Annotated in this window: 46 protein-coding genes and 1 pseudogene (1 of these 47 only partly in view); 18 read left to right on the top strand and 29 right to left on the bottom strand. The window is 57.7% G+C overall.

The annotated features are described in order from the left end of the window. Positions 1 to 234: 234 nt before the first annotated feature. Positions 235 to 3,435 carry a carbamoyl-phosphate synthase large subunit gene (gene carB / locus GFER_RS05450; protein WP_040096759.1) on the bottom strand — a complete coding sequence of 1,067 codons (3,201 nt, stop codon included), beginning with the start codon at positions 3,433 to 3,435 and terminating at the stop codon, positions 235 to 237. A gap of 216 nt (positions 3,436 to 3,651) precedes the next feature. Between carB and GFER_RS05445 the strand changes: the two genes are divergently transcribed. The 4 genes from GFER_RS05445 (at position 3,652) to GFER_RS05435 (ending at position 6,541) form a co-directional block, all read left to right on the top strand. Continuing rightward, positions 3,652 to 4,311, top strand: coding sequence for a YceH family protein (locus GFER_RS05445; protein WP_040096757.1), 660 nt, complete (start codon positions 3,652 to 3,654; stop codon positions 4,309 to 4,311). 159 nt (positions 4,312 to 4,470) lie between these two features. Continuing rightward, positions 4,471 to 4,899: an FKBP-type peptidyl-prolyl cis-trans isomerase gene (locus tag GFER_RS05440; RefSeq protein ID WP_040096754.1), complete on the top strand. Its 429-nt coding sequence runs from the start codon at positions 4,471 to 4,473 to the stop codon at positions 4,897 to 4,899. Positions 4,900 to 5,250: 351 nt separating this feature from the next. Further along, on the top strand, positions 5,251 to 5,427 hold the full coding sequence (locus GFER_RS18895) for a hypothetical protein (protein ID WP_153304553.1): 177 nt from the start codon (positions 5,251 to 5,253) through the stop codon (positions 5,425 to 5,427). Beyond that, positions 5,417 to 6,541, top strand: a complete 1,125-nt coding sequence (locus tag GFER_RS05435) for an aminotransferase class V-fold PLP-dependent enzyme (protein WP_040096751.1) — start codon at positions 5,417 to 5,419, stop codon at positions 6,539 to 6,541. The genes GFER_RS18895 and GFER_RS05435 overlap by 11 nt, the downstream gene beginning before the upstream one ends. On the opposite strand, the gene GFER_RS05430 is transcribed toward GFER_RS05435, so the two are convergent. The 4 genes from GFER_RS05430 to GFER_RS05420 form a co-directional block, all read right to left on the bottom strand. Then, positions 6,516 to 7,466 (bottom strand): dipeptidase, encoded by a 951-nt coding sequence (locus GFER_RS05430; RefSeq protein WP_052445988.1) that lies wholly within the window; start codon positions 7,464 to 7,466, stop codon positions 6,516 to 6,518. The genes GFER_RS05435 and GFER_RS05430 overlap by 26 nt on opposite strands. A 2-nt stretch (positions 7,467 to 7,468) precedes the next feature. Further along, complete coding sequence (locus tag GFER_RS05425; RefSeq protein WP_040096749.1) at positions 7,469 to 8,398, bottom strand: class I SAM-dependent methyltransferase; 930 nt, start codon at positions 8,396 to 8,398, stop codon at positions 7,469 to 7,471. 68 nt (positions 8,399 to 8,466) lie between these two features. Continuing rightward, the gene (locus tag GFER_RS18890; protein WP_153304554.1) at positions 8,467 to 8,625 is read right to left on the bottom strand and encodes a hypothetical protein; all 159 of its coding nucleotides are present in this window, start codon (positions 8,623 to 8,625) and stop codon (positions 8,467 to 8,469) included. Positions 8,626 to 8,648: 23 nt separating this feature from the next. Further along, a complete protein-coding gene (locus GFER_RS05420; RefSeq protein WP_040096747.1) occupies positions 8,649 to 10,667 on the bottom strand; it encodes a B12-binding domain-containing radical SAM protein in 2,019 nt (672 codons plus the stop codon). Positions 10,668 to 10,883: 216 nt separating this feature from the next. On the opposite strand from GFER_RS05420, the gene GFER_RS05415 reads away from it, so the two are divergent. Continuing rightward, complete coding sequence (locus GFER_RS05415; protein ID WP_052445987.1) at positions 10,884 to 11,663, top strand: DUF1847 domain-containing protein; 780 nt, start codon at positions 10,884 to 10,886, stop codon at positions 11,661 to 11,663. A gap of 13 nt (positions 11,664 to 11,676) precedes the next feature. On the opposite strand, the gene GFER_RS05410 is transcribed toward GFER_RS05415, so the two are convergent. Further along, complete coding sequence (locus GFER_RS05410) at positions 11,677 to 12,204, bottom strand: hypothetical protein (RefSeq protein WP_040096745.1); 528 nt, start codon at positions 12,202 to 12,204, stop codon at positions 11,677 to 11,679. Between the two features lie 146 nt (positions 12,205 to 12,350). Between GFER_RS05410 and GFER_RS05405 the strand changes: the two genes are divergently transcribed. From GFER_RS05405 to GFER_RS05385, 5 genes are all read left to right on the top strand, one after another. After that, the gene (locus GFER_RS05405) at positions 12,351 to 12,821 is read left to right on the top strand and encodes an RrF2 family transcriptional regulator (RefSeq protein ID WP_040096743.1); all 471 of its coding nucleotides are present in this window, start codon (positions 12,351 to 12,353) and stop codon (positions 12,819 to 12,821) included. 24 nt (positions 12,822 to 12,845) lie between these two features. Beyond that, positions 12,846 to 13,766 carry a cysteine synthase A gene (gene cysK, locus GFER_RS05400; protein WP_040096741.1) on the top strand — a complete coding sequence of 307 codons (921 nt, stop codon included), beginning with the start codon at positions 12,846 to 12,848 and terminating at the stop codon, positions 13,764 to 13,766. A 71-nt stretch (positions 13,767 to 13,837) separates the two neighbouring features. Beyond that, positions 13,838 to 14,647 (top strand): ATP-dependent sacrificial sulfur transferase LarE, encoded by an 810-nt coding sequence (gene larE / locus GFER_RS05395; RefSeq protein ID WP_040096739.1) that lies wholly within the window; start codon positions 13,838 to 13,840, stop codon positions 14,645 to 14,647. 19 nt (positions 14,648 to 14,666) lie between these two features. Continuing rightward, a complete protein-coding gene (locus GFER_RS05390; protein ID WP_040096737.1) occupies positions 14,667 to 15,092 on the top strand; it encodes a hypothetical protein in 426 nt (141 codons plus the stop codon). Further along, entirely contained in the window at positions 15,092 to 15,607 is a 516-nt protein-coding gene (locus GFER_RS05385; RefSeq protein ID WP_052445986.1) for a thermonuclease family protein, read from the top strand. Before GFER_RS05390 ends, GFER_RS05385 begins: the two co-directional genes overlap by 1 nt. Positions 15,608 to 15,645: 38 nt before the next feature. Here the strand turns inward: GFER_RS05385 and GFER_RS05380 are convergent, their stop codons facing one another. Next, positions 15,646 to 17,610 (bottom strand): aconitate hydratase, encoded by a 1,965-nt coding sequence (locus GFER_RS05380; RefSeq protein WP_040096735.1) that lies wholly within the window; start codon positions 17,608 to 17,610, stop codon positions 15,646 to 15,648. A 302-nt stretch (positions 17,611 to 17,912) separates the two neighbouring features. Here GFER_RS05380 and GFER_RS05375 point away from each other — a divergent pair, with 302 nt between their 5' ends. Both GFER_RS05375 and GFER_RS05370 read left to right on the top strand, forming a co-directional pair. Continuing rightward, complete coding sequence (locus GFER_RS05375) at positions 17,913 to 19,085, top strand: diguanylate cyclase (RefSeq protein ID WP_040096733.1); 1,173 nt, start codon at positions 17,913 to 17,915, stop codon at positions 19,083 to 19,085. Between the two features lie 240 nt (positions 19,086 to 19,325). Then, a complete protein-coding gene (locus GFER_RS05370; RefSeq protein ID WP_040096731.1) occupies positions 19,326 to 20,450 on the top strand; it encodes a DUF362 domain-containing protein in 1,125 nt (374 codons plus the stop codon). 83 nt (positions 20,451 to 20,533) lie between these two features. On the opposite strand, the gene GFER_RS05365 is transcribed toward GFER_RS05370, so the two are convergent. The 4 genes from GFER_RS05365 to GFER_RS17525 form a co-directional block, all read right to left on the bottom strand. Beyond that, positions 20,534 to 21,091 (bottom strand): hemerythrin domain-containing protein, encoded by a 558-nt coding sequence (locus GFER_RS05365; RefSeq protein WP_040096729.1) that lies wholly within the window; start codon positions 21,089 to 21,091, stop codon positions 20,534 to 20,536. Between the two features lie 2 nt (positions 21,092 to 21,093). Then, entirely contained in the window at positions 21,094 to 21,549 is a 456-nt protein-coding gene (locus tag GFER_RS05360; protein WP_052445985.1) for a hypothetical protein, read from the bottom strand. Positions 21,550 to 21,577: 28 nt separating this feature from the next. Then, entirely contained in the window at positions 21,578 to 21,793 is a 216-nt protein-coding gene (locus GFER_RS05355) for a hypothetical protein (protein WP_040096726.1), read from the bottom strand. A gap of 343 nt (positions 21,794 to 22,136) precedes the next feature. Continuing rightward, positions 22,137 to 22,967: a hypothetical protein gene (locus tag GFER_RS17525; RefSeq protein WP_139172147.1), complete on the bottom strand. Its 831-nt coding sequence runs from the start codon at positions 22,965 to 22,967 to the stop codon at positions 22,137 to 22,139. A gap of 268 nt (positions 22,968 to 23,235) precedes the next feature. Between GFER_RS17525 and GFER_RS05345 the strand changes: the two genes are divergently transcribed. Then, complete coding sequence (locus GFER_RS05345) at positions 23,236 to 24,006, top strand: PilZ domain-containing protein (RefSeq protein ID WP_040096724.1); 771 nt, start codon at positions 23,236 to 23,238, stop codon at positions 24,004 to 24,006. A gap of 21 nt (positions 24,007 to 24,027) precedes the next feature. Here the strand turns inward: GFER_RS05345 and GFER_RS05340 are convergent, their stop codons facing one another. Together GFER_RS05340 and GFER_RS05335 are read right to left on the bottom strand one after the other, a co-directional pair. After that, positions 24,028 to 24,594, bottom strand: coding sequence for a DUF1318 domain-containing protein (locus GFER_RS05340; protein ID WP_040096721.1), 567 nt, complete (start codon positions 24,592 to 24,594; stop codon positions 24,028 to 24,030). A gap of 63 nt (positions 24,595 to 24,657) precedes the next feature. Next, on the bottom strand, positions 24,658 to 27,828 hold the full coding sequence (locus GFER_RS05335; protein ID WP_139172149.1) for a hypothetical protein: 3,171 nt from the start codon (positions 27,826 to 27,828) through the stop codon (positions 24,658 to 24,660). A 211-nt stretch (positions 27,829 to 28,039) separates the two neighbouring features. Here GFER_RS05335 and GFER_RS17520 point away from each other — a divergent pair, with 211 nt between their 5' ends. Next, on the top strand, positions 28,040 to 28,435 hold the full coding sequence (locus GFER_RS17520; RefSeq protein WP_052445983.1) for a hypothetical protein: 396 nt from the start codon (positions 28,040 to 28,042) through the stop codon (positions 28,433 to 28,435). 69 nt (positions 28,436 to 28,504) lie between these two features. Here the strand turns inward: GFER_RS17520 and GFER_RS05325 are convergent, their stop codons facing one another. From GFER_RS05325 to GFER_RS19695, 7 genes and pseudogenes are all read right to left on the bottom strand, one after another. Continuing rightward, positions 28,505 to 29,809 (bottom strand): sigma-54-dependent transcriptional regulator, encoded by a 1,305-nt coding sequence (locus GFER_RS05325; protein ID WP_040096716.1) that lies wholly within the window; start codon positions 29,807 to 29,809, stop codon positions 28,505 to 28,507. Between the two features lie 156 nt (positions 29,810 to 29,965). Next, positions 29,966 to 31,222, bottom strand: coding sequence for an ATP-binding protein (locus GFER_RS05320; protein ID WP_040096714.1), 1,257 nt, complete (start codon positions 31,220 to 31,222; stop codon positions 29,966 to 29,968). A gap of 4 nt (positions 31,223 to 31,226) precedes the next feature. Continuing rightward, positions 31,227 to 33,899: a DNA polymerase I gene (gene polA / locus GFER_RS05315; protein ID WP_040096711.1), complete on the bottom strand. Its 2,673-nt coding sequence runs from the start codon at positions 33,897 to 33,899 to the stop codon at positions 31,227 to 31,229. Between the two features lie 64 nt (positions 33,900 to 33,963). Continuing rightward, positions 33,964 to 34,515, bottom strand: coding sequence for a PepSY-associated TM helix domain-containing protein (locus GFER_RS05310; RefSeq protein WP_052445982.1), 552 nt, complete (start codon positions 34,513 to 34,515; stop codon positions 33,964 to 33,966). 8 nt (positions 34,516 to 34,523) lie between these two features. Then, positions 34,524 to 34,988 carry a DUF4920 domain-containing protein gene (locus tag GFER_RS05305; protein ID WP_052445981.1) on the bottom strand — a complete coding sequence of 155 codons (465 nt, stop codon included), beginning with the start codon at positions 34,986 to 34,988 and terminating at the stop codon, positions 34,524 to 34,526. Positions 34,989 to 35,078: 90 nt separating this feature from the next. Next, positions 35,079 to 35,999, bottom strand: coding sequence for a glutaminase (locus tag GFER_RS05300; RefSeq protein ID WP_052446059.1), 921 nt, complete (start codon positions 35,997 to 35,999; stop codon positions 35,079 to 35,081). 224 nt (positions 36,000 to 36,223) lie between these two features. Then, a pseudogene (locus GFER_RS19695) lies at positions 36,224 to 36,385 on the bottom strand (hypothetical protein); the annotation flags it as partial. A 270-nt stretch (positions 36,386 to 36,655) separates the two neighbouring features. Between GFER_RS19695 and GFER_RS05290 the strand changes: the two are divergent. Beyond that, positions 36,656 to 37,108: a ferritin-like domain-containing protein gene (locus tag GFER_RS05290; protein WP_040096702.1), complete on the top strand. Its 453-nt coding sequence runs from the start codon at positions 36,656 to 36,658 to the stop codon at positions 37,106 to 37,108. A 337-nt stretch (positions 37,109 to 37,445) separates the two neighbouring features. Here GFER_RS05290 and GFER_RS05285 read toward each other — a convergent pair whose 3' ends face one another. The 8 genes from GFER_RS05285 to GFER_RS05235 form a co-directional block, all read right to left on the bottom strand. Further along, positions 37,446 to 37,721: a hypothetical protein gene (locus tag GFER_RS05285; protein ID WP_040096700.1), complete on the bottom strand. Its 276-nt coding sequence runs from the start codon at positions 37,719 to 37,721 to the stop codon at positions 37,446 to 37,448. A 14-nt stretch (positions 37,722 to 37,735) separates the two neighbouring features. After that, a complete protein-coding gene (locus GFER_RS18135) occupies positions 37,736 to 40,786 on the bottom strand; it encodes a GLUG motif-containing protein (protein ID WP_161807384.1) in 3,051 nt (1,016 codons plus the stop codon). Positions 40,787 to 41,064: 278 nt separating this feature from the next. Further along, entirely contained in the window at positions 41,065 to 41,343 is a 279-nt protein-coding gene (locus GFER_RS05270; protein WP_040096693.1) for a hypothetical protein, read from the bottom strand. A gap of 14 nt (positions 41,344 to 41,357) precedes the next feature. Continuing rightward, on the bottom strand, positions 41,358 to 41,642 hold the full coding sequence (locus GFER_RS18575) for a hypothetical protein (RefSeq protein WP_152611416.1): 285 nt from the start codon (positions 41,640 to 41,642) through the stop codon (positions 41,358 to 41,360). A gap of 382 nt (positions 41,643 to 42,024) precedes the next feature. After that, entirely contained in the window at positions 42,025 to 45,411 is a 3,387-nt protein-coding gene (locus GFER_RS05255; RefSeq protein WP_459542343.1) for a Kelch repeat-containing protein, read from the bottom strand. Between the two features lie 406 nt (positions 45,412 to 45,817). Next, complete coding sequence (locus GFER_RS05245) at positions 45,818 to 46,096, bottom strand: hypothetical protein (RefSeq protein WP_040096682.1); 279 nt, start codon at positions 46,094 to 46,096, stop codon at positions 45,818 to 45,820. Positions 46,097 to 46,109: 13 nt separating this feature from the next. Further along, positions 46,110 to 48,938, bottom strand: coding sequence for a choice-of-anchor J domain-containing protein (locus GFER_RS05240; protein ID WP_040096680.1), 2,829 nt, complete (start codon positions 48,936 to 48,938; stop codon positions 46,110 to 46,112). 50 nt (positions 48,939 to 48,988) lie between these two features. Then, positions 48,989 to 51,175 carry a TolB-like translocation protein gene (locus tag GFER_RS05235; RefSeq protein ID WP_040096678.1) on the bottom strand — a complete coding sequence of 729 codons (2,187 nt, stop codon included), beginning with the start codon at positions 51,173 to 51,175 and terminating at the stop codon, positions 48,989 to 48,991. 215 nt (positions 51,176 to 51,390) lie between these two features. Between GFER_RS05235 and GFER_RS05230 the strand changes: the two genes are divergently transcribed. Both GFER_RS05230 and GFER_RS05225 read left to right on the top strand, forming a co-directional pair. Further along, on the top strand, positions 51,391 to 51,846 hold the full coding sequence (locus tag GFER_RS05230; RefSeq protein WP_052445980.1) for a hypothetical protein: 456 nt from the start codon (positions 51,391 to 51,393) through the stop codon (positions 51,844 to 51,846). Positions 51,847 to 52,094: 248 nt separating this feature from the next. Then, positions 52,095 to 53,432 (top strand): helix-turn-helix transcriptional regulator, encoded by a 1,338-nt coding sequence (locus GFER_RS05225; protein WP_040096676.1) that lies wholly within the window; start codon positions 52,095 to 52,097, stop codon positions 53,430 to 53,432. Positions 53,433 to 53,499: 67 nt separating this feature from the next. On the opposite strand, the gene GFER_RS05220 is transcribed toward GFER_RS05225, so the two are convergent. Continuing rightward, positions 53,500 to 55,968, bottom strand: coding sequence for a hypothetical protein (locus GFER_RS05220; protein ID WP_139172153.1), 2,469 nt, complete (start codon positions 55,966 to 55,968; stop codon positions 53,500 to 53,502). A gap of 130 nt (positions 55,969 to 56,098) precedes the next feature. Between GFER_RS05220 and lon the strand changes: the two genes are divergently transcribed. Next, positions 56,099 to 57,671 carry the 5' portion of an endopeptidase La gene (lon, locus tag GFER_RS05215; protein WP_052445979.1) on the top strand. 899 nt of this gene lie beyond the right edge of the window, so only the first 1,573 of its 2,472 coding nucleotides appear in the window; its start codon is at positions 56,099 to 56,101; the stop codon falls past the right edge of the window.

Here is a 57,671-nt window from a genome sequence, read left to right as displayed (position 1 = left end):
CCGCATTCCCGACAAAAAAAGCCCCGGAGGATTCCAGGGCTTACGAGAAATTCGTTTTTTCCGGGAACATCTTGGTAAAACTTCTAGGAACATAGCAGATTTCACCGGATTGCGTCAAGCTCGAATCCACACAAGCGTCTTCTCATCCCCGGGAGGCGGGCGAAGCGCTCCTCAGAATACCCCCCTCCCCAGCGATCGCGGAGAGGGGGGGGATATTGCGCCTCTTTCACAACATCAGCGAATCAGGGCGTGGTATTCCTGCAGGCTGCGCAACGCGTCAACCCCCTGGCGGCGCGCGGCGATGCCCTTGGCTGCAGCGATGGCCGCGGCCGTGGTGGTGAGGTAAGGCACCTTGTAGCGAATCGCCGCCTTGCGGATGTAGGAATCGTCATGAATGCTGAGCTTGCCGATGGGTGTGTTGACCAGCAGTTGAATTTCGCCGTTTTTGACGGCATCGGCGATGTTGGGCCGCCCTTCGTGCATTTTAAGAACCGGCTCGACAGTCAAACCGTTTGCGACGAGATAGGCGTGGGTTCCCGCGGTCGCACGCAGGGAAAAGCCCAATTCGGCAAAGCGGCGCGCCGCCTCCAGGGCTCCGGCGCGGTCATGCTCGGCGACGGTGATCAGCACGGTCCCCTCCAGCGGCAGAGGTGAATTGGCCGCCTCCTGGGCCTTGAAATAAGCCAGGCCATAGTTGCCCGCCATGCCCAAGACCTCGCCGGTGGAGCGCATTTCCGGTCCCAGTACCGGATCAACCTCGGGAAACATGCCGAAGGGAAACACCGCTTCCTTGACACCGAAGTGGCCGAAAAGGCGCCGCTCCAGCCCCTGGTCCTTGAGCTTGCCGCCGAGCATGGCCGCAACGGCAAGACGCGGCATGGGGATGTTGCACACCTTGGAAACCAGGGGCACGGTGCGGCTGGCGCGAGGATTGGCCTCAAGGATATAGACACGGTCATCGGCGATGGCGTACTGGATGTTCATCAGGCCCACCACGCCCATTTCCACGGCGATCTTGCGGGTGTATTCCTCGATGGTGTCGATATGTTTCTGCGGAATGGACACAGGCGGGATGACGCAGGCCGAATCGCCGGAATGGACCCCGGCCAGCTCGATATGCTCCATCACCGCCGGCACGAAGGCATCCGTTCCGTCGGCGATGGCATCGGCTTCGGCCTCGATGGCGTCCTGCAGAAAGCGGTCGATGAGAATCGGCCGCTCAGGAGAGATTTCCACCGCCTTGGCCAGATATTCACGCAGCATCGACTCGTCGTGCACCACCTCCATGGCCCGCCCGCCAAGGACAAAGGAGGGTCGCACGATGAGCGGATAACCGATGCGCGCGGCGATCTGCAGGGCCTGCTCCTCGGTCGCGGCCATGCCCGATTCGGGCTGGGGAATGGCCAGCTTGGCCATGATCTGGTTGAACAGGTCACGATCCTCGGCCATGTCGATGGTCGCGGGGCTGGTGCCGATGATGCGCACACCGGCCTCTTCGAGTTCACGGGCGATGTTGAGAGGGGTCTGGCCACCGAACTGTACCATCACCCCTTCGGGTTTTTCCTTTTCGTAGATGGAAAGTACGTCCTCGACGGTCAGCGGCTCGAAATAGAGTTTGTCCGAGGTGTCGTAGTCCGTGGAGACAGTCTCGGGGTTGCAATTGACCATTATCGTCTCATAGCCCGCCTCGCGCAGCGCCAAAGCGGTGTGCACGCAACAGTAGTCGAATTCGATCCCCTGGCCGATGCGATTGGGGCCACCACCAAGCACCATAATCTTCTTGCGCTCGGACACGGGCACCGAATCGGGTGCGTTGTACGTCGAATAATAGTAGGCGGCGTTTTCCACTCCGCTCACAGGGACCGCTTCCCAGGCCTCAACCACGCCCAGGGCTGTGCGCTTCTCGCGCAAGGCCTTTTCCGGCACACCGAGAATCTGCGCCAGATAGCGATCGGCAAACCCGTCCTTCTTGGCCCTTGCCAGCAGATCGTCGGGAGGCAGGCTGCCCTTATGAGCAAGGAGCTCTTCCTCAAGCGTGACCAGCTCTTTCATCTGCTGCAAAAACCAAGGCTTGATATGGGTCTTGCGATACAGCATGTCGATATCGGCGCCCTTGCGCAACGCCTCGTAAAGAATGAACTGACGCTCGCTGGAAGGCTCGGCAAGGAGTTCGAGCAATTCGTTGAGAGTTTTCTGGTTGAAGTTTTTAGCAAAGCCCAGTCCGTAGCGCCCATTCTCCAAAGAGCGGATCGCCTTGTGCAGGGCCTCCTTATAATTCTTGCCGATGCTCATGACCTCGCCCACCGCGCGCATCTGCGTGCCGAGCTTGTCATGCACTCCCTTGAATTTTTCAAAGGCCCAGCGGGCGAATTTGACCACCACGTAATCGCCCGACGGGGTGTATTTATCAAGCGTGCCGTCGCGCCAGTAGGGGATTTCATCCAGGGTCAGGCCGGCGGCCAGCTGCGCCGAGACAAGGGCGATGGGAAAGCCGGTAGCTTTTGAGGCAAGAGCCGAGGAGCGCGACGTGCGCGGATTGATCTCGATGACCACCACCCGGTCGCTGGACGGATCGTAGGCAAACTGCACGTTGGTGCCGCCGATGACTTCGATGGCATCAACAATGCGATAGGCGTAATCCTGCAGCCGTGCCTGCAATTCGGCATTGATGGTGAGCATGGGCGCGGTACAGAAAGAGTCGCCGGTATGCACGCCGACGGCATCGACGTTTTCGATGAAACAGACGGTGATCTTCTGGTTCCTGGTATCGCGCACTACCTCCAGCTCCAGCTCTTCCCAGCCGAGGATCGACTCCTCGATAAGCACCTGGCTCACCGGGCTGGCCGCCAGGCCGCGACCGACGATGGTTTCAAACTCTTCCAGATTATAAGCAAAGCCGCCGCCGGTACCGCCCATGGTGTAGGCGGGACGGATGACGACCGGCAGGCCGATGCGGGCGATGATTTCCTGGGCCTGCTCCAGGTTGGTGGCGATTTCGCTACGCGGAGTCTCGATGCCCAGGCCCGCCATGGTCTCCTTGAAGGTTTCACGGTCCTCGCCGCGCTTGATGGCGTCAAGATTCACGCCGATCACCCGTACCCCGTATTCATCGAGAATGCCGCGCCGCGCCAGTTCGCTGGAGAGGTTCAGCGCCGTCTGGCCGCCGAGATTGGGCAACAGAGCGTCGGGACGCTCCTTCTTGATAATTTCGGTGAGGCTGGCGACGTTGAGGGGTTCAATGTAGGTGGCGTCGGCCATGCCGGGGTCGGTCATAATAGTGGCTGGATTGGAGTTGACCAGTATGATGTTGTATCCGAGCTTGCGCAGTGCCTTGCAGGCCTGAGTTCCGGAGTAGTCGAATTCGCAGGCCTGACCGATGATGATCGGGCCGGAGCCGATGATTAGTACCTTTTTCACGTCGTCGCGTCTTGGCATGGAACCTCCCTGGGAAACCCATCTGTGCTTATTTTTGACGCAACAATATCGCAGAGTTTAAACCCGAGTGCAACCGCAATAAGCAGCAAGCGGCAACCTGCTGTCATCGTAGGCACCCAGGCGCGAGGTCAGGGATTTTTTTCCTTCCTTGCCCCTTCATTGCGTTTATAATGAGCACCCTGTCCACTGGCGTGACCCTATTTTTATGAGGTAAGCATGGAACTTTTTCTCAATGACACGGAAACCCGCATTCTCGGCAGTCTCATCGAAAAAGAGATGACCACGCCTGAGTACTATCCCCTGACCCTTAACGCCCTGACCAACGCCTGCAATCAAAAATCCAACCGTCGGCCGGTCATGAGCCTGGAAGAGAGCGATGTCGTCCGTGCCCTGGATGCGTTGCGTCCCCGCGGTCTGGCCATGCAGTCGGCCGAAGGAGTGCGGGTGCCGCGCTACCGCCATACCCTGGCGGAGAAGCTGCATCTGGAACCGCCGCAACTGGCGGTACTGGCGGAACTGATGCTGCGCGGACCGCAAACTCTGGGCGAACTGCGCGCCCGCGCCGAGCGCATGTATCCTCTTGCCAATCTGGCCGCCGTTGAAGAGATTCTGGTCGAATTAGCCGACCACGCCCCGCCCTTGGCCGTGCAACTGCCCCGGCAGCCAGGTCGCAAGGAAAACCGCTACGCCCATCTGCTTGCCGGGCTGCCCGACGCCACCGAGGATGAGCGCAGCGCACCGCCCGAGGCGGTGCGTACCCAGGTCGCGGCGGTCGATGAGCGCATCGCCCTTCTCGAAGAGCAGGTCGCCGAATTGCGCCACGAACTGGACGAATTGCGTCAGGGCATGGCCACCTTTCGCGCCCAGTTCGAGTGAAGTCGCCGTACGCAAAACCACCTTCGCCGGGAAGACCTTCAAGGTCCTTTCCAAGGACCGATTCTGCTGTTTTTTTAAAAAAAAATCTTGGTGAACCTTTGCCTTACCTCCCAGAGGTCTGTTATGGTGGGGCATCGTTAACCCCATAAAGGAGAAATCATGGCACCAGTAAAAAGCGGCGACACCGCCAAGGTTCACTACACTGGAACTCTTGACGATGGGACGGTATTCGACTCCTCCCGCGAGCGCGACCCTCTGGAGTTTCAGGTTGGCGCCGGCCAGCTCATCGAAGGGTTCGACCAAGCGGTCGTCGGCATGACCCCAGGCGAAACCAAAAAAGTGAAAATTCCTGCGGAAAAAGCTTACGGCCCGCATCGCACTGAAATGGTCATTGATGTCGACAAGAAGCAGTTTCCCGAAGGCCTTAACCCCGAGGTCGGCCAGCAGTTGCAGACCCAGGACAATCAAGGTCAACCCCTCATCGTCACGGTGATCGACATTGAAGACGACAAGGTGACCCTTGACGCCAACCATCCCCTGGCCGGCAAGGACCTGAATTTTGAACTTGAGCTGGTGGAAAAAAGCTGAAGGTGATTTGACTTGCCAAACAAAAGGGCGACCCACGGGTCGCCCTTTTGCGTTATAAATAAAAGAAAACTATAAATAAAACGTAACGATTCAGCTGCCACGCCCCACAGTACCGCAGGATGCGGCGGTTGAGCGCTGCGGCAAATGTTTGAGCCGCAGGTGAGTTTTTGCCGCACGCGATGCCGCCGGGTCCTGCGGTGCANACAGTACCGCAGGATGCGGCGGTTGAGCGCTGCGGCAAATGTTTGAGCCGCAGGTGAGTTTTTGCCGCACGCGATGCCGCCGGGTCCTGCGGTGCAATGCTGAACAGTTACAATAAAACAAAACTATCAGCACTCTGAGGATGACTCCATGTACGGCGTCGGCATTCTTTTTTCAGAACTGGCTCACGAGACCGGCGGTTCCATGCTGGATCGCATCTTGCCGGTGTTTCTGGTGGCCATAGCGATTGCGGCCGTTGCGGTGATTTATTTCGCCCTGCGCAAAGATAAAGCTGGATCCTCCGAGGACTCACCCCATGAAGACTGAATCCTGGCGCGACCTTTTTCCCGTCACCCGCTCGCAGACGTTTTTCAACCACGCCGCCATGGCGCCGCCGTCGCTGCGCGTCGTCGAGGCCATGCACGCCTTCATGACGGAGTGCGCACAGGAGGCGAGCCTGCATTACGGTGCCTGGGGCCGGCGCTTGCATGGTGTGCGCGAAAAAGCCGCGACCCTGGTCGGCGGCAGGGCCAGTGACCTGGCTTTTACCGGCAATACCTCCTTTGGCCTGTCGTTGGTGGCGCAATCTTTCCCCTGGCAGGCGGGCGATGCGGTCCTGGTGCCGGTGCCGGATTTCCCCAGCAATGTCTATCCCTGGCAGAACCTTGAGCGACGCGGGGTCGAAATGATCGAGGTGCCTCGTCGCAAAGGCCGCTTGACCAGGGAAGATTTCGAGAGGGTCCTGACGTCCAGGACACGCATGCTGACCCTGAGCAGCGTCGATTACGCGAGTGGCTACGCCGCCGACCTGCAGGATATTGGTACCTGGTGCCGGGAGAAGGGTCTGGTTTTCGTGGTGGATGCCATCCAGAGCCTCGGCGTGCTGCCGCTGGACGTGCAGCGCATGGGCATTCATGCCCTGGCCGCCGGAGCCCATAAATGGCTGCTCGGCCCCATGGGCACCGGCCTGCTGTATGTAGCGCCGCAATTGCGCCAGGTCTTGCAACCGGCCCTGGCAGGCTGGAAATCCGTGGTCGATCCGGAAAACTTCGCCCTGCATTTCCAGGTGCACGAAGATGCTTCGGTGTTCGAACCGGGCACTCTGAATCAGGCGGGAATTTTCGGGTTGGAAGCGGCCCTGGATCTGCTTGCTGAAGTTGGCCGGGAGGAAATCCGCGCGCGGGTTTTTGCGGTGTGCGACCAGCTGGTCGCGGGCTTGCGAGATCGTGGACTGCAGGTGACATCATCCCTGGAGGCGCAAGAGCGCTCGGGACTGGTATTCTTTGAGGCGCCAGGACAGGCCGAAAAGCTGTTTCGCTCCCTGCTGGCCAAAGGGGTCATGCTTTCGCTGCGCAACGGACGGTTGCGCCTGTCGCCGCATTTTTACAACAATGAAGAGGATGTGGCGGGATTTTTCAGAGCGCTGGACAAGTCGCGGTAAAGCAGCGCTGGTAGAAGTCGAGCCAGTTTTGTCCGAGGATCGCGGCGATGGCGGATGCTGGATAGCCCAATGCCTGGAGATCCTTGGCGAGCAGGGGCCACTGAGCATAGCTTTCGAGCCCCCGGCAGTTACCGTCGAAACCCCCGTAATCCGAGCCCAGGGCGACGGCTTGGGGGCTGAAACGCTGCACCAGCCAGTCAATTTGGCGCACCACCTCCGCGCGATCAGCCGTTGCACTGCCGTTGAGCATTTCCGGAGCCAGGCTTAATCCAATAAGCCCGCCGTGCTCAATGATGGCTGCGGCTTGAGCCGCGCTGAGATTGCGCCGTCGGTCGCAGAAAGGACGCAGGCCGGTGTGGGAACTGATGAGCGGGCCCGGATATCCGCGCAGCACCTCTTCCAGGGCCGGTTCCGAGAGATGCGCCACATCAATGATCCAGGCGCGCCGCGCCAGTTCGCGCAACAATCCCCGCCCGGCCGCACTCAATCCTTGCGGCGCGGCAACCCCGTTGCCGTCGGCCAGGCGGTTGCGTCCGGCGTGCGTCAGCCCCACCACCTTCAACCCCCAGGCTTGCAATTCATCAAGATCGGCATCCAGCAGGGCATCGCCGTTTTCCAGCAGCATCAGGGTGGCTGTCGTAGTGCAGAGGTTGTGCAACACGGCGCCCGGCCGCAGTCGGGGCAGCGCGGCAAGTTGCGCATCGGCCTGGGCGCGCAGTGCCTCAAGGCGCGCCAGGGCGCGATCCGCTCCATTGAAACGATCTTCACTGTACAGGGCGCAGACCAGCAGGCGCACCGACCCCGCCACCAGCGATGCCGGGGTGACCGCGCCCGTTGAAAGATCGGCAAAACGCCGCTCCGCCCCGCGCCGTTCCAGATCGTAGAGCAGATCGACATGGCCGTCGACCACGAAAAAATCAGCCATGCTCAGCGCTCCGCCAGCAGATAGTGGCTGCGAATCAGTTCAAAGTGTCGGGCGTGGTTGCGGATCACCCAGGGCATCGTGCCTTCCCCGCCGACCCGCCAGGGCGGGGTGCAGTCGCGGGTGAGAATGCCGCGCAGGTTGTCCCTGCCGCGTCCGGCCCAGGGCCCCTCGCTCGTGCCGCCAAGCCAGCGCTCGGGGGCCGCGCACTCCCGGGACCAGGAATAGGGATCGGAGATCAGAAGAACACCGCTGTCCCTGGTGCAGACCCGGTCGAGTTCCGCGAGATGCCGACGCGGGTCGGCAACCTTGTCGAGCAGGTTGAGGGATGCCGTGCGCGCAAAGAAACTCTTCGGAAACGGCAATGCCAGGGCATCGGCGACCAGAAATTCCGCGCGCACGCCACGCAGACGTTCAGGCAGACGAATACAGTGTTTTTCGCCGAGCAGACCCTCCTCCGTCAAATCAAACTCCAGGGTTCCGCGGCGAGCCAACGCGCGCGCCAGGCGGATAAACGGCAGCGAGCGATCGATCCCCAGAGCAAAATCCCCGGCTGCCGCCAGTTCCAGGGTTAGTCTCCCAACCGCGCACCCGGCATCCAGCGCCGGACCCGCCGCACCGTCAAACAGGTCGGCCCAGCCCAGATAGGCGGCGCTTACATCGGGGTCATCCCACAGATCGGCAAAATGACTCCACAAATAGGCGGAAGCCAGCTGCGGACGACAGTAGCGATCTTCTTCTGTCGGGCTTTCCGCACCGCCGGGCAGCAGCACCGCAATCCCCTCGGCCACAGGATAAACCCGCCCGCACTCGCGACAATGCAATCCCCCCCTGTCCACCTCGCCCCCGGCACTCTCGTGAACCTCCAGGCGCAAAGACAGCTCCTGCGGCAGGCAGGCGGGACAGATGAGACACTGGGTCAGACTTTGCTCCATGAATTCAAGCCATCAGTGACAGGATAAAAATTCGGGGGAGCGAAAAAGCTCCGCTCCCCCGGTCGCCCTTAAGCGGGGCCGTGACAGGCCGGCGCATGACACGCCGGGGCGTGGCAGGCCGGGGCATGACATGCGGGAGCATGACAGGCCGGCGCGTGGCAAGCGGGAGCATGGCAGCTCGCCGCCTGGACCGCCTGTTTTTTCTCAACATCGCGAATTTCCAGCATAGGATTCACCTCCTTTCACCTGGTCAGGGGTTGAGTTGCGCGCTAAGCAACTGCATGTCTTCCAGCTGCCGGAGAGACTCCCGACAGAGGACGGAAAATTCCTGCGGATCGCGCGCGCCGCCATGCAGGCGATAGAGGCGCCGGGCGATCTCGGCGAAATCGGTGCGGCCGTCGCACTGGGTGAGCAGATCATGTCCGAAGGTGTTGATCGCCGAGACTTCGAGCAGCCCCTCGTTGTGACGAAACACCAGCACGCTGTCATCCTGAGGGTAATCCGGCTGCACCCGACCGGCGCGCAGGTCGGCGACAATCCGCGGAAGATCGAAGGCGAAACCGGCCAGCAGCACATCGGAGCGCAGCAACGGCCGCCACGCGGAGACACCGCTGACATCGGCATTACCCACGGCCGCCGGGGATCCCGGACGAGCAACCTCAATGGCGTGGGTTTCGTAGGCGACCATGGCAAACACATGCTGCCAGGCCGCGGGCACTGCGCCCAGCAGACTTTGCGCGAAGGCTGGAAAAGACTGAAAACAAACCGCGGGAGTCAGTCTGCATGGTCCGTCGCAATCCTCAAGCCAAAGGCAGAAACGGCGAAACAGCAGGCTCGGCGAGATTTCAAGAGCCTCTATGAGAATGCGAAAAGACTTGGGGTAGAGATTGACGATGAGGGGAAATTCAGCGGCAATGCGCTCCAACTCAGTCAGATCCATACCCTGGCAGGGCAGATTGTAGAAGCTGCTGAACAGCCGCGGCGCTGAGTTGATCAGCGCCTCGTCCTCGGCCAAACGACAGTCGTCGTCGAACTCGATACCCTGGGCAAAGTAGGAATCCACTTCGCGCACCAAGTGCGCGCCGTAGCGGGCATGAAGTTCAGTCCCCGGCAGCATTGTGGGAATCTGCATCAGCGGGTTGCTGTTGCCATCGATGCCGGTGTGCAGAGCCAGAGTCAGGGTGGCATCGATGTCCTCGCGTTCTTCCTCGGGAAAGCCGACAACGAAACTCAGGGTCGGCACCAGCCCCGCGGCCGTGGTTTCCCGAACGCGGCTGCTAAGCTGGGTCACATCGACCTGCTTGCGGATAAACGCCAGGGTGCGCGCCGAGCCCGAATCGATGCCATAGCACAAGGATTCGGCGCCCGCCGCGCGCATCAGGCGCAGCAGATCGGCATCAACGGTATCCAGGCGCGAGATGCAGTACCAGCCCAGGCGGTTGAGTCCGGCATCGATTACGTTGTGGCAGAAATCCTCGACGAAGCGCCGGTCCGCTGTGAATTGATCGTAGGCCAACAGAAAACACTCGGCGCCCTGCCCGTCGCGCAGGCGCCTCATCTCCTCAATCAGCCGCTCTACCGCAAAGGTGCGGCAGCGACGCTGCCACAGGGCCGATTCGGAACAGTAGACACATTGATGGGGGCAGCCGCGACCGACCTCGAGAATGGCGATGGAGCGCGACAGGCCACACGCGCGCCGGTAGCGTTCCAGTGACGGCGCCAGAGTATAATCGGGCAGGGGCAGGGTGTTGAGATCATCGAGCAGGGCGCGCGCGGGATTGTCAACCAGAGTGCCCTGATCGCGCCAACTCAGTCCCGCCACCGAGCGCGGATCAACGTCACGCCCCCAGGCGTCAAGCAGCTCGACAAAGGTGAGCTCCCCCTCGCCGCGCACCACGGCATCGATCCAGGGAAATCCGTTCAAAGTTTCTTGAGCGACGAAGGAGGCGTTGTGTCCGCCCACAACGATCCGCGTCTGTGGCAGGAGGCGCCGCAGTTCCTGGGCAATGCGCAGCGTTGGAGGATAGGTGGTGCACTGGGCACCGAACGCCACCACCTCGGGACGCTCGGCGGCGATCTGCTCGGCGCAGGCCTGATAGAGCCCACGGCCTCTGGGCAGGTCGCCTTCGCGCAAGCCGAGAATCTGGTCGACGATCACCGCCTCGTGACCCGCCTGGCGCGCCGCCGTGGCCAGATTGATCAGACCCAGGGGCGGCAGATTATAGAGGGCGGGATGATGAAATGGCGGAAATACCAGGGAAACCTTCATGCACGCTCCAGGTCTTCCGGGACTGTCCCGGCGAATTAATAAATAGCATACCAGACCTGTCACAAATGCAACAAGGAGCGCACTCTTTCCCGCCAAGCCACCGATTTTATTTGCGCATTGGCCCAGCGACCAGAGGGGTGCTATGATTGCAAGGTCAATCCCAGAAAAAGGGGGGGACAGAGATTTTGATTTTCCCAATCGGGCAGGAGAGCGAAGATGAGCAAGCGCGACGAAAAAACCCTCGAATGCACCACCTGCAGCGCCTTGTGGAAAAAACAGGGCACCACCTACTGCTGGAGCGATCCGACGGCCAAGCCGGGGATGCCGGGCTATTGCCCCTCGCAGAGTGAAGCGGAGGTGATTGAGGAGTCCTTCAAAAAATACACGGGAGACGACGAAGAGGCGCGCCTGGCCAAGGTGGCGGCGGTCGTGGAAGGTCTGTGCTATCAGCCCGTGCCCGGCAGCGAAGCGGTCAACGCGCGCTGGACGCGCGTTGAAGACACCATTGCCCTGGCCGGCTTGATGGGCTGGAAAAAAATCGGCATCGCCAGCTGTATCGGCCTGCTTGATGAAAGCGAGCGCCTCGCCGACATCCTGCGCGCCCAGGGATTCGAGCCCCTCTCGGTGTGCTGCAAGGCGGGCAGCATCGACAAGCTCGAACTCGGATTGCAAGAGGAGAACAAAGTGCGCCCCGGCACTTTCGAACCCGCGTGCAACCCTGTCGCCCAGGCCAAAATGCTCGATGCCGCCGGCGCCGAAATGAATATCATCGTCGGGTTGTGCGTTGGCCACGACATGCTGTTCTCGCGCTACTCCAAAGCACCGGTCACCACCCTGGTGGTCAAGGACCGGGTCACCGGGCACAATCCGGTGGCGGTGCTCTATGGTCAGAATTTCTACTACAAACGACTACAGAAGCAGAAAGTATTGGGCGAAACGGGCAAAGGACCAAACGCAGGACAGACCGAAAAAAATTCCGAAGAGAATAAAGAATAAGGCGCGGCAGGAATCAGGAGATCTGCGGTTCGGCTCCTGTCGTCGCGTGAAACCAGCGGCGATGAAAGGGCTGCAAGGCACAGACGTCTGCCCCGGTGTCCGTCCGATACTCCCGTCCGTGAATCCGGACATCCTGCACCAGGCCGCAGACCTGGAACCGCCCATAGCTTTTGCGCGCATCCTGCAGGGAGCAGGCGAACGTCACCGGGCAACCGGCAAGAATAGGTGGCTCCGCTGCGCTGGAGGATTCAAAAGCCAGTTTTTCATCGAGGCACTTGTCCGAGCTTCCGCCGCGCAAGGCCAGGCTCTCCCGCAACCGGCACAGGCGGTCATCATCGGGAAGACTGACGGCAAAGTCTCCCGCCCGCACCAATCCACCATCAAGCAGATTGAAGCTGAGGCGCGATGGTCGATCGCATACCACGCCCACCCACTCGACGATTTCCCAGCAAACCTGCCCTGCCTCCCCCTTCCAGGAAACCAGGGCAAGGGGACAGGCCATCAGCTGGGGATAAAGGGAAAACAGCGATTTTATCGGCATCCTTAGCCTCCCATTTACCGCATCAATATAGCACAAATCGCCGACACTTCAAGATAAACACCAACTCATTTCAGCAATTTAATTCTTGACGCAGACTCTAGAGTTTACTAGGATTGTAACCTGCAATAATACGGAGGATATACACAATGAAACTTTCAACGAAAAGCCGCTATGGGGTGCGGGCACTCTTTGACATGGCCTATCATGCGGGAACCCTTCCGGTGCAGATCAAAGACATCTCCCGCCGTCAGCAGATTTCCCCCCGCTACCTTGAACAGATCTTTCAGGACCTTAAAAAAGCGGGTCTGCTCAAAAGCCGCCGCGGGCCCCAAGGGGGATATTTCCTTTCCCGCAAGCCCGAGGAGATCACGGCCAAAGAGATCATTCTCGCCGCCGAAGGCGATTTATCTCTGGTGAATTGCATCAGGGAAGGCCAAAAGGATTGCCAGGCAGGTTGCGAATTCGACAATGTTTGCGTTACTCAGCAACTGTGGCAAGAAGCGACGCGGCTTTTGCACGAGTATTTCGGCTCGGTGACGCTGAAGGATCTTTGCGACCGGGGCAAGGAACTGGGCCTTGAAAAGGAACTTGACCACCGCTTCATGTATTTCATTTGAGCCCTGCTCTATCCGGGAGGAACCATGCCGACGCTGATCAGCGAAAACCCCTTGGGCCAGATTGGGAACACTCCCCTGGTCCGCCTTAATCGCCTGCCCGACGCCAAATCCGCCGGCCTTTGGGGAAAACTCGAGGCCGCCAACCCCGGCGGCAGCGTAAAAGATCGCATCGCCCTGGCCATGGTCGAAAAGGCCGAACAGGACGGCTGCATCAAACCGGGCGACACCATCGTCGAACCGACCAGCGGCAACACGGGTATCGGCCTATCTCTGGTATGTGCCGTCAAAGGCTACAAGCTGGTTCTGACCATGCCGGACACCATGAGCCTCGAGCGACGGCGACTGCTCGGCGCCTACGGGGCGGAGTTGATCCTCACTCCGGGAGCCCAAGGGATGCGCGGCGCCATCGAAAAAGCCGAAGAAATCCAGGCCGAGCGCAAGGCCTTCATGCCCCAACAGTTTCGCAATCCAGCCAATCCGCAGATCCATGAAAAAACAACCGGGCCGGAAATCCTTAAAGCCCTGGAAGGCAAAGTCGACGCCTTCGTCGCGGGGGTAGGTACCGGCGGCACCATCACCGGCGTGGGGCATGTACTGCGTGCCCACAATCCTCAGGCCCTCATCGTCGCGGTGGAACCCGCCGACTCGCCGGTACTTTCCGGAGGCGACCCAGGACCGCATCGCATCCAGGGCATAGGTGCCGGCTTTATTCCCGACGTTCTCGATACCAGCGTGTTCAGCGAGGTCATCACCGTCAGCAACAATGAAGCCATCGACACCACCGTGCGCCTGGCACGCGAAGAAGGTATTTTCGTTGGCATCTCTGCCGGCGCCAATGTCTTTGCCGCTCTCAAGGTTGCCAAACGCCTGGGCCCCGGGAAAAACGTGGTGACGGTACTCTGCGATACGGGCGAACGCTACCTGTCCACCGCCATTTTCGATTGATCCCGGTATGGCCGCGGTAAGGCCATTTGCTCTTGCCGCGGCCAATACCCTTTCGGCCAGAATCCACTCCCATGTCTCTCGACAAAAAGTATTCTCGACTCAAAGATATCCTCGACCGCAGCGGCAGCGCCCTGATCGCTTTCTCCGGCGGGGTCGACTCGACCTTCCTACTACGCGTGGCCCGCGATGTTCTGGGGCCCGATCAGGTCATCGCCCTGACCGCCACCTCACCGACCTACCCGCGCCATGAGTTCGAATTGAGCAGCCGTCTAGCCAAAGAATTCGGCGTGAAACAGATTGTCCTTGAAAGCAACGAACTTGAGATAGAAGGTTTTTCGCAGAACCCTCCGGATCGTTGCTATCATTGCAAGCGTGAGCTTTTCGGTCTTTGCCGGACCAAAGCACAAGATTTGGGCTACCAGGCAATTTTTGACGGCTCCAACTGCGACGATCTTCAGGATCACCGTCCGGGCCGCCGCGCCGGCGAGGAGCTTCAGGTGCGCTCACCGCTGATTGAAGCCGGCCTGGACAAAAACGACATTCGCGCCCTAAGCCGGGAATTGGGGCTGGAGACCTGGGACAAGCAGCCCTTCGCCTGCCTCTCCTCGCGCTTCCCCTATGGTGTTGAAATCACGCCGGAACGTCTGGCGCGGGTCGATCGTTGCGAAACCTTTCTGCGCGAGTGTGGATTTCGCACCTATCGGGTGCGCTTTCACGACGACATGGCGCGCATCGAACTGGCACCCCAGGAACTTTCGCGTTTACTTGAGGATAAGCTGCGGCAGGCCGTGGTCGAGGAGTTCAAAAAAGCGGGTTTTACCTATGTGGCCCTTGACCTGCAAGGCTACCGCTCGGGCAGCATGAATGAAATTCTGACCTGATATCGCTTCCGGAGATTGCATGGAACGCAAGGGCGCTTTGCTGGCAACCTGTTTCTGTGCCGGGCTGCTGGGCGGCCTGGTCTACAGCCTGACCCTCTGGGCAGCTGGCTTTTATGGGTTCACCGCAGCCGCGGGAGTGCTGATGACGCCGGATTTTTCGCTTCCCTGGCTCTATCCGAATCTGATCTGGGGCGGGCTCTGGGGGCTTGTCTACTTCCCCACCGTCGCTTCCTACCGCCATCGCAAACACTGGATCCGCAAAGGATTGTGGATCAGCCTGTTGCCCGCCCTGTTTGCGCTTCTTTATCTCTATCCCCAGGTGCAACGCCAGGGCCTGCTGGGACTCGAACTCGGCAATTTCACCCCTCTGTTCGTCCTCCTCTTTCATTTTGCCTGGGGGGCGGCCACCGGCATTTTCACCCGCATGCTCTGGGGCAAGAGGTAATGCATTCCCCAAGACGGCTTTTCCCGGCGCGCCTCATCATCGCAATATTGGCTCTGCTCTTCGGACTGGCCCTGAATGCCTGTGCCGGTGAGACCCAAGGCCGCGTCAGCTGGATCTACGACGGTGACACCATCGAGGTCGAAGGTTTGGGGCGCGTGCGCCTGCTCGGCATCGACACGCCGGAGGGGCATGACTCGGAGCGTGATCTGTTCTATCAACGCCGCTTCGGCATTCCGCCCGCACACTTGCGAAAAATCGCCGATGAGGCGCGACGTTTCAACATCCGCCAGGTCAAGGGCCGGGTCGTCACCCTGCGCTTCGAGGGTGAACGCCGCGATACCTACGGTCGCCTGAGGGCTTACGTCACCCTGCCCGACGGCCGCAACCTCAACCGTCTGCTCGTCGAGGAGGGCCTCGCCGCCGTCTATCGCCGCATCGACTTCAGCCTCAAAGAAGACTTTCTCCAGTCCGAAGAGCAGGCACGACGCCGCGGCAACGGTTTATGGTCCAAATAGGTAAGAGCGCCTCTCTCCCGACAGGCGCCCTTGTTCGACTACGACCTATTTTCCGCGGCCCCCTCCCCCGTCCCCAACTCCTGCTTGACGAAATTCAGGGTTCCCCCCGCAATCAGGTGCTCCCGTTGGCGTTCCGAGACATCCAGTAGCGTGATAACCTCTTTACCGTCCACCTCGACGGGAATTTCCGTGGCTCCGTCTTCCAGGTACTTTTTGACCTCGGGAAAAACCACCTGCTTGCCCTGTTCGCACAACGCGTAATCCTCCGGATTTTTGAAGACCAGAGGCAGGATACCGAAATTGCACAGGTTAGCCTTGTGGATCCGGGCAAAGCTCTTGACAATCTTGGCACGCACCCCCAGGTAGCGCGGCGCCAAGGCCGCGTGTTCGCGAGATGAACCCTGCCCGTAATTGTCTCCGCCGATGACCACGGCGTTTTCGATCGGCTTGATGCGCTCGATGAAATCAGGGTCCACCTGATGAAAGACGAATTCGCTGATGGCCGCGATATTCGAGCGCAAAGGCAGAATCTTGCTGCCGGCGGGCATGATGCCGTCAGTGGAGAGGTTGTCTTCCACGCGAATCGCCACCGTCGCTTCCAGAGTATCGGGCAAGGCATCGAACTCAGGGAGTTTCATGATGTTGGGACCGCGCACCACCTCGGTTTTGGCCAACTCCCGCGAGGGAAAAATAATGGAGGACTCATCCACGAGGTATTGATCCGGATCCTTAATCTGCGGATAGTCCATTTCCTTACCCATATCGCGCGGATCGGTGATCAGGCCCTTAAGGGCCGATACCGCTGCTGTTTCCGGGGAGCACAGATAAACCTGGTCGTCCTTGGTGCCTGACCGACCGGGAAAATTGCGTGGAAAGGTGCGCAGGCTCACTTGGCCGGTGCCCGGCGCCTGGCCCATGCCGATGCAGCCGAGACAGCCACTCTGGTGAATGCGCGCTCCGGCCATCAGCAACGACATAACGCCGCCTTCCCGGGCGACGTTCTCCAGAACCTGGCGACTGCCGGGGTTGACGTGAAAGGCGGTGTCAGGATGACAGTGGCGATTTTCAACAATTTTTGCGGTGACCATCAAGTCGCGAAAAGACGAATTGACACTGGAACCGACGATTACCTGATCGGCCCTGATTCCGGCCACCTCGGCGACCCGCTTGACATTACCGGGCGAGGTCGGACAGGCGATCAGCGGCTCAATTTGCGACAGGTCGAGCTCGGCGTGCTCGTCGTAATGACAATCGGGATCGGCAGCAAGTTCCTGCCAGGCATCACCGCGCCCCTGAGCTTCGAGATACTCCCGGGTACGCTCGTCCGACGGGAAAATGCTGCTGGTCGCCCCCAGCTCGGTACCCATGTTGCCGATGGTTTCACGGTCGGTAGCAGACAGGTTGGCCACTCCCGGCCCGTAATATTCCACCACCTTGCCGACGCAGCCTTTGACATCGTAGCGACGCAGCATCTCCAGAATCACGTCCTTGGCGCTGCACCAATCGGGCAACTCACCGGTGACCTTGACCCCGAGCACCTTGGGACAGGGAAAGAAATAGGGGCGTCCGGCCATGGCCAGGGCGACATCCAGGCCGCCTGCGCCGATGGCCAGCATACTGACCCCGGCGGCGCCCGGAGTATGACTGTCGGCGCCGATCATGGTCAGCCCCGGTCGGCCGAAGCGCTCCATATGCACCTGGTGGGAGATACCGTTTCCGGGCCTGCTGAAATGGATGCCGTAGCGGGCACAGACGGTTTGCAGATATTTGTGGTCGTCGGCATTCCTGAAGTCGGACTGCAGTAGATTGTGATCGACATATTGAGCAGCCAGCTCAACCTCGACCCGCTCCAGGCCGAGGGATTCAAATTCAAGCATGGCCATGGTGCCCGTGGCGTCCTGCAGCAGGGTATGATCGATTTTTATGCCGATTTCCTCACCGGGAGTCAGGCGCCCGGAAACCAGATGCGTTTCGAGAAGCTTGCGTGTTAGATTTTTTCCCATCTCATCCCCCTGATACAAAAATAAGATCCGCCTTTCATTTACTTTAGCAGGCACACACCAAGGGTCCAGCCACCCTTGCTATTTTGTGACGATTCCGTTGCAGTGTCCGATCAGCGGCCTATGATGCATGCTGCATAGCTTAGGCTATTGACTCGTCAGAGACACCTCCGTCTCGCCACTTAATGAAATAACAACGTTGTATACCGTACAAAATACTGGCCATGACTCCTGGAAAATTATACTATGCCCCTATTCTCATTACATGATTTGACAATCCCGATTTTTCCGCAGGAGAAAATTCAATGGAGCAAGAATTGTTGCAGCTATTTCGCAACCAAGGGCACGACGACGAGGAACTGATAAAAGGCATCGCTCATCTGGCATCGCGCCATGGTGCCCAGACTTACCGCCGCGCCCTGGAGATTCTTGCCGGCAAGGATTTTCCTCCTGAACAAGCACAGGCGCACTGGGAGGGGATTCTCGCCCACCGCCGCCACCTGTTTCCGTCACTGGTGAGTGGCCGACTGCGGACGGCACTGATCGACTACCTCCAAACGGAGGTGGGCGAATTGCGCGACCCCCGCATTCTTGAGGCCACTCAACTCGATGAGGTTCGCCAGGCCTCCATTACCGACGGCCTGACCTCTCTCTACCGCCAATGCTATTTCAAAGGGCGGCTCGAACAACTTTTCTCCAGGGAAAAAAGCCCTTCCAAGGACCGCTTTGCGGTCGCCATGTTCGACCTCGACCACTTCAAACAATACAACGATCAATGCGGACATCTTGCCGGTGACGCAGCCCTGCGCGCGGTCGCGGAAACCCTACGCCACAATATTCGCGACTACGACGTGGCGGCTCGCTACGGGGGTGAAGAGTTTGCCTTGCTGCTCTTTCGCGTCGATCCGCAACAGGCCTTCACCGTGTGTGAGCGCATTCGCTCGTCCATCGAAAAAAATGATTTCAGCAAAGACAGGCAGGACAACGATGTGCGCCTGACCATCAGCGGCGGACTGGCTTTTTTTCCCGAAGACGGCAACAGCGCCGGCGAACTTCTTGAGACTGCGGATCGGCGCCTTTACCAGGCCAAGGAATTTCGCAATAGGCTGGTGCCTGAGAATCAGGACCGGCGCCAGGCGTTGCGCCGTGCGGTTCGCTCCATTGTGGAACTTTGCCCCGAGGGCGACGGACAGTCCATTCCGGGCATGACCGCCGACCTGAGCAACAGCGGCCTCTCCCTCGATTGCGCCGTCTCCTTCGAACCCGGCGCCACCGTGCAGATACGTTTCCGCAAGCCGTTCTGGAGCCAGGAGCAGGAAACCCTTGCCACGGTGCGACGCATCAGCCGCGACAAGGGGAGCGGCATCATCCACCTGGGCCTTGAATTCGAAGAGAGCAAGAGCCATTTTTCTGGCTTGCTCGGCAATGAACAGACGCCCTGGAGCCTCAAGGGTGCATCCCTATCCCCGAACGGCTGACCTGGCCCAATAAGTTGCAAAGGCCGTAACGATTCAGCCGCACTGCCGGTCGCGCCTCAGGGCGTGACGGTTGAGTGTCGCGGCGAATGCGGGTTTTTCCCGCAAGCGCTGCCGCCGCAATGCTGAACAGTGACCAAACGCCTTCAGAATTTGATCTTGCGGCGCGGCTGTGCTATAGCGACTTTGTTTGTCGCATTTTCGCCCCAGCGCCTTAGAGCATTCAATTCTGGAGGTCTCCCAATGCCCGCCAAGGTCTTTTTTTCCGACTTGCGTGCGGATCATCGCCGCAACCTTTTCGAAAAACTCGAAGCACTCGCCCATTTCGCGGAAATAAAGACAGTGGTCTCCAAGGGCGATCTTGTCGCCGTCAAGGTCCATTTCGGCGAGCGCGGTGGCCATGCCTATATCCGCCCGACTTTCGTCCGGCGCATCGTCGATCTGATCAAAAACCTCGGCGGCAAGCCCTTCCTCACCGATTCCTGCACTCTTTATCCCGGTCAGCGCAAAGAGGCCGTTTCGGCCCTGGCCTGCGCCATCGAAAACGGTTTCGCCTATGCGGTCGTGGGTGCGCCGCTGATCCTGTGCGACGGGTTGCGCGGTCATTCGGCGCGGCGGGTCAAGATCGCCGGTGAGTTGCTGGAAAGCGTCGACATCGGTCTGGAAATCCTTGAGGCCGATTGCCTGATCACCCTGTCGCATTTCAAATGCCATGAGTTGACCGGCTTTGGCGGCGCATTGAAAAATCTCGCCATGGGTTGCTCCAGCCGCGAAGGCAAACTCGAGCAACACTCCAATGTTGCACCCGCGGTTGCGGAGAAATTCTGCACGGCCTGCGCCGACTGCTTTGCCGCCTGTGTGCATGGCGCGATTTCTTTCATCGAAGGCAAGGCGCGCATCGACCCTGGGGCTTGCGTCGGTTGCGGCCGCTGCATTTCCGTGTGCGAGGAGCATGCGATAAAAATTCAGTGGAACGAGCAGGCACCAACAGTCATGAAAAAGATGGCCGAATACGCCAAGGGCGCCATACACGGCAAGCAGGGGCGCACCCTGTACATCAATTTCATCACCCAGGTAAGCCCGCAATGCGATTGTTACGGTCATTCCGACGCGCCCATCGTCGCCGATCTGGGCATTCTGGCTTCTACGGATCCGGTCGCCATCGACCAGGCCTGTGCCGATCTGGTCAACCAGGCCCCGGGATTGGCCGGCACAGCCTTACAGAGCGGCCATGAACCAGGAGGTGACAAATTCCGTGGGGTTCATCCCGAAATCGACTGGGAAATCACTTTGGAGCACGCCGAAAAGATGGGGCTGGGAACGCGCAAATATGAATTGGTGAAAATTGAAAAAGCAGATGAGGGGTAACAGCGAGGAACAAAAACTCTTTCACGCGAAACAACGCTGAATGCGCCGAGGGGCGGACTTTCCGGTCCGCCCCTCGCGCTTTTTCAGGCCGCGGCCTGGTGTTCATATTTTTCCACAAGCCGCCGGTATTTTTCTTCCAGATCCGGGCTCTGGGCCTCGGCCTGCCGATAGGCATCAACCATGGCCGCACGCGGCCCCTCAGGCAACACCCGCTCCGCCAGGGGATAGAGGATATTATCTTCCTTGTCAATGTGGTCGCGCAGCAGGGCAATGTAGCCGCGCGCATTTTCCGCAATCACCGGAATCTGTCCCGACTCGCCGGCCAAGGCCTTCTGTGCGCCTTCCTCCATGGCACGCACAAAAGCGCGCCCCTCATCATGGGCCAAGAGCATGGCGGCCACCGGTGAGTTCTCCCGCGGCATGCCGTTATCAACCAGGGCCTTGAACAACACGTCCTCTTCCTTGGCATGATGAAAGCGGTCGGCGTAGTTGCGAATGAAATTGACCGCGTCGAGAAAAAACTGCCAGTCACGGAAGCGGCCCGCCTCCATACGCGCGACGTTGCCTTCCAACAGCGCAATCATGCGCAAAATCAGCTTGTGCTCTTCGACCATTACCTGAGTCACGTCGATTTTTGCCATGCTTAACTTCTCCTTTCGCCGTCCACGCCGATGATCGCCACCTTGAAGGCAATGTCCTTACCCGAGGCTTCCAGGGCCTGCTTGGCCATCATCGCCAGACCGCGGCAACAGGGAACTTCCATGATGGTGACGGTCAACGACTGAATGTCGTTGTGCTTGAGAATCTCTGTCAGCTTGTCCAGGTAGGGGCTGGTATCATCCAACTTGGGACAGGCGTTGACCAGCACCTTGCCCTTGATGAAGTCACGGTGGAAATCGCCGTAAGCAAAGGGCGCGCAGTCGGCGGCGATGAGCAGATGCGCGTTCTGCAACCAGGGCGCGCTGGGCGGCACCAGATGCAGTTGCGTCGGCCACTGACGCAGTTCCGAAGCCACCTTACCGGTGGCGGGGTTATCGGTTGCGGGTTTCTCGATGGTGCGCACGTTGCTGCCGGGGCAGCCGCAGGCCAGATTTTTCATGTTCGGATCTCCTTTTTATGGGCTGACTTTACTGGTTGTCCAGATAGGTATTGATTTCCGTTTCGATTTTGCCTTCGACTTCGTCACCCAGCGCATGAATACTGACCACGTCCTTGAGCAGGCAGATGCCCACCCCACAGGTGACGCAAGCAATGTCGTAGCGCTTGAGGATTTCCCCGATATGGGGATGCTGTTTCAGAACGTCTTGAATTTGTGCGTTGCCGAGATCGTTTCTAAGATTCATGGCGTTGCCTCCTTGCCTAAGCTTGGGTGCAGCTTAGCGCGAGGGAGGTGGAAGCCGACATGACGTGGGTCAAAAAACCGAAAAAATCGACGGGAAAGGTAAAATGTAACTATCCAGCGGCAACGTCCGACAGTACCGCAGGGTGGGGCGGTTGAGTGCTGCGGCAAATGTTTGAGCCGCAGGTGAGTTTTTGCCGCACGCGATGCCGCCGCACCCTGCGGTGCATGCTGAACAGTTACGNGGCGGTTGAGTGCTGCGGCAAATGTTTGAGCCGCAGGTGAGTTTTTGCCGCACGCGATGCCGCCGCACCCTGCGGTGCATGCTGAACAGTTACGGTAAAATTTCAGCGACCGTATTCTGGAGAGGTTTCGGGCTCCACAAACATCTGCTGGTGAATCCACGAGGGCGTATAGGGCACGAAGGCGCACTTGTCGGGATCGAAAATGCAGGTTTCGTCCGGAGGACAGGGAGTGGGGTCGGTACAGGCGCCGGGCCGCCGACGGGAGGTTCCACGCTCGGGAGGCTGAATGTCGCCGTTGGGGCCGCCGACTCCCGGTGAAGCTGGAGGCGCGCCCGGATCAAGGCCGGGTGCCCGCCCATCCAAGGAAACGTCACCCGACCGCCCGGCTGCGGTAGCGTCAAAAACAAACTCCCACTGAGCGTAGGTTTCGGCACCGGCCAGGCGCTCAAGACCCGGGGGGAAGTTATCGGTTTTGAAAGGTTTCAGGGTGCTGGAACTGCGCACCCCGCGGATGCGTCCGCCCGTATCCTTGAGAAAGACGAAGTCCTCACCCGTCATGGGATCCTTATACGGCTTGCGCAGATGACGCACGATCTGCGCCGCGCGCGGATCCTGCAACAGATCGTCAACGCTGTTGGGCAGCAGGCCAGGGGTTCGGCGCTGCTGCGTCGCGGTGCCGGTCCCGGTGCCGGGTTGGCGCACACGGCCGCCCAGTTCCGAATGGTAATAACTCTCGATGGCTTTGAGATATTGCCCGCCGACCCACAGCAGGTCTTTTTCCTTGGCGCGCTGCGAAGCGGCCTGCCAGCTCACTCCGGCCATGGCCGACCCCAGGCCCATGACCACCACCGCAATGATCACCACCATGAGCATGCCGCCACGCTGGTTGCGCAAGGATTGAGGCAAAGGCTGACATGGAAGGGATTTTGGCATGGTGTTATCGCGCAGTCCACAGGCAAAAGCCCGAAAAGAACGCCCCGGGCGCACACCCGGTTGCGGGTCGCGGCTGCGGTAACAGCGTCGGTTGTGAGAATTAGGACTGATGGCACGATTCCTGAAAATGAGAAATCACCAAAAATACATTATTCCAGATTTGGATAGCGGGCAGTTCTTGTATTCCAGACTAAGAGAAAGTGGTCTGCCATTGCAAGCCTTCCGTGAACACAAAAATTAGAGCACTTGAAGACATGGAGTTGTCCCTATGAGCCGCAAGTTCATCGTCATCCACCATTCTCCGGCCCTGCGCAAAATCATCGGTGCGAAAATCCGCGCCAATCTCGATGATGTCCAGGTTCTGGAAGCTGAGAATTCGGAACGCGGCCTGTCTCTGGTACAGGATCACCGCTGCCACCTTGTTATTTACCTGTGGGACGGCTGTGATCCCGGCGGCTTCGCGCTGCACGACAAACTACGCGATTTGCCCAACGGTCAGAGGGTTCCCTTTTTACTGCTGACCACCAGCGACAATGAAGACAACTTCAAGCAGATTGAAATCGCCGGGGTCCAGGAGCACCTGCTTCTGCCTTGCCCCTCCCAGCAATTCGCGGAAACCCTCAACCGGGTGTGCAACCCGGTTACCCTGAGGCGCGACAAGCGCTACGCGGTGCAGGACACCATCTTTCTTCTTGAGCAGCGCGGCCATGCCCTGCAAGGCAATGTCATCAACGCCAGCCTCGGCGGCATGCTCTGCGAAGTTCCCTTTTCGGAATCCTTCAATTGGTCCCTGCCCGCGGCGGCCAGCATCAATTTTTTCGTGGACGGCCACAACATCGTCGCTCCCCACCTCTACTCTACAGTCGTGCAACTTACCGTAACCCACCGCCACCCCGATTTTTCCCCGCGCAAGCTGCGCATTGCATTCCGCTTTCTCCAGGTTCCCGACGAAAGCCGCCAAGCACTGCAAGAGGTCTTTTCTAAAGTAGAGGAATTGGAGCAACTCAGCAGCTATAACCCGGCCCTGGAAGAAATCTAACCGCCTGCTGCACCGCAGACCTCATTTGCTGCGCCAACTGCCGTCCGGTTGTTCCAGATACCATCCTGCGGCGGCGTTGTCGCGCCAGGAATCGGCAAAAATAGACTGCACCTCATGGACGCGATCGGGAAAACCGTTGGCGCGGGCGATTTCGCGGTAAAGCCGCTGACGGTCAGTGTTTTCTTCGCCGACCAGACGGTTGACCTCGCCACGGGTGCGCAGATCCAGGCCATCGGTACGACGCACTTTCAACAACCCATCAGCAGAAATGCCTACATGACCTGTGTCGAGAAAAGGAAACAGACGCTCGGAGCGCTCCTTCATCGACTCCTTCACGGCACGGATTTCCGGGGTGCTGACGTTGATATCCTGTGCGGCGTAGGCCGTGGCGGGCCCCGGTAACCACTTCAGGAAACTGCCCCGCTCGCCGGCCGGCGGCTGGGGCGTCGAACGCTCTCCCCAAACTTCGTGAACGATCTGATCGGCGGCACCGCGCAATTCTTCGGCGGGAAAATAGATATTGATGGTGACACAGGCCGCAGCGGCCAGAAGTGCCAGGCCCAGCAGTGAACGATACAGGATTTTCATCGTTTTCCTCCATAGTTGATGCAGCTCATCCACCATCCCACTATAGCGCCTCGGTGACGAAAATCAACGACTTCCCGCACGATCGATACGGCTCAGGCGGCGCAGCATCTCGCGAAAGGAGATGGCCGATTGCGGCGCCAACACGTCGATGCGCGGCGGCAGCAGGCCGCCTTCCACGATATACAGATCCGATCCTGGCCGGGCCGTTCCGCGCAGGACGAAGACATCGTTGCGCAAGGCACAGAACAGACCCATGCGGCGATAGCGATAGAAATCAATGAAGCGGTAAACGCCCCGCGACAGGGCGGCCGAGATCCCGCCCTGGCTGATTACGGCCAGGTTGTTGATGGCCTTGACACTGATGTTGCGCTGCCCGCGCGCGCGCGTGGCAAACTCAGCGACAAAAGCCGACGGCACTGCGCCGAACAGGCGCAGGTCATGGATGGTGCCATCGAGGATGCCGTTGATCTCGCCGAATTCGAAAGTCTGGGTGAGTTGCGCCAGATCCAGCCCCTGCAGATCGATGTCGCCTTCGAAGCTGCGGTACGAGGAGAAAAGATCCTGGGCCCGGATGTTTCGCACCTGAATGGTCCCGCCGAACACCTCCAGGCGCGCTTCGCCTTGAGATTGCAGGTAGCCCCCCAGATATTCGAATTCGCCGAGGTCCGCGGCCAGGCGGCCCTGCATGAGGGGCAGCTCGAAATCACGGGTAAGCCGGGACAGATCGAGTTCATCCATGCGTGTGCGCCCAGCCAGATACAGCCCCTGCGGCTCCCAGCCCAGCAGCAGTCGATCGATATGAATGCGGCCACCGGCCAGATCCAAGACCAAGGGGTCGGCAAAGGTCAGGCGGTTGGTCGTGGCGCGCAGGCCCAGACGCCGGGGGCTTGCGGAGAGCGGCCCGAATCTCAGACCCTCATGGGCCAGCCAGCCCTGCGCCGCAGCCGGTGTGCTCTTCTCGTCTGGTATGGCGAACGAAAAAGGAATGACGCCGCGCAACTGAGCCAGCTCCATCTGCGCATCTATGCGCTTGAGCCTGAACTCCTCGGGCTGCAAGGTGCCCGCCAGCCTCCATCCGGACGGATCGAAGACACCCTCGCCCGCCAGCGTCAGCGCACCGCCCAACTCAAAGGCCTCCGCCACGGGGAAGAGCGTAGCCAGTAAGGGACGCAGTTGCCGGTTGTAGCCCGCTTCAAGCTGCGGCAACCGCAGCACGCCGCCTGCCTGCAACGCACCTTGGCGCCACTGGCCCTGCCCGGTCAGAGTGCCGATGTCGCTCAGGCGCAGATCGATTTGCGTAACGGCCAGGGCGGCGTCGGCAAAATCCCAGGCGGCATCCAAGTTAAGCGTCAGGGGAAGTTGGGACAGATCGCCGTAAAAGGAATGCACCAGCGCTTCCTGAACCTGGACGCCGCCGTTTACGAAAACGCGCAACGGCCGACCTGCAATCCACTCCAGCCGCCCGTTCAGGCGCACATCGCCGCCGGCCACTGCACTCATGTCGTCCGCAGCGAGGTATTCCACTTCCCGAGCGTGCAGATGCGCAAGCTCAAAGGCCAGCCCCCCAGGCCGCCAACGGACATCGCCCTGTACATTGATCCGGGGAAGGCTGGCCCCAAACCCCGTGAGAGCGGTTTGGATTCTCAGGTCGGGCAAATCCAGCCCCGTATCCTGGCGGCGAAAGCGGCTAGAGATGTGCGTTGCGCCCCACTCAAACCCTAGGACCCGCCAACCCTCGCCGACCAACTCCAACGCACCCGCCATGTCCTGTTGGGCAAGTTTCACACGGATACTGCCCGCGATCCAACCGCTGCGCTCCAGCATGTCCGGCCACAGGGACGCAGCGGCAACCGGGGCCAGGGCGGACAGCTCCGTGCGCTCCAACTGCGCATCCAGATGATCCAGCCCGCCCTGCATTCTGAGAAAGCTGCGTCCTGCCAGATCCAGTCGCAAATTTCCCGTCAGCCCATCCAGAGGCCCCCCGGCCTTGAACACGCCGCTCAGCGGCGCCAGATCCGCCCGAGCCTCAGGGATGGACGAATTTGTCGGCAGCCCACGAAAATCACCCTCCACATCGAGTCTGCCGTCCCGCCACTCCAGGCGCGCAGATCCCGCCAGCCCGCCGCTCAGCGGCAAGGCGGCGGTGCCGCCGAGCAACAAGGGCAAGCGCGCCGCCTCAGGCAGTTCGCCCTGTAGCTCGGCGCGAATTCGCTTTTCGTTTCCCTGAAGCTGAAAGAACAAGGGCACCTCATCAGCCCAGTGGAGTTGCCCCTCACCCTGCCAATTCCGCACATCCCCCGCGCCCTTGAGACTGAGGTTGGTCATATGCACCCGGCGCTCCGCCAGCCGCAGGGACAGTTCGGCCGCAACGAGCCGCCCCTGAACCTCTCCCCCCGCCAATTCCACAACCAGGGACATATCCCGAGCGACAAAGTCCAGATCCGGCGCAAGCAGCTCCGCCGCGCCAAAGATTGCAAGCCAAGGCTCCAATTGCGCGCGGTCGAAACGCGCCAGACCGATGGCGCCACCGACCGCAAGTCCGTCGGGCGCGGGACGCAAACTCAGCGGCGTCGCGAGCAGAGCGCGCCCATCCACGTTTAATTCGTGCACCTGCACGTGGGGCAGATCCTCCCAATCCAAGCGGCCGACGGCAGCCAGCGCCAAGGGGCGCTCAGCCGCCAGCTCCAACGCGAGGTGAAAATCTCCGGTGGGTATGCCGTGCATGTCCAATGCAATGGCACGGGCGGCGAACCGCTGCTCTGCAAGCGCCAGATCCAGGCGGCCGTCAACAATCCGGAGATGTCCGATACCCCAGGGAGGTTTGGACCAGACTGCGGGCAACGCCTCATCCCCTTGGCTCAGGGCGAAGATATCGAGTTGCAGATGCGGCTGAAACAGACGCAGGCCGTCGATCCGGCCGCGCCGCACGTGATCCAGGGAGAAATCCAGGGACAGGCCCAGCGCAGTGAGACAAAACTCCCCGGCGCGTTCCACCACCAGTCCGCCGACTCTGAGATGACCGGCCTCAAGTTCCAGGCGCTCAATGGCAACTTGCGCTTCGAGTTCGGCACTCAGACGCTTTTCAAGGTAGGGCTTTGCATAATGGTGGATCAGGCCGCCGCGGTACTGCCAGGCGGCAAGCAGCAACATCGCGCACAGGAATGTGCCGACGGTGGCGAAAAGGGCGAACAGCCGAAGGCGATGCAGAGATGAACGACGCTTGTGCCTAGTCATGGCCCCTGCCGGAAAAAAGGTGGCCGCAGTCTGCGCAAAGTTTTCCCAGGTGTTACAAATTTGCCGGAAAGACATTGCACAGGCATGCGCAACACAAACCTAACCTGCTGAATTTAATAAGTTTATTTTTTGGCACCGACACTGCAAAAAAGAGGACAGCAGAGACAATCACGGGATAATCCCGGCAACCCCATCAAAAGGAGAAAACATCATGAAAAAATCTCGCATCGTCGCCGCTGTTCTCACCATCCTTCTTGCCTCGGGCAGCGCCTTTGCCTACGGGGGCGCCCGTGGCGGCCAGGGGCCGGGCATGAGCACCGGCAAAGGGTACGCCAACCCTGATTGCCCGCGTGCCGAATCGCGGCGTGCCGGCATGAACCGCCAGGCCGCACCCGAGCAGACCCTCAACCACGAACAGGCCCGTACCCGCTTGCAAGAACATGTGGGCGACAATTTCAAGGGCTATACCCTGGGCGAGGTGGACACCGTCGAGCGTCCGCGCGGCACGACCTACCGCGCAAAAACCATGGATGCCGGCGGCAACCAGTTCGAATTCCATATCAACCCCTGGGGGCAGGTGCGCGGCCCCTTCCCCATCGGCGAATAGGCAGTGACGTGCGATGAGTGATGGGTGACAGGTCAGCGAAACATCGCGGATGCCGTCACTCATCACTCATCATCCCAACCCGTAATCCTTGATTTTGTAGTGCAGCGCCCGACGGCTGATACCGAGCAGGTCGGCGGCTTTGGACTTGTTGCCGCCGGTCTGCGCCAAGGCCTGGCGAATGGCCTGCTTTTCGCGTTCCTTGAGATCGACGCTTGCATCGTCCCTCACCGAAGACGCCCGTGACAGATCGGGCAGCAGTTGCTCGTCAAGCACATCACCACGCGCCAGAATAATGCTGCGCTCCACGAGGTTTTCCAGCTCGCGGATATTGCCGGGGAAGGAATATATCTCAAGTTTTTTGAGAAAGCCGTCGCTCCAGCCTTTGATGAGTTTGTTGAAGCGCGGTGCGTACTTGTCGATGAAATAGCGCAGCAACAGCGGGATTTCATCCCGCCGCTCGCGCAGCGGCGGCAGGCGCACGGGGAAAACGTTGAGGCGAAAGAACAGATCCTCGCGAAAAGCACCGGCGCGCACCTGCTCGTGCAGATCACGGTTGGTGGCGGCCACGATACGCACATCGGCCTTGAGCGTGCGGGTGCCGCCAACCCGCTCGAAGGTTTTTTCCTGCAGGGCGCGCAAAAGTTTCGGTTGCAGCGCCAAAGGCAGTTCGCCGATTTCATCAAGAAACAACGTACCCCCTTCGGCCAGTTCGAACTTGCCCGGTTTAGCCACAGCAGCACTGGTGAAAGCGCCCTTTTCGTGCCCGAAGAGTTCGCTTTCTACCAGATGCTCACTCAACGCCGCACAGTTGACCGCCAGAAAAGCGCCCTGCGCACGGGGGGAATTGTCGTGCAGCGAGCGCGCCACGAGCTCCTTGCCGGTGCCCGATTCGCCCAGAATCAGCACCGAGGCGTCGGTGGGCGCCACCATGGCCAACAGGTCGAGCACCTTGCCCATCACGGAGCCGCTCACGCCGGGGAAGCGATAATCTCTGGGGATTTCCGGCGGCGCCGCGACGCGCTGTGGTTGGTCGACCAGGCGCAGCAGCTCGGCGACCTCCACCGGTTTGGCGAGAAAATCCAGCGCACCAAGCTTCATGGCCTGCACGGCCGTTTTGACGCTGCCGTGGGCGGTGATGACGATCACCGGAATCTCGCGGCCTTGACGGCGCAACTCACCAAGCAGGGTCAGTCCGTCCATGACATCCATCTGCAGATCAAGCAGGATCAGATCGAAAGCCTCGCGGGCGATGCGCTCCAGCGCCTGCTGCCCGTTGACGGCTTCCGTTGCGCGATGCCCGGCCTGCTCGAGATGCAGGCGCAGCATCAGGCGATGATTGGGTTCGTCGTCGACGATGAGGATGTTTTTCGGCACGGATCTCTTCCTTTTTCTCACTGTCGAGTCGGGGGCATGCAATCCCCCTGACAAAGGTGTCCGGCGCCAGGATGGCGCCGGTCAAGCCCCAGGGATGGGTTCATGCGGCCTTTGACAGGGGGATTGCATGTCCCCGACTCCAAACACGTTCCCTGTTCAAAACTGCACCAACACAACGAACGGCTCGGTCTTTTCGATGCAGATGGCATAACCGTGCAGCTCCAAGATTTTGCGGGAGATAGGCAGACCGAGTCCCGCCCCCTGGGCGCGTGACGTGACGAAGGGGCGAAACAGCTCTTCCGGGTCGCCCTGTACCGGAGCGGCCACTGCGTTTTCCACTTTGAGGCTGCGTTTTTCGGCATCCAGGCGCACCTGAATAACAGATTTGTCCGGGGCGGCCTGCACGGCGTTGAGCAGCAGGTTGAACAACACCTGCAGCAGTTTGTCGCCATCGGCATGCACATTGAAAGTCAGACCACCCAAGTCCAACTGCAAACCCTTGCCGTCCAACTCATACAGCAGCAATTCCGCCGCCCGCTCGACGAGGGCACGCAGTTCGCAATCGCTTTTCTCGAGCACAGTTTCCTTGCCGTAAGCCAGAAAACCATTGACGATGCCGTCCAGCCTCCGCACCTCCTCGCGGGCGCGTCCAAGCACATCACGCACCTTCTCGTCCTGCTGTTTGTCGGCGGCGTAATCAATAAAGCCGCCCATGGCGCTCAGGGGATTTTTGATCTCGTGGGCCAGCACGCCGGCAAAGCGCCCGACCTCGGCGTTGCGTTCGGCGGCCTGGAGTTTTTCTTCCGTGGCGAGGTGAAAGCGGATGAATTTCAGCGCGTACAGATAGGCGGCAACCAGCAGCAACTGAATGATGAGCACCTGGCCGAGCTCCAGCCAGGTGCGGCGCAGCAGGTCGTTGAGAGGTTGCTTGTCGAGAGCCAGGGCGGTGAACAGCGGGCGGTCCCACAAAGGGCTCTCCATCATGCCCCGACCACGCCCCATCATACCCGTCGGCAGATGCGGCTTGAACGGCTGGTAAAGAATCAAAAGGTCGGCGTTTTCGCGCACCCTACGCTCTTCCACCGCCGTGTCGAGGGGCAGCGGCAGCTCCGGCCTGAGCGCGAGAATCACCTGGCCGTCGCCGTCATAAAGGACGAAATTCTCCACCGCCTGCTGCTGGAAGAACTCCTGCAGATACTGCTCGGCCTCCGCCGGGGTGAAACCCGCGCGGCGCATGAAAAAGCGCTGCCCGCCGGCAAAGGAGCGCGTAATGGTTTCGCCCAGCTCCACCAGATTTTGCCGCGCCTGCGCGATGGAGCGCCAGGCGGAAACGCCATGCAAGGCAATCACCAGGGTGTTGAGAATCAGCACCAGGGCCAGCAGCCATTGCAATCGCCGGGCAAAGGAATTCATGGCTTCAGTGGGCCTCGCGCCAGTTTTTGCCGACACCGATGTCGACATCGAGGGGCACCTTGAGTTGGACCGCCCCTTGCATCTCGCGACGAATCAGCTCGCGCGCCTGCTCCAGTTCGTTTTCGGGCACTTCGAAAACCAGTTCGTCATGCACCTGCAAGACCATCTTGGTTTGCAGCCCTTCCTGACGCAGACGTGCGAACACCCGCACCATGGCCACCTTGATGATATCAGCGGCCGAACCCTGCAAGGGATAATTGATGGCGTTGCGCTCGGCATAGGACCGTACGCCCTGGTTGGGGCTGTCAATTTCGGGGATGGCGCAACGCCGGCCGAGGAGGGTTTTGACATACTTGTTCTGGCGTGCCTCTACGCGGCAGGCTTCAAGAAAATCGGCGACGCGCGGCAGGCGCTCGAAATAGGCATCGATAAAAGTTTGTGCTTTTTTCCTGTCGATCCCGAGGCTTTTTGCCAGACTGAAGGCGCCCATGCCGTAGAGTACGCCGAAGTTGATGGTCTTGGCCTGACGGCGCTGCTCATCGCTGACCATCTCGGGGAATCCGCCGAAGATCTCGCAGGCGGTGCGGCGGTGAATATCCTCGCCGCGGGCGAAACTCTCCTGCAACATTTCTTCATCGGCGAGATGGGCGAGGATACGCAGTTCGATCTGCGAGTAGTCGGCGGCGAGCAGCACATTGCCCTCGGCGGGGATAAAGGCCTCGCGGATGCGCCGCCCCTCCTCGCTGCGGATGGGAATGTTCTGCAGATTGGGATCACTGGATGAGAGCCGTCCGGTGGCGGTCACCGTCTGGTTGAAACTGGTGTGGATACGCCCGGTGTCGGGATGGACCAGCTTGGGCAGGGCATCGGTGTAGGTGCCCTTGAGCTTGGCGAGGCTGCGGTGATCAAGGATGCGCGCGGCAATGGCGTGCTCCTCGGCGAGTTTTTGCAGCACCTCCACATCCGTCGACCAGCCGGTCTTGGTCTTGCGTCCGCGCGGCAACTTGAGTTTTTCGAAAAGCACCTCGCCGATCTGTTTGGGCGAGCCGATATTGAAGGAGCAGCCCGCCAGTTCGTGGATCTCCTTTTCCAGGGCGGCAAGTTTTTCTTCCAGTTCCCTGGAAAGGGATCCCAGAACCACCGAATCGACCCGCACCCCTTGCCATTCCATATCAGCAAGAATCCCCACCAGGGGCATCTCCACCTCATGAAACAGCTTTTCCTGCTCGGCCTCCTTGAGCATGGGTTTGAGTTTTTCGTATAGCTGCAGAGTGACGTCGGCGTCTTCGGCAGCGTAGGTCACAGCCTTCTCAATCTCGACCTCGGCAAAGCTGATCTGGTTCTTACCGCTGCCCGCCACCTCACTGAAGGAGATGGTCTTGCGCCCGAGCAAATCGGCGGCGAGGCTGTCCATGCCGTGGCTCTTGGCCGCCGGATTGGCCAGATAGCTAGCGACCATGGTGTCGAAATCAGCTCCCTGGACTTCGATCCCCGCGCGACGCAGGACCAGCAGATCGTACTTGGCGTTCTGCGCGATCTTGAGCTTGTCCGGATCTTCCAGCAGGGGCCGCAGGCGCTCCAACACGCGATCTCGATCCAGCTGCTCCGGGGCCCCCAGATAATGATGCCCGAGAGGAATATACCAGGCTTGGCCTGGCTGAACGGCAAGAGAGAGCCCGACCAACTCGGCGCGCAGGGGATCTAGCCCGGTGGTTTCCGTATCAAAGCTCAAGCGCGGTGCTTCCTCCAGGCGCGCGATCAGTCGCTCCAGCTCTTCGGTGGTGAAAACCCCTTGGTAATCGTCGTCGCGCGAAGCGGCATCGGAAAAAAATTCCTGCTGCAGCTTGTGAAATTCCAGCTCGCCGAACAATGCGGTGAGAGCCTTGCGATCCGGCTCACCGGTGGCCAGGGCATCATAGTCGATCCCCAGCTCAAGATCGTCGCGCAGCGTGACCAGACGTTTGGACAGCAGTGCCTGTTCGCCGAATTCACGCAGCTTGTCCTGCATCTTGCCCTTGACCTCGTCGACCCGCGCGAGCAGATCCTCCACCGTTCCGAACTGGCTGATGAGCTTGACGGCGGTTTTTTCGCCGATGCCCGGCACGCCGGGGATGTTGTCCGAGCTGTCGCCGGCCAGGGCCTGGACTTCCACCACCTTGTCGGGGCCGCCGCCGAAACGTTCGGCGACTTCAGCCGGGCCATAGATCTTGTCCTTCATGGTATCGAGCATGCGCACCTGCTCGGAAACCACCTGCATGAGATCCTTGTCGCCGGAGACGATGGTGACCTCAAGCCCCTGCGCGGCATGTTTTTTCGCCAGGGTGGCAATGATGTCGTCGGCCTCGAACCCTTGAAGTTCCAGAGCCGGCAGGTTAAACGCGCGCACCAACTCCTTGATCCGCGGGATCTGCGGCACCAGATCCTCGGGCATGGCGGCGCGGTTGGCCTTGTACTCGGGATAGATGTCCTTGCGAAAGGTCGGCCCCTTGGCGTCGAACACCACCGCCAGATGATCGGGCGCGTGCTCGCGCATCACCTTGAGCAGCATGTTGGTGAAGCCATACACGGCGTTGGTGGCCTGCCCCTTGGAATTGGACAGGTGGCGGATGGCGAAATAGGCACGGTAGATGTAGCTCGAACCGTCGATGAGGTAGAGGCGTTTGGGCTGATCGGTCATGAGGCTCCCCGGATTTGGAATGGGGGCATTATTTCACAGACGGGGGGAAAGAAAAAGACATGCCTCAATAATACAGCAGCAGCGGCAGAACTGGGATGAGAAGACCGAGGAGGATGAGTACGATGCAGCGGGGACGCATCCGTCCGCGCGGTAAAAGCAGCAGCCCGGTCAGCGCGAGAAGAATCAGGCCCGCGGCATAGAGATCGGCGATCCAGGTCCAGGCTTTTTTGGGATGATTGAGGTGAAGGAAATTGACGGCGTGCCAGAAAGCTCTCGGCGCGGCCCGTTCGTACTCGACCACGCCGCTGGGCAGATGAAAGCGGATGACCCGCCCTTCGACGAACACCATCAGGCTCTCGGGGTCGGGTTGAAAAATATTCTCGTAGACGGGCGGCTCACCGATTTTCCGCAGCAACTCAAGAACCCTGTCTTCGTCGAGTACCCCGCGATAGTCGCTCGGCGCAACCTGCGCCCTCGCCTTCTCGACCTTGTAATTGGGATTCCAATGATGGAGGTGATTGACGGCGATGCCCGAGAGGGCATAAATCAGCGTCAACCCGACGCAGAGATAGCCGATGTCGCGGTGCAGGGCATGGTTGAACTTTCGCAGACCCATAGCGCCGACTAAAGGCCCTCGACAACGGCGCCCAGGCCGCGCAGTTGGTAGAAAACATCCGTCGTTGAGCGATTTTCCGGGGCGGGGATCTTGGCGGGATCGGGGGGCGTGCGGGCAAAGCCGAACTCATTCTCGCGCACGATTTTCTGCCAGACGCCCTCGACGACGGCCGTCTTACCTCGTGCGGTCAGGGGAAAAACCATATCGTAATCATCCACCTTGACATGCACGCTCTCAAAGGGGCGCTCGCCTGCAATGTTCATCCAACAGCCGCGCAGGGAGCAGACCTCGACCACCAGACCCTTGATCTGCACGGTCTGATCGACGTAGGCCTCCGGATCGTCCAGAAGTGCCGAGACGGGCGTCGTTTCCGTCAGACTAAGCCCCCTGCCGAAAGTCTGGGCCAAGGCGGGCACAATCGAAACGGCGGTGAAAAGCAGGGCGAACAGTATTTGGACCGGCACGATTTTCATATCATTACCTTACCTATATGTTGATATATTCCAACTCGGATATTAGACAGGATTCTTGCCCGATGTCAACAAGCAGCAAAACAGGACACCTCACCCGAACACCGACCACTCCGTCCGTTGCGCCAACAGGTGCACGGCTTCGGTGCCCAGGCGCGAATTGCCCAGAGGCGTCAACCCCGGCGACCAGACGGCGATGGAGGCCTTGCCGGGAACAATGACCAGAATGCCGCCGCCGACGCCGCTTTTGCCCGGCAGCCCGACGCGAAAAGCGAAATCCCCCGAGCCGTCATAATGGCCGCAGGTCATCATCAGGGCGTTGATGCGGCGGATGCGCGAGGGCGAGATCAGGTGCGGCATGCCGGGCGCGTTGATGAGGAACCGGCCCGCCATGGCTAGTTGGCGGCAAGACATTTCCAAGGCGCATTGATGAAAATAAGTGCCCAGGGTCAAATCCGGATCATGCGCCAGATTGCCGAAGCTGCGCATGAAATGCGCCAGGGCGAAATTGCGGTGCCCGGTCTCTTTTTCTGATCGGGCCACGGCCTCGTTGATGTAGATGTTCGGATCATCGGCGGCGGTGCGGATAAAAGTCATCAGGCCCGCCAGCGCCTCTTTGGGCGTGCTGCTCGCCAGAATGACGTCGGTGACGACGATGGCGCCGGCATTGATGAACGGATTGCGGGGAATGCCTTTTTCATGTTCGAGCTGCAAAATAGAATTAAAGGCATGGCCGGAAGGCTCGCGCCCGACCCGCTTCCACAACTGGTTGCCGACCTGTCCCAGGGCCAGAGCCAGAGTAAAAACCTTGGAAATGCTCTGGATGGAAAAGGGCACATCGGCATCACCGACGGACAACAGGCGACCGTCGGCCAAGGCGACGGCCAATCCGAACTGTTTGGGATCAACGCACGCCAACTCGGGAATATAGGTGGCGACCTCACCATAATCGGTGCGCGCGGTGATCTGTGTGTGGATCTGGTTGAGGATATCCTGAAGATGGTCGGGACTCACACTTTTCACAAACGATACGTCTCCCAAACATAGCTTTGTCCCTGCAGGATAGCCCAAATTCGCAGTCATGAACAGCGGACATCGGTAAAACAACAAACCAGTTCCGCATTCCTTCACAAGGACGGTCGTCACCCTGCCCCGGTCAACGCAAATCTACACGTCATTTAAACATTTCGCACCACGCGGGCGTTTGCTGAAAGCCTGCCGGATCGTTGTCGATCAACTGCGCGCACCAGCTCCTTGATCCGCGGGACCTGCGTTACCAGGTCTTCGGGCATGGCGGAGCGGTTGGCTTTGTACTCGGGATCGATGTCCTTGCGGCCTTTGGAGTTGAACAGATGGCGGATGGCGAAAAAGGCGCGATAGATGTAGCTCGAACCGTCGATAAGTTAGAGGCGTTTGGACTGATCGGTCATGGGGCTCCCCGGAGATGTTGAATGGGGGCATTATTTCACAGAAAGCGGCAAAGAAAAAGGAGGCGGATGCGATACCGGCACAGAGGTCGCGGAGGACGAATTCGTATCATTATTACTTGACACTCCGGACAGTCTGCCTAAAATTTACCTCCAAAGTCATATTTGTGTTGTCGAGGCAGCGCCCATAGCAAGGCATTCTGCCTCCCCATCTGTCAACAAACCCCACAGGAGGACCCCCCCATGTCTTTTGTCACCCTTGACCAAGTGATCAAGTTTGCCATCCAGCGTGAAGAAACCGCCTATCAGCTCTACAAGGATGCGGCCGTCAAATCCAAAAGTCCGGCCGCCCGCAAGATGTTTGAGGAAATGGCGGCGGAAGAAGCCGGCCACAAGGAGGTTTTCGGCAAGATGGATGTGCAGCGCGCCGAGCAATACAAGAAAATCACCATTCCCGACATGAAAATCAGCAAGTACCTGGTGGATGTTCCTCTCAAGCCCGATGCGACTTACCAGGAAATCCTGACCTATGCCATCAAGACCGAGGACAACGCCTACAATCTCTACATGACCGCCGCCGAGGCCACCGACGATCCCGATTTGAAAAAGGTGCTGCAGGTCTTTGCCGATGTGGAAAAGGGCCACAAGATCAAGGTAGAGCGCCTTTACGATGATCACGTTCTGACCGAAAACTGAAAAAACGGCCCAACTCTTCGATCAAGGATAAACGCCTACGCGCAGGAATGTCGTAGGCGTTTTTTTATCGCCCTGAATCGCAATACGGTCCGCCAAACCCTTTTATCGACTCCGTTGCAGAATCCCCAGGAGCCAAAATGCGGCATCCTCATGCCGCCAGGGTTCGAGTTGCGGGCCGCGCATAACCACCGTTTCATACCTGGTGCCCGTCAAGATCAAGGCGGTGCCGGGTTTGCTTTGTGCTTTGAAGTAAGCGTGATTTCCAAACGACAGCGGCCGAGGCCCCAGGGGTCCGGCCGCTGCACGCTGCCACTCAATGTCACCTCATATCAATTGATTACTTTTGCAACCCACCTCCGAATACCAGCGTCGCGCTGCCCGCCAGCAAGGTGACGTATTTCTTGTCATCCTCGAACACATGGCGCACGACAATGCGCGTATCTTCATCGGTCGGTTCGAGCACATCGCCCTCATAAACCTCATATTCTTCGTTGAGTTGCATCAGGATGACGCCGTCCTGAGCGGCTCCGCGGTTGCTGCTGGTGCCGCAACCCGCAATCCAGAACAGCCCCACCAGAGCCGCAAGGACCAGACAAAGCGATTTTATATTCATTGGGATTCTCCTCATCAGAAACGGATTTGGCGGGTGACGTCGGTTTCGATGCGAATCTGCACACCCTCAAGAATATCTTCCTCGACCTCTATCTCATTACCGGCTTCGAACGCCTGATCGCCGGGCAACGTCACAGAAGAAAGGGCCCAATTGTGGTCATTATCGCACTGTGTTTCACAGACTTCATACCAGAGACGACTTTCACCATCGGGTTGCGTTTCAACCACGGCACGCCACTGATGACCATTTATCTGGGGTAACGGCGCCCAGGTTGTAACCCGCCCTTGCTCCTCAATCAAAGTGAATGCCCCGGTAAACCGGCTGNCGGCACGCCACTGATGACCATTTATCTGGGGTAACGGCGCCCAGGTTGTAACCCGCCCTTGCTCCTCAATCAAAGTGAATGCCCCGGTAAACCGGCTGAGCGCCTGGGTGATGATTTGATTCTCTGATCCTTCGGTAATCAGAAGGACGCGATGCACGGCGCTGCCATCACCATAGGCCTCGGCCTGAAGGGTGATTGTTCTGCCTTCCGTTACAATGTCGGCCGCGGTAATAACGCTGGGGTTGTCCGGATTCTNAGTAGTTGAATTCGGCACTTCGCTGTGGGCTCTGGTGATGGAAAGGACCGCTTCGCTCTGGGGATCGCGCCGGGTGAGGCGATGGGAAGCGACGATCTGCGGCGCGTCGGAATAGCCTTCCTCAATCTGCACGGGATCAACGGGATCGGGATCAACCGGATCGGGATCAACCGGATCAGGGACGACAGGATCGGGATCGACGGGGGTAAGCTGAAAAGTGGCGACAACGTTGCACGCCTGAGTAATGGCATCCGTTGTATAAATATTGCCGAGCAAACTCCCGCCGCAACCGGTCACCCCGGCGATAGAGAAGCCGTCGCCAGGGATGATGGTGAAATAGGTCGTGGCGCCATTGGGAATGGATTGCACCGAACCGGGGCTGATACTTCCGCCTGCACCGGCGTCCGGCGTTACAGAAAAAGCGGGGGGCTTCGTGCCGATGACCCAAACTGGATCAGGATCACCGGAATAGCTTTGTGAAACCTGCCAAGTCAGTAATGGGTAACCCTGGTCAATCGTGTCGTCGGCAACAATAGTCCAACTACTGAAGGTGGTTTGTTGCTGCAGTTCAGCAGTGGTTTTCGGCTCGCCTTTGCCCTCATTGTCGGACTGGCCGCTGGTTTCGCTGTTGAAAAAGGAAGTAGTGATAGTACCACCGGAATTTTCGCCGACCAAGCCGCCAGCCTCCGACCCTCCAGTGACCACACCCAGAGCATATGAATCATTAATTACGCTGTTGTGACTAACGCCGACCAGACCGCCGACACGCAACTCTCCGGTGACATCACCGGTGGCATAGGATGCGTCAATTTCAGCAGCTGTGTTGTAGAGATCGCCCACCAAACCGCCGACTGTACCGTTTCCAGTGACATCACCCGTTGCGTAAGAGGAAAAAACCTGGCCATCCAATCGCCCGATGAGTCCACCGACCGCACTAAGAGTGCCCGTAACCGTGCCGGTGGCATAAGATTGGGCAATGTTGGCGGTGTTTTCAGCAAATCCTACCAGACCCCCAAGGCGCCAATTACCTTCGACCCCGCCATTGGCGTAGGATCGACTGATATTGCCCTCTTTAATAATACCGACCAACCCACCGACGTTCCCACTACCTTGCACTTTTCCGGTGGCGTAGGTGTTGGTAAGGGTTGTACTGCTCGCTTCGCCGACAAGGCCACCTGCATTGCTAGTGTTATTGACTGCGCTAACAAACCCCGTAGCATACGCATCGGTGATTGAACCGTCGGTCTGATAACCCACAAGACCACCCACGCTCGAATCACCACCGACCGCCCCGGTGGCAAAGCTGTTAATGATTTCGCCCCTATTTTCTCCAACGAGGCCTCCAGCTATACTATTTGACGCTTGAACATTAGCAGTAGAAGACGAATTTATAATTAAATACCTATTTTCACCAACAAGTCCACCAACATAAGAGTGACCAGAAACCGAACCGGTTGCATGAGAATTTTCAATTTTTGAAGAATCGCCGGACTCTAAACTTTGATAGCCGATAAGACCGCCCAGACGTTGAACACCGGTCACCTCAACATCCGAAGAACAATCGATAGCAATTAGATTTCTACCATTTCCAACAAGTCCACCGACCTGATCAAATTGACCGGCAACCATTCCGGTCACATGAATATTGTCAATGGTCGTATCTTTGGCGGTACCTGTGAGTGCGCCTACAAAATTACGGCCGGTAACCGAAGCATTTTCGATAGTAAGTTTGCTAATTTTTGCATTGTCGATATAACCAAAGAGACCGATGTAATTTTCATCACGATTTATGAAGAGATTATGGATAGTAAATCCATTTCCATTAAACGTACCAACAAATCGAATATCATAATCAGCACCGATCGGCAGCCAGCCTTCGCCCGTATTGTATGGTGAAAGATCTATATCATTGCGCAAAATGAAATGTTTGTCGCGATAGTCACGCACGGCGTCAAGCTGCTCGGCCGTTGTGATTTCATAGGGATTTTCAGCAGTACCATCACCAACAGGGAAAACTTGACCATAAACTCTTATTTCCGCTAACCCGGCATATGCATTTGAGTTATTACTGCCGGTAAATTTTACATAGCGTGCTTCATAGGGAGTATCTACATTGAGGACAAAAGGTCCAAGAGCGCCGTATGGTATGGTATCATGATGGCGCGTAGTCCAATCTGTATTATTTAAAGACGACTCAATATTATAACTTGCCAACTGTGTCGGAAAAAACTCAATTGACCCAATCTCAAAGACATCTTCAAGATCGAGGGTAAAAGAGACTTCAGTATATACTGATTGCCAACTGTACCAAACGGTATCAACATCGCCATCGACGACATGATCGGGGTGATACACAGCGCCTCCGATGGAAGGTGCTATATTCGTATGTGGAATAACGAGCTTTTCAAAGGCCAGGTTTGGAACTTGCGCATTAACTGAAGCTGTTGAAGAAATAACAAATGCTGCCGAGATCAAAACGCACATAATGGATAACAACCTGAAACACCTCATCGGGAACCCCTTCCCTTACTTTTTTAGAAACTCAAAAACCTGACAATCCACCTCATTCAGCCGGAAACGATGACTTTTTTCTAAAATTATTCCTTTTTACCAATCCTGCGGCAGTGACCCTCAGCTTGTTTATCATGCTTCTATGATAAAAACGGATGGGCCTTGTGTTCAGTAAAAATGTGGATCTTCCTTAGTCCTCAGTGAGAGGAGATGAATTACTACCTACGGAGGATTGGTAACAATCAACAAAATTATAGTCGGTTGTCGTCTCCCAGAATTAACGTCGCACTCCCGGCCAGCAGGGTGACGTATCTGCGATCATCCTCAAACACATGGCGCACGGCGATGCGCGTCTCGTCATCTTTGGGTTCGAGCACATCGCCGACGTCGAGTTCATATTCCACATTGAGCTGCATCACAATAACGCCGTCTTGCGCCGCGCTGCTGCGATTGCTGCTACTGCCGCAACCGGCGATCCAGAACAGCACACCGAGGGTCACAAGGGCCAGATAAACAGATTTTTTATGCATATGGATTCTCCTCATCAGAAGTGAATTTCACGCGTTACATTGGTTTTGATACGCATCTGTACACCCTCAAGAATATCTTCCTCGACCTCTATCTCATTGCCGGCTTCGAACGCCTGATCGCCGGGCAACGTCACAGAAGAATGGGCCCAATTGAGTTCATTGTCGCACTGTGCTTCACAGACCTCATACCAGAGACGACTTTCACCATCAGGTTGCGTTTCAACCACGGCACGCCACTGATGACCATTTATCTGGGGTAACGGCGCCCAGGTTGTAACCCGCCCTTGCTCCTCAATCAAAGTGAATGCCCCGGTAAACCGGCTGNGGCACGCCACTGATGACCATTTATCTGGGGTAACGGCGCCCAGGTTGTAACCCGCCCTTGCTCCTCAATCAAAGTGAATGCCCCGGTAAACCGGCTGGCGGCCTGAGTGATGATTTCGTTCTCTGATCCTTCGGTAATCAGAAGGACGCGATGCACGGCCCTGCCATCACCATAGGCCTCGGCCTGAAGGGTGATTGTTCTGCCTTCCGTTACAATGTCGGCCGCGGTAATAACGCTGGGGTTGTCCGGATTCTCATCANCTGCCATCACCATAGGCCTCGGCCTGAAGGGTGATTGTTCTGCCTTCCGTTACAATGTCGGCCGCGGTAATAACGCTGGGGTTGTCCGGATTCTCATCATCCACCAAAGTAGTTGAATTCGGCACTTCGCTGTGGGCTCTGGTGATGGAAAGGACCGCTTCGCTCTGGGGATCGCGCCGGGTGAGGCGATGGGAAGCGACGATCTGNAGTAGTTGAATTCGGCACTTCGCTGTGGGCTCTGGTGATGGAAAGGACCGCTTCGCTCTGGGGATCGCGCCGGGTGAGGCGATGGGAAGCGACGATCTGGGGTGCGTCGAAATAGTCTCCCTCAATCAGCACGGGAAGAATCGGCTCAGGGTCAACCGGATCGGGATCCACGGGATCGACGGCGGTAAGTTGAAAAGTAGCGATAACGTTGCACGCCTGGGTAATGGCAGCCGTTGTATAAATATTGCCGAGCAAACTCCCACCGCAACCGGTCACCCCGGCGATCGCGTAGCCGTCGTCAGGGCTGATGGTGAAAGAAGTCGTGGCGCCATTGGGAATGGATTGCACCGAACCGGGGCTGATACTTCCACCCGCGCCGGCGTCCGGCGTGACAGAAAAAGCGGGGGGCTTCGTGCCGATAACCCACGTTGGATCATCAAGATAGCTTTGTTGAACCCGCCAAGTCAGCAATGGAAAACCCTGGTCGATAGTGGCGTCAGCAACAATTGCCCAACCGGTGAAGGTGGCTAACTGTTGCAGTTCAGCAGTTGTTTTCGGCTCGCCTTTACCGGTGTCGGATTGACCGGTGGTTTCGCTGTTGTAGTAGGAGTTGAAGACATTAAGTCCAGACTGAATCCCGACCAAACCGCCCAGGTAACTGTCTCCCTGTACCACACCTACAGCGTAGGCGTTGGTGATGGTGGCATTTGTGCCTTCACCTATCAATCCGCCGACATAGTCATACTCGCCAATCGCATCACCGGTAGCATAAACATCAGTGAGCCAAGAAGCATTGTCACCTTGAAGGTAGCCCACCAAACCTCCGACTTTGTAGCCACCTTCGACATCTCCGGTGGCATAAGCCTCAAGAATTCTGCTTGCGTAGTTAATGCCGACCAATCCGCCGACATTATCACCACTTCCAACCACCTCACTGCTCGAATAGGAACGGGTAATCAGATTGTTGAAGCTGTTACTTCCAGTCAAACCTCCAGTGGCTTCACCACCAACAACCTGACCTGTGCTGAAGGAATCAGAGAGAAGGCTACTATGTCCGCTGTATCCTACGAGCCCCCCGGTTTGATATTCACCAGAAACCGTCCCGCTGAACTGAGCGTTTCGAATAATCCCTGAAGTTGACAGCTCACCAACCAATCCACCGACATAAGAACTCCCCGCGACACTGCCGAAAGCCGAGACATCCTCAATCAAACAATTTTGATGGGCCATACCAACCAGCGCACCCACGACATTTCGGCCGACAACATTAATCGCCTCCAAATTGAGCCCTTGAATTTCCGCGCCCCTGACATAACCAAACAAGCCAAGATTGTCTTCAAGGGGCCGATTGACATTCATGCTCGAAATTGAATGACCTTCTCCGGAAAATGTTCCGACGAAAGGATCAGACATCGTCCCGACTGGTTCCCAGCCTTCACCGTCGGAATAAACCGACAGATCGATGTCCGCAGTCAAAATAAAGTGGCGATCGAGATAATTACGCACGGCGTCAAGCTGCTCGGCCGTGGCGATCTGGTAGGGATCTTCTGGGGTTCCGGAGCCGACGGCAAATTCAGACACACCAACAGACAGTGGTTTTATAATGGTACTGAAGCCGAAGTTGTTGTAAGCACGCAACGCGACTTGATAGCTACCGCTCACGGAGTAGAGATGGTCGGGGTCCTGCTCGGTCGAACCGACAGTCTCCAAACGCCAAACATCGTTGACATAAGGTCCGCCCCCCGTTTCCATGCCGCCGAGGACAAGAACGCCGCCGTCCGGCGCCACGACCGCGGCATGGTCAAATCTTTGCGACCAGCCGGTACTCTCGCTGACTTGCGTCCAGGTCGCCCCTTGATCCCTTGAGAGCCAGATGTCATTGAAGTAAGGCCCGTAATCGCCGCCTCTGCCACCGAGCAACAAAATGCTGCCGTCAGGCAAGGAAACCGCTGCATGCGCATGTCGTTCAGGCCAGGCAGCAGAAGCCGTCATCTGCTCCCAGGTGGCACCACCGTCGTTCGACAACCAGACATCATTCAAATTGTCCCAGTTGCTGTCGGCCCCGCCCAATATCACGATTCTGTCGTCAGGAAGCACAACGCTTTTATGCGCAGCTCTGACCGGCCATTCGGCGTTTTCGACGACCTTTTCCCAAGTGACGCCCCGGTCGGTGGAGCGCCAGACATCATTTTTGTGCGCTCCAGCCTCAAAACCTCCCATGAGCAATATTGTCCCATCCGAGAGAACCACACTGCTGTGCCCAATACGCTGCGCCCAGCCCGCCGCGGCATTTTGCAACGTCCAGCTTTCGCCTTGATCTTCGGTCATCCAGACATCGTTCTGGTACCAACCACCCATCAACACGACACTGCCGTCAGGCAAAACAACCGTGCTGTGCTGCTGCCGTTCAGGCCAGGCCGCGGCGGCAGAAACCTGCTGCCAACTCAGGCCTCCGTCTAGGGATTTCCAGATGTCGTTGGTGTTGCCGACCAGCGGGACGGAGCCGCCCATCAGCAGAATGGTGCCGTCAGGCAAAACAACGCTGCTGTGGCGGGCACGCTCCGCCCATCCAGCGTTCACTGTCAGTGGCGACCACTCTTCAGAAAAATCTTCATCGCCAAAATACCAGGACCAACCCGTAGGTGACCCCGTTGACTGGTCAGTGAATTCAACCCACAGGGGGGCAATGCCCCCCGTCGGCGCAAAATCGAAATCGGCCTCGACGGGAGGGATTACCTCTTGTTGCGGGAAAGCAACATCATCGATAAACCACATCGCCGCATTTTCGCCCTGGTAGCGAAACGCCAGATAAACCTGGCTGCCGGCATACGCAGAGAGATCGACTGTCTGCTCGCGCCACCCCCCTACCGGAGCAGCGAACTCTTGCATTTCCATCCAATTCATAGGTGGTGCGAGACAATCCTGCTCGCACACCCACAGGCTGTGCTTGTCATACCAAGAGGCATATGTGGTGTATTCCCAAAAAGAAACCACATCGCCATGGGCAACGGAAATTTGCGGAGTGATGAGCCAAGAATCCTGATATGCGGTGGAATTGTGAGTGTGAACGGCGCTGCCCCCCCCCGAATGCACTTGAGCATACGATTTCTCCCAAGGAAGACTGTCTCCGGCGTTATACAACGACCAGCCTTCGGGAGGAAATGCGCCCTCGAAGCTTTCAACGCCTTGCGCGAACACGGCGCCGACACTGAAACACGACAGCGCAGCAACGAAAACCAACTGGACCCAAAATTTCCAACAGCCGCGCCCAGCCATAGGTCCTGAGCTCATACAGACGACACCCATCTCATCAATCCTTTCCTATCATCGACTCATCTCAACCCGCCGCAACGTTTCAAAACCCGACTCGATCAGAGTTCCGTTTTCATCGTCCTCTTCGTAAAACACCTCAAAGGTTTCAACGCCCTGAATCAGATAGGAGGAAGAAAACAGCCTTTCGCAAGAGCTGTCATTCCAGGTACCATAAAAGTCAGAATTGCTACGACAACACAGCATCGAAGAATACTATGCACAAGGTTAACTGATTGAAAAAACAAACACTTCATCTTCTTTGCCTTTCGCCCTCTGAGAAGGAGGTGAACCGGAACAGGCTAAACATAGTCTTGAATTTACAATAAAAACCACGGCTATCTGTCTATTGACATCATGTCATTTCAATCGTTTAATTTTGAACCTCGTCACCCAATAACAATGTCGCACTCCCTGCCAGCAAGGTAACGTATCTTCGATCATCCTCGAACACATGACGCACGGTGATGCGCGTCTTTTCATCGGTGGGTTCGAGGACATCGCCCTCGTGGAGTTCATACTCCTCGTCAAGTTGCATCACGATGACGCCGTCTTGCGCTGCATCGCTGCGGTTATTGCTGCTGCCGCACCCCGCAATCCAGAGCACCCCCACCAGAGCGGCAAGAACAAGACAAATTGATTTTATATTCATAGGGATTCTCCTTTTAGAAACGGATTTGGCGGGTGACGTCGGTTTCGATGCGAATCTGTGCACCATCGACACCGTCTTCACCGATCTCAATCTCATTGCCGGCTTCAAATGACTGATCGCCGGCCAATGTCAAGGACGACAGGTCCCAATTTCCCTCATCTTCGCACTGCGTTTCGCAGATCTCGTACCAGAGGCGACTTTCGCCATCGGACTGCGTTGCAACCACGGCCCGCCACTTGCGGGCATCTTTGGGGGGCAGCGGCGCCCAGGTCGTAACCCGTCCCTCTTCTTCAATCAGGGTAAAGGCATCGGTAAAGCGACTGACGGCCTGGGTGACGATCTCGTTTTCCGCTTCTTCAGCAGCCAGGATGACCCGATGCACCGCCCTGCCGTCGCCGTAGGCCTCGGCCTGAACGGTGAGGTTTCGACCTTCGGCGGTTTCAATGGCGGCGGACATGAGAACGCTGGGGTTGTCTGGATCTTCTTCATTCACCTCGACGGTTGAATTCGGCACTTCGCTGTGCGCTCTGGTGACGGACAGAACCATTCCACTCTGGGGGTCGCGTCGAGTGAGGCGATGAGAAGCGACGATCCGCGGTGCATCAACATAGTCTTTCTCGATCTGCACGGGGAGAAGCGGATCAGGATCGACAGGATCAGGATCGACAGGATCAGGATCGATCGGATCAGGGTCGATCGGATCAGGGTCGATCGGATCAGGGTCGATAGGATCGGGATCAGCGGGACCGGGATCGACGGGGATAATCTGAAAATTGGCAATGACGGTACAGCCCTGAGTTATTGCGTCCGTCGTATAAACATTGCCGTTCAGACTCCCGCCGCAAGTGCCGCCAACTTCGCCGATGACGTAACCGTCGTCAGGGGTGATGGTGAATTGGGCCGTTGCGCCATTGGCAATGCTTTGCACCGAACTGGGACTGATGCTACCGCCCGGGCCGGAGGTCGGCGTCACGGAAAAAGCGGGTATTCTGGTGCCGATCACCCATTGAGGATCACCGTCATAGTTTTTCTCTCCCTGCCAAACCAAGACGGGATAGGCTTCGTCCATATCGGGATCGGCAACAATCGCCCAGGCGTCGCTGAAGGTAGCTTGCTGCTTAAGTTCGGCGGTTGTTTTCGGCTCGCCTTTGCCAGTGTCGGACTGCCCGGTGGTTTCGCTGTTGTAGTAGGAGTTGAAGACATTAAGTCCAGACTGAATCCCGACCAAACCGCCCAGGTCCCTGTCTCCCTGTACCACACCTACAGCGTAGGCGTTGGTGATGGTGGCATTTGTGCCTTCGCCCACCAATCCGCCGACATAGTCATATTCTGCGGTTGCGCTGCCGGTAGCGTAGACATCTGCAAGAGATCCGCTTAGCAGATACCCGACCAACCCACCCACACGATAAGAGCCTCCCCTCACCTCGCCAATGGCAAAGGACTGGGTGATATTACCGGATGCCATGCGCCCCACCAGGCCACCGACATCGTCACCGTCTCCTGCGACGTTGCCCGTGGCGTAGGACCTGACAATGTCACCCGACCCAAAGGTGCCAAGATCGCCGACAAGGCCTCCCACATACGTCTTACCTCTAACGGCACCTGAAGCGTAAGAGTCAATGATATTGCAATCGTAAGCCAGTCCAACCAGACCGCCGGCATATCGCGGATTAATCCCTTCAGCGTCAACATCGACCACGGCAAAGCAGCGGCTGATAGTTCCATAATTCTCCCCGGTCAAGCCACCGATCGGACTATTGCCCGAAGAGGCCACAATGCCTGCTGCATAGGAATCGCTCAGGGTGCTCTGCCAGTTGTTAAATCCGACCAGGCCGCCGACCAGACCGGGCCCCGCCACATCCACATTGGCAGCACCGACGTTGGAGATGGAAGCTTGATAGCTGTCTCCGACAAGGCTGCCGGTCGTGTTAATCCCCCCCCGAACAATAGCGCCATTTATCTGCAAATTGCTGATAGCGGCACCAGTCCCAATGTAGCCGAAAAGGCCGACATCATAGATATCAGTCTCAGTGACAGGACTATCAATGAACAGACTGGAAATAACATGTCCATCACCATCGAAACTGCCTACGAAGTGTGTGCCGGAAGTACCGATGGGTACCCACCCGATACCATCATTGTACGGCGCGGTATCCAAATCGATATCCGCAATCAAAATAAAATGTTTGTCAAGGTAGTTGCGCACGGCGTCAAGCTGTGTAGCCGTGGCAATCTGATAGGGATTTTCCTGCGTTCCGGAGCCGGCAAAGGGCGCTTGCGGCAAAGCGACATCATCGATAAGCCACCTCGTCGCATATTCGCCCTGGTAGCGAAATGCCAGGTAAACCTGGCTGCCGGCATACGCAGAGAGATCAACTGTCTGCTCTCGCCAAACCTGTTCCGGGGCGGAAAACTCCCGCATTTCCGTCCAGTTTACCGGTGGTGTGAGGCAATCCTCTTCGCACACCCACAGGCTGTGCCTGTCATAATCGTCAGCAAATTGGGTGTATTCCCAGAAAGAAACAACATCGCCGTGGGCAACGGAAATTTGCGGGGTGATGAGCCAGGAATCCTGATACACGGTGGAATGGAAATCGTGAAAGGCGCTGGAACTCCCCGAGTGCCCTAGAGCGTCCGTTTTTTCCCAAGGAAGGTTGCTGCTACCGGCATTATAAAGCGACCAGCCTTCGGGAGGAAATGCGCCCTCGAAGCTTTCAACGCTCTGCGCACCTAAGGCGCCGACGCTGAAGCACAGAAGCGCTAAACCGAAAACCAACTGGACCAAAAATTTCCAACAGCCGCGCCCACCCATAGTGCCTGAGCCAATACAGACGACACCCATCTCATCGGTCCTTTCTTATCGGTTTTTACCGGAGGACTTCAGACACCGACTCACCAGCGCGCTGCGTATGTCGCGCTGCCGCTTCGCCAGATAAGGACACCATCCCTGATTTTTGGCCGCTGGTCGCTCACATCGTTATCGGTCAAGCGGATGACCTGCGGATTGTCGGCGTAGACATCAAAAAGGTGGATTTCGCCATCGGCGTGCCAGGACATGCGACCGGCATCCATGGCAAAACCACCCTTTGATGCGCCATCCTCGGTCACGCGCACCACCGCAGGCGCGGCCTCGTTGAGATCAATGTAATAGATGTCCTGGCGCCAGGGACCCTCGGTCTGATCTGTTGCTATCCAGGCAATAATGCCGTCGCTCACCGCCGCAACGCGGTCATCGGATGTGCTGCTGTCGGTGACTTGAACTTCAACGGGTTCCGGGGCGTTGAGATCGACGTACCAGACATCATTGATGTTGCCGGTGTTCTGGCGGTACCAGGCAATGAGGCCGTCTTTGACCATGGGGCCCGCTTCCCAGACACTGTTTTGGGTGAGATTAATCGCCTGGGGGGAGGATTCGTTGAGATCGTAGTAATACACTTCGTAATTGGGCCAGATGCCGCCGAGCCAGGTGATAAGTCTTCCGTGCACCTGAGGTTCGCTATTGTGCTCACCCGCTACGGCAATTGCCGCAGGCGAGAGGTTCTCGCTTTTCAAATCAACATAATAAATCTGATGATTGCTTCCACTAGCCACCTGCCCGCGCCAAATGATGATCCCATCGCTGATCCGAAGGGCTTCCTTCCATTGCTGGTCGTCGGTCAATTTGATGACTTCAGTCTCAACGGCATTGAGATCGTAGTAATAAATCTCGTGGTTCTCGCCATCATAACCTTGCCAAACGACCAGGCCGTCATCCATCTCCAGCCAGGAGACATTCAGACCCGGAGGTGTGATCGCAAAGGGCGCCAGATCTTCTTCGACGGATTGGACAAAGATACGTTGATTCGCGCCCCTGGAGAGCCAGACAGTGGAACCGTCCGAGCCTGATATGCTCGAGACTTGGCTGTAGGGAAGATCAGCGATTTCAAAGGTTTCTTCAGATACCAAATCATACGCCAGGATTCTGCTACGTTCACCTTCCTCAGTGCGCCAAATGATCTCGCCATCGCTGACCAGCGGTTCATGACTGTGATACGCGCTATTTGTCACCTGGACGATGGTCGGTTCCGGTGCATTCAGGTCATAATAGAAAATCTGACGATTTCCGTCGACGGACCCCGCCCAGACGATAAGACCGTTTTTCACATGACTCAGACGGTCGAACTGGGCGTCCGTGGGCAATTGATGAATGAGGCCCATATTTTCCATGTCCACATAAAAGATCGTATCCTGTCCCCCCGAGCGCCCATCCCAGGCGATGAGCCGGTCATGCACCTGCGGATGACGGTCATCGATCAGGTTGTTGGTGAGTTTCACGGTCGATGTGCCGTCCTGCTTCAGGTCGCAGTAAAAGATCTCAACATCGTTTCCTTCATCGGAGCCCTGCCAGACAATCAGTCGGTCATGAATGTCAGCCTGCCAATGATCGAGATGGGTCTGGCCGGCCGGCTGCACAACGGTGGGATTAGCTGCCGAAAGGTCGTAGTAAGCCACCCGCCAGCGCGGGTCATATTCACTCCAGACGATGACACCCGCATCGATCTTGACCATGATGCGCGAAAATTCCTCACTGGTAATCCGCGCCGGGGAGGAATTCGTGGAATCCAGGGCGAGATGATAGACGTGGTAATCAGCACGGTCGATCCAGACCAGATCTCCCGAACAGACGGCAAAGGATTCGATGCTGTTGGAGGAGCTTGCTGCCAACACCGGCTCGGGTGAGCTACTGTTACTATCCACGACGAAGATGTGCTTACCTTGTGAGACGAAGGCGACATATCTTCCATCGAACGATATTTCCTGCGGATAATGATCCAGCGGCAACGAACGGGTCAGGTCCTGAATTTGCGTACCGTCAAAGAAAGAAATGCCTTCGCGGTCTTTGCCCGTCCACGCCAGCCATTGTCCATCAGTCGCTACCGCATCCGTACTTACCGAATTCACCGAGACGAGGGTCGGTTCCAGTCCAGAGGGGAGGAGGCCGGATTCGTCCGCAAAATCTACTGAATCGTGACTGCTGCTGCCGCAGCCAAGCACGGCAAGCATCGCGGCCCCCAAAATGGCCCACAAAATTCTGCGCATAAATCAATCTCCTCAGTTTTTGTTTCTACGATCAAACCTCAAAATGTTCAAACAGCCGTATACATCGGCAAGCCTCAACTATTTCGCGCAAAACTTAAAGTCGACTTTTTGTAGACCTGTGCCTTTTTCATCGCTTTTTTTGATTTTTTTGGGAGAATAAGAATGCGAGAGCCGAACAGGGTTCGGCGTACCAATCTGCCAACAGGAGAAAAAAAATGATTCGGAATTTACTGACTATGCTGGTTTTGGCTTTTTTGCTCGGCGCTTGTGCCGTCCAGCCATCGCGTGACGTCGGCCCTGAACCCACAGGCGAAGAAGCCCGCGTTCGCCAAACGCTGCATGAACTGATCACGGCTTACGAGAACAAAGATCCCATTCGCTTTGCCGAGTATGTTTCGCCGAGGTATTTCGGCGACAAGTCACGGTTGGAAATTCGTGTGCGCCGCGATTTCAACGCCTTGCACGACATCCGCATCGCTCCGACGGTCAGGAGTATCGTCGCCGACAACATGGGGCGCGTCTTTGTGGAGATAGATTTCACCCGCTCGCACACCCTTCCCGCCACCCGCGAGCAACGCACTCAAGCAGGGCGCACTTCGTTGATTTTTCACCTGGAAAATGGTCGTTATCGCCTGGTTTCTCAGCGCCCCGTGCTGTTCGGCATTCAGTAACTCCCGAAAACGCCGGCAGATCGGGAGACTGATCGCCGCCGCCCCATTTCCTCAGGCACGAAGTTTGCTAAATCTCTTCTCAAGACAAGGGTGGTCGGCCGGCATCGGCCGATCGCCTGACGTCAATCCCATTTTGCGCCTATCGCTCTGCAAGAAAAAGTCATCATTTTGTCAACCATTGCCCCTTGTGTCACTTTTTTGTGAACTTTTTGACTTTTGTATTCCCTAAAATCGGGATGAATAAAAAAATGCTGCCGTCTCTCTCTTTTGCCGCCTTCGTCTTCTGGCTTCTGGCCGTTCCCATGAACGGTCCGCTGCTTGATGCGGCAGGCATTGCCGACGCCTCAGGTTTTTTTCTGATTCCACACATCTTAAGTCTTGTTTTAATCGGCACCTTCATCTCCGGCGACACATTTAAAAAACTCGCCCCCACCTGCGTTGCAACGACGATTTTGCTCTCCATGGCCTTGCCGTTGAGTACCGCCGCCGCGCCTTGGCTGCTGATGTTTCTGAGCGTTTGCGGCGCCTTTGTCGCCGTCGATGCCACAACTCGCCTGCACAATGCAAAGTCACCCGTGCTATCCGCAGCATCGGGTCTGGTTCTCGGCAACCTGCTATTTTTCATTCTGCACCTCGGTCCGAAAGGCGAGTTTCTTCCCTTCGCTCTGGTCTCCCTGCCACTGCTGCTGTTACTTTTCTCCACGCAAGGCACGACACCGCATAAACCGACTTTTCCATCGGCGCGACTTCTTCACTACCTGCCTTTCGTACTGGTGTTTCACATCGTCAGCGGGCTGATGTACAGCGCGATCTATCCCGTCTATCATCCTGCCGCTCTTTTTCCCGGAGCAGAGCTGCCGTTTTATATGCTGACCGCCCTGGGCGCAGTTTGGCTGGTGAAGAAGCACCGGGAGCTGGCCTTGATCTTCGGCATATTGTTGGGCATGGCCGCCTTTGCCGCTCTGCAGCATGGCCAACTCCTGAGCATCAATTTGAGTATGTTCGCCATGCAGGCGGGTCAGGGCTTTGTTGATTTGTTTCTGCTGGCCTATTTACTCTCTTTTGTGCAGCGCATTCGCGCCGTCGGTCTGGGTTTGGCGACTCTGTGCCTTGGAATTTACTGCGGGCAGTTGATCGGGCAGAATATGCACGAATTCGTCGGCGCCATCGTGATGACGGGACACATTGCTCTCAATCTGGCCGTGCTGACCCTGTATTTCTTGGGGCGGCGCAGGGATTATATCGATCCGCCGGCACCCTCGCCTGAAATCAGGGCACAAAGCGTCCACCTCCCGGCGTACCACCTTCAGCCGGCTCTCGTCCCGGTGCCGATTCAGAATCTAAGCCTGCCTCAGGAGAACCTCGACCCGCCTTTGGAAGAGCGTCTCCCGGAGAATCTGCGCCTTCTGCTGTCACAGCGCGAATGCCTGGTACTGGCCCACAGCCTCGACGGACGTCCCTACCGCATAATCGCTGCGGATTTGAACATCTCCGAATCCTCAGTGAAAACCTACATGAAGCGCATCTGCGACAAGCTCGGCGTTCAGGGACGCAAAGGCCTATTTGATATCTTGGAGGCCAAATGAATCGACCGAAAAAGAATCGGGGGGAGGCCGTCATCCAATGACATGCCTGCCCCCCGAGGTTTGTGCCTTAGTCCTGAGGCAAGTCCTGAGGCAACCTCACCCAGGTTTCCTCAAAAATATCTAGCGCTTGCCCTTCATCGATCACACGGGTTTCAAAGGTGAAAAATTCACCATCAAGAGACAAGAGGCGCAAGACATTGTAATTGCCCTCAACAATGCTACTGAGAAAGACTACGCCGCGATCGATGTCCCAAGTTCCGGCCAGTTCGTATTCTTCACAAGGTTCAGCCCCCTCACAGAGAAGAACGCCGCCGTCTGTCTCAAATTGCACAAAGAAAACCTCGCTGTCTTCCTCGCCCCTAAACGTCGCACCGTCAATATCACCTACGCTCAGCTGCAGTTGCTCGCGGTATTCTTCAGGTTGGGCAAAGAGCAGCGTCCCTTGTTGACTGTAACCTTCCACCCAGAACCACAGCGACTCGTTCTGCCAAGTCAGGCGCATTTCAATGCGGCTGGTTCCGTCAGGCATCGGCGCCAAGAAATCAATCACCACGCTGTCGTCCACCACCGACCAGGTAGCGACTCGCTGCCACGCGACCGACATCTCGTCAAGCAGGTAGGCACCGTCCTCATCAAAATAGACCAGAACGGTATCTTCAGTGTCGAAGACCGGGATGCTGAGAAACATTTTGTCCAACAACAGCTCTTCCTCAACAGGAAAGGCCGGCAGCATTTCGCCGCCAAAAACTTCATCCAGTTCCCCTTGGGCGTCCAAAGAATAACCGACTACCACAAATCCGTCCGATCTTGCGGGAAGCCTGAATAGATTATCGGTGAAGTCGGGGAAAACAAGAACTGCGGCGCCCGAGTCATTGATCGACCAGGTGAAGTGGTCAACGACGAACTCCTCTTCCTGAAAATCGGCCACACCGCTGCCGTCGGCGGAAAAACTGATTCGCAAGAGTTGGTCGTCGAGTACCTGCCCGACAAGGAAAGAGCGCCCCGCCAGATCGCTTTCCACAAAGGGGATCGCGCGCACCCAGGTTTGAATGACCGTCTCATCGGCTTCAGCATCGTAGAACTCGACCTCGATTTCCGAGGGGTCGCGACTGATCAGCGTGTGCTCGACGCTCGAATAACCTTCGGCGTTTCCGACAAGCTTTCCGTTGACAATCTGCCAGGTTCCCGTATGGCCGAACAGCCCTTCATCTTCATCGCCGTAGCTCAAAAACGTCCCGTTGGCATAAAAGACGATGATTTCAAGTATGTCGTCCTCGTGAAACACAAATGTCTTTCCGCTCACAAGTTCCTGGGTAAAGACCGGGTCGCTCGGCAGCACATCAGGGGTTTCGCTTGTCGGATCCAGCACGAAGGCATCGCCAGGAGAAACGACCGGGAGTTGCGTTTGGAGTTCTTCCGAGAGTTGTTCCCGCTGCTCGTCGGTGAAATTGTTGGCCAGGTAATACCGGAAAGCCATGTCCTGGACGGCCTGCGAACCTAGGACACTCTCCACATCCGGAATTTCGTCGCCGCTTGTGGAGATTACCCGCGCTGTCACATAATCGGTGATGGAAACCGCGGTTTGAATGACATCCACCAAACGCACCGGCGGAGCATCAGAAACACCAAGCCCAAGGGCTATATTTGATGAAATTGCCTGGACTTTCGTCGCGTTCAACGTCGCTTTGACCCCTGTCGCCATCTGGGCCAACAGCCCCCGACGATCTTCCGTGAAGTCTTCCAGAGTCACTTCCCAGCCTTCACTTTCACTCAACGCATCAACCACGGTCAGAAAGGCGCGCACCGTCATGGCCGCCTGCAACCGGGCCAGAGCTTCATCGGTGGCTTCCTCTCCACTTATTTCCAGTAGTCCCGCCATGGGATCGGCGGTCAAATCCGCTGGACTCAACCCTTCGATCCCCGCGTCGCCCAGAAGTCCTATGACCTCGTCGGCACTGAGTCCATTGGCCAGCAGGGTGGTGAGCGGCGAGGCGATCAGGCGCCCTTCGGCATCAGTTGCGGAATCAACCTGGCGTTTGAGCGTGCCGGTGAAGGGCACCCCGTTGTGAATGCCGCCCTCGACCATGACAATGAGCGAACCCGGGGTGAGCGGCTCGGTGAAACTGAAAAGGCCATTTTTATCGGAGGACGTGGAACGCTGCAGTTCCTCGCCATCCAGCATTTCCGCAAAAACCGCACCTTCGATGTAAGGATCGACAGCAATGCCCGAGGTCAACACATCGTCCCCGGAAATCGGTGCACTGCTCGTACTGCTGCTTCCACAACCCGTCAAAAAGAACGGCACCAGCACCGCCAAAAGAAAAACGAGCGGCTTTAATTGTCCCAACCTCATCCTTTTCTCCTTTCTCCATGAACCTAAAAGCTGCCGCGCCAGGCAACAGCCAGCCCCCAAGACCGGCATATCCACCGGTCCACGATATTTTGGCCTCAAAACCGCAAACAATTCCCATTGTGTTTTTTTAATCATAAAGTCCCCCCATGTCAAGGAAAAAATTTGACAACGCCAATAATCCAACTTGTTTTCATCAATTCGCCAGCCGCGCGATCATGTCTATGGGCTTGTCTGCGATCTTGTCATCGGTTGACATCCTCCCGCGAAGTGATTAGCTTGCCTCCATATCATTACCGCTGAGGAGCCTTAGCCCATGAGCGATGAAAAAGAAACATCCAACGACGATGTCATTGACGCGGATGTGGAAGACGAGCAAAGCCCCGCACCGGTGCAGGAGGGCGGCCTGGTCCTAGCCACCGAGATTCTTCCCCCTTCCCTGCCGCTCATCCCCCTGCGCCCGCGCCCAGCCTTTCCCGGAATTATTCTTCCCCTCTCGATCAGTGGCGCGGAGCGCGTCGCGACCATCGAGCAGACCATGAAAACCTCGCATCGCGCCATCGGACTGGTGCTGGTCAAGGATCTCGATGAGGGCGACAAGCCGGAAAACCTGCATCGCGTCGGCGTTGCGGCGCGCATCCTCAAGATTCTGCACCAGGAGGAGCAGAGCGTTCATGTGCTGGTCAACACCCAGGAGCGCTTTGTGCTGGACGAGGTGCATGAGGACAACAAGAGCGCCCTGCACGGCCGCGTCACCTATCGCTACGGTGCGGAACTCTCGGTCAATCCCGAACTCAAGGCCTACTCCATGGCCATCATCGGCGCACTCAAGGAGCTGGTGCAGATCAACCCGCTGTATTCCGAAGAAATCAAGATGTTTCTTAACCGCTCAAGCCTCGACGATCCTGGGCGGCTGGCGGACTTTGCCGCCAACCTGACGACTGCCGAAGGTCAGGAGCTGCAGAAAATTCTGGAGACCTTCGATGTCAGGAAACGCATCGACCGGGTTCTGGTCTTGTTGAAAAAAGAATTGGAAGTCTCACGCATCCAGACCAAGATCACCAAGCAGATTGAGGAGAAGATCAGCAAGCAGCAGCGCGAATTTTTTCTGCGTGAACAGCTCAAGGCTATCAAGAAGGAACTGGGACTGGAGAAGGAAGGCAAGGCAGCGGAAGTCGAAAAATTTGAAAAACGTCTCAAAGACTTAAAGCTCAACGAGGAAGCGCAGAAAACCGTCGATGAAGAACTCGAAAAACTGCGCCTGCTCGAACCCAACTCCCCCGAATATACCGTTACCCGCAATTATCTCGACTGGCTCACGGTGCTGCCCTGGGGCAAATTCAGCAAGGACTCCTACCAGATCGAGCGGGCCCGGCGCATTCTGGATCGTGACCATTACGGCCTTGACGACGTTAAGGAGCGCATTCTGGAATTCATCGCCGTGGGTAAAATGAAGGGCGATATTTCAGGATCAATTCTATGCCTGGTCGGCCCGCCCGGGGTGGGAAAAACCTCCATCGGTCACAGTGTCGCCGATGCCCTGGGGCGCAAATTCTATCGCTTTTCCCTGGGCGGCATGCGCGACGAAGCCGAAATCAAAGGGCATCGACGCACCTATATCGGCGCCATGCCGGGAAAATTCATCCAGGCCATCAAAAGTGCCGGCAGCGCCAATCCGGTACTGATGCTGGACGAAATCGACAAGATCGGTGCGAGCTTTCAGGGCGATCCGGCTTCGGCGCTGCTCGAAGTCCTCGATCCGGAACAAAATTCCGGCTTTCGCGATCATTATCTCGACGTGCCCTACGATCTGTCCAACGTGCTGTTCATCGCCACCGCCAACCAACTCGACACGATCCCCGCGCCTCTGCTCGACCGTATGGAGGTCA

The sequence above is a fragment of the Geoalkalibacter ferrihydriticus DSM 17813 genome, from assembly GCF_000820505.1.
Lineage (GTDB): Bacteria > Desulfobacterota > Desulfuromonadia > Desulfuromonadales > Geoalkalibacteraceae > Geoalkalibacter > Geoalkalibacter ferrihydriticus.
Note: the sequence above shows the minus strand (reverse complement) of the source record. Positions and strands in the feature narration are given on the sequence as shown.

Bases quoted from the DNA above. Each gene is read 5' to 3' on its own strand.
- carB (WP_040096759.1), bottom strand. From the start codon at position 3,435: ATGCCAAGACGCGACGACGTGAAAAAGGTACTAATCATCGGCTCCGGC.
- GFER_RS05445 (WP_040096757.1), top strand. From the start codon at position 3,652: ATGGAACTTTTTCTCAATGACACGGAAACCCGCATTCTCGGCAGTCTC.
- GFER_RS05440 (WP_040096754.1), top strand. From the start codon at position 4,471: ATGGCACCAGTAAAAAGCGGCGACACCGCCAAGGTTCACTACACTGGA.
- GFER_RS18895 (WP_153304553.1), top strand. From the start codon at position 5,251: ATGTACGGCGTCGGCATTCTTTTTTCAGAACTGGCTCACGAGACCGGC.
- GFER_RS05435 (WP_040096751.1), top strand. From the start codon at position 5,417: ATGAAGACTGAATCCTGGCGCGACCTTTTTCCCGTCACCCGCTCGCAG.
- GFER_RS05430 (WP_052445988.1), bottom strand. From the start codon at position 7,466: ATGGCTGATTTTTTCGTGGTCGACGGCCATGTCGATCTGCTCTACGAT.
- GFER_RS05425 (WP_040096749.1), bottom strand. From the start codon at position 8,398: ATGGAGCAAAGTCTGACCCAGTGTCTCATCTGTCCCGCCTGCCTGCCG.
- GFER_RS18890 (WP_153304554.1), bottom strand. From the start codon at position 8,625: ATGCTGGAAATTCGCGATGTTGAGAAAAAACAGGCGGTCCAGGCGGCG.
- GFER_RS05420 (WP_040096747.1), bottom strand. From the start codon at position 10,667: ATGAAGGTTTCCCTGGTATTTCCGCCATTTCATCATCCCGCCCTCTAT.
- GFER_RS05415 (WP_052445987.1), top strand. From the start codon at position 10,884: ATGAGCAAGCGCGACGAAAAAACCCTCGAATGCACCACCTGCAGCGCC.
- GFER_RS05410 (WP_040096745.1), bottom strand. From the start codon at position 12,204: ATGCCGATAAAATCGCTGTTTTCCCTTTATCCCCAGCTGATGGCCTGT.
- GFER_RS05405 (WP_040096743.1), top strand. From the start codon at position 12,351: ATGAAACTTTCAACGAAAAGCCGCTATGGGGTGCGGGCACTCTTTGAC.
- cysK (WP_040096741.1), top strand. From the start codon at position 12,846: ATGCCGACGCTGATCAGCGAAAACCCCTTGGGCCAGATTGGGAACACT.
- larE (WP_040096739.1), top strand. From the start codon at position 13,838: ATGTCTCTCGACAAAAAGTATTCTCGACTCAAAGATATCCTCGACCGC.
- GFER_RS05390 (WP_040096737.1), top strand. From the start codon at position 14,667: ATGGAACGCAAGGGCGCTTTGCTGGCAACCTGTTTCTGTGCCGGGCTG.
- GFER_RS05385 (WP_052445986.1), top strand. From the start codon at position 15,092: ATGCATTCCCCAAGACGGCTTTTCCCGGCGCGCCTCATCATCGCAATA.
- GFER_RS05380 (WP_040096735.1), bottom strand. From the start codon at position 17,610: ATGGGAAAAAATCTAACACGCAAGCTTCTCGAAACGCATCTGGTTTCC.
- GFER_RS05375 (WP_040096733.1), top strand. From the start codon at position 17,913: ATGGAGCAAGAATTGTTGCAGCTATTTCGCAACCAAGGGCACGACGAC.
- GFER_RS05370 (WP_040096731.1), top strand. From the start codon at position 19,326: ATGCCCGCCAAGGTCTTTTTTTCCGACTTGCGTGCGGATCATCGCCGC.
- GFER_RS05365 (WP_040096729.1), bottom strand. From the start codon at position 21,091: ATGGCAAAAATCGACGTGACTCAGGTAATGGTCGAAGAGCACAAGCTG.
- GFER_RS05360 (WP_052445985.1), bottom strand. From the start codon at position 21,549: ATGAAAAATCTGGCCTGCGGCTGCCCCGGCAGCAACGTGCGCACCATC.
- GFER_RS05355 (WP_040096726.1), bottom strand. From the start codon at position 21,793: ATGAATCTTAGAAACGATCTCGGCAACGCACAAATTCAAGACGTTCTG.
- GFER_RS17525 (WP_139172147.1), bottom strand. From the start codon at position 22,967: ATGCCAAAATCCCTTCCATGTCAGCCTTTGCCTCAATCCTTGCGCAAC.
- GFER_RS05345 (WP_040096724.1), top strand. From the start codon at position 23,236: ATGAGCCGCAAGTTCATCGTCATCCACCATTCTCCGGCCCTGCGCAAA.
- GFER_RS05340 (WP_040096721.1), bottom strand. From the start codon at position 24,594: ATGAAAATCCTGTATCGTTCACTGCTGGGCCTGGCACTTCTGGCCGCT.
- GFER_RS05335 (WP_139172149.1), bottom strand. From the start codon at position 27,828: ATGACTAGGCACAAGCGTCGTTCATCTCTGCATCGCCTTCGGCTGTTC.
- GFER_RS17520 (WP_052445983.1), top strand. From the start codon at position 28,040: ATGAAAAAATCTCGCATCGTCGCCGCTGTTCTCACCATCCTTCTTGCC.
- GFER_RS05320 (WP_040096714.1), bottom strand. From the start codon at position 31,222: ATGAATTCCTTTGCCCGGCGATTGCAATGGCTGCTGGCCCTGGTGCTG.
- polA (WP_040096711.1), bottom strand. From the start codon at position 33,899: ATGACCGATCAGCCCAAACGCCTCTACCTCATCGACGGTTCGAGCTAC.
- GFER_RS05310 (WP_052445982.1), bottom strand. From the start codon at position 34,515: ATGGGTCTGCGAAAGTTCAACCATGCCCTGCACCGCGACATCGGCTAT.
- GFER_RS05305 (WP_052445981.1), bottom strand. From the start codon at position 34,988: ATGAAAATCGTGCCGGTCCAAATACTGTTCGCCCTGCTTTTCACCGCC.
- GFER_RS05290 (WP_040096702.1), top strand. From the start codon at position 36,656: ATGTCTTTTGTCACCCTTGACCAAGTGATCAAGTTTGCCATCCAGCGT.
- GFER_RS05285 (WP_040096700.1), bottom strand. From the start codon at position 37,721: ATGAATATAAAATCGCTTTGTCTGGTCCTTGCGGCTCTGGTGGGGCTG.
- GFER_RS05270 (WP_040096693.1), bottom strand. From the start codon at position 41,343: ATGCATAAAAAATCTGTTTATCTGGCCCTTGTGACCCTCGGTGTGCTG.
- GFER_RS05245 (WP_040096682.1), bottom strand. From the start codon at position 46,096: ATGAATATAAAATCAATTTGTCTTGTTCTTGCCGCTCTGGTGGGGGTG.
- GFER_RS05240 (WP_040096680.1), bottom strand. From the start codon at position 48,938: ATGGGTGTCGTCTGTATTGGCTCAGGCACTATGGGTGGGCGCGGCTGT.
- GFER_RS05235 (WP_040096678.1), bottom strand. From the start codon at position 51,175: ATGCGCAGAATTTTGTGGGCCATTTTGGGGGCCGCGATGCTTGCCGTG.
- GFER_RS05230 (WP_052445980.1), top strand. From the start codon at position 51,391: ATGATTCGGAATTTACTGACTATGCTGGTTTTGGCTTTTTTGCTCGGC.
- GFER_RS05225 (WP_040096676.1), top strand. From the start codon at position 52,095: ATGCTGCCGTCTCTCTCTTTTGCCGCCTTCGTCTTCTGGCTTCTGGCC.